This window comes from Chryseobacterium sp. SSA4.19 (assembly GCF_022601875.1).
In the GTDB taxonomy this organism is placed as follows: Bacteria; Bacteroidota; Bacteroidia; order Flavobacteriales; family Weeksellaceae; genus Chryseobacterium.
Genome location: NZ_JAKVIP010000012.1, coordinates 57,672 through 115,342, shown reverse-complemented (window position 1 = coordinate 115,342; position 57,671 = coordinate 57,672). Strand labels below are relative to the sequence as shown.

The 57,671-nt window shown below is 36.2% G+C and carries 54 protein-coding genes (1 of these 54 only partly in view); 16 read left to right on the top strand and 38 right to left on the bottom strand.

All coding sequences use genetic code 11. The features are described 5' to 3' along the window. Nucleotides 1-348 precede the first annotated feature (348 nt). The 3 genes from MKJ01_RS10350 to MKJ01_RS10340 all read left to right on the top strand — a co-directional run bounded on the left by MKJ01_RS10350 (nt 349) and on the right by MKJ01_RS10340 (nt 3,003). Nucleotides 349-1,164, top strand: coding sequence for a helix-turn-helix transcriptional regulator (locus tag MKJ01_RS10350; protein WP_241613649.1), 816 nt, complete (start codon nt 349-351; stop codon nt 1,162-1,164). Nucleotides 1,165-1,290: 126 nt separating this feature from the next. Then, on the top strand, nt 1,291-1,773 hold the full coding sequence (locus MKJ01_RS10345) for a DUF6265 family protein (protein WP_241613651.1): 483 nt from the start codon (nt 1,291-1,293) through the stop codon (nt 1,771-1,773). Between the two features lie 69 nt (nt 1,774-1,842). After that, a complete protein-coding gene (locus tag MKJ01_RS10340; RefSeq protein ID WP_241613653.1) occupies nt 1,843-3,003 on the top strand; it encodes a serine hydrolase in 1,161 nt (386 codons plus the stop codon). A gap of 108 nt (nt 3,004-3,111) precedes the next feature. Here the strand turns inward: MKJ01_RS10340 and MKJ01_RS10335 are convergent, their stop codons facing one another. The 7 genes from MKJ01_RS10335 to MKJ01_RS10305 form a co-directional block, all read right to left on the bottom strand. Beyond that, complete coding sequence (locus MKJ01_RS10335; protein WP_241613655.1) at nt 3,112-3,363, bottom strand: YetF domain-containing protein; 252 nt, start codon at nt 3,361-3,363, stop codon at nt 3,112-3,114. After that, the gene (locus tag MKJ01_RS10330; protein ID WP_241613658.1) at nt 3,351-3,638 is read right to left on the bottom strand and encodes a DUF421 domain-containing protein; all 288 of its coding nucleotides are present in this window, start codon (nt 3,636-3,638) and stop codon (nt 3,351-3,353) included. The genes MKJ01_RS10335 and MKJ01_RS10330 overlap by 13 nt, the downstream gene beginning before the upstream one ends. A 149-nt stretch (nt 3,639-3,787) precedes the next feature. Beyond that, complete coding sequence (locus MKJ01_RS10325; RefSeq protein ID WP_241613660.1) at nt 3,788-5,503, bottom strand: serine hydrolase domain-containing protein; 1,716 nt, start codon at nt 5,501-5,503, stop codon at nt 3,788-3,790. A 92-nt stretch (nt 5,504-5,595) separates the two neighbouring features. Continuing rightward, nucleotides 5,596-6,384, bottom strand: a complete 789-nt coding sequence (locus MKJ01_RS10320; protein ID WP_241613662.1) for a hypothetical protein — start codon at nt 6,382-6,384, stop codon at nt 5,596-5,598. Between the two features lie 380 nt (nt 6,385-6,764). Next, nucleotides 6,765-7,286 carry an AAA family ATPase gene (locus tag MKJ01_RS10315; RefSeq protein WP_241613665.1) on the bottom strand — a complete coding sequence of 174 codons (522 nt, stop codon included), beginning with the start codon at nt 7,284-7,286 and terminating at the stop codon, nt 6,765-6,767. 20 nt (nt 7,287-7,306) lie between these two features. Beyond that, on the bottom strand, nt 7,307-7,630 hold the full coding sequence (locus tag MKJ01_RS10310; RefSeq protein WP_241613666.1) for a hypothetical protein: 324 nt from the start codon (nt 7,628-7,630) through the stop codon (nt 7,307-7,309). 81 nt (nt 7,631-7,711) lie between these two features. Next, entirely contained in the window at nt 7,712-8,251 is a 540-nt protein-coding gene (locus MKJ01_RS10305) for a Crp/Fnr family transcriptional regulator (RefSeq protein WP_241613668.1), read from the bottom strand. A gap of 374 nt (nt 8,252-8,625) precedes the next feature. Here MKJ01_RS10305 and MKJ01_RS10300 point away from each other — a divergent pair, with 374 nt between their 5' ends. Continuing rightward, nucleotides 8,626-9,783 (top strand): serine hydrolase, encoded by a 1,158-nt coding sequence (locus MKJ01_RS10300; protein ID WP_241613669.1) that lies wholly within the window; start codon nt 8,626-8,628, stop codon nt 9,781-9,783. On the opposite strand, the gene MKJ01_RS10295 is transcribed toward MKJ01_RS10300, so the two are convergent. After that, a complete protein-coding gene (locus tag MKJ01_RS10295; protein ID WP_241613671.1) occupies nt 9,755-10,369 on the bottom strand; it encodes an alpha-ketoglutarate-dependent dioxygenase AlkB in 615 nt (204 codons plus the stop codon). The two genes, MKJ01_RS10300 and MKJ01_RS10295, sit on opposite strands and share 29 nt — an antisense overlap. Before the next feature lie 39 nt (nt 10,370-10,408). After that, a complete protein-coding gene (locus MKJ01_RS10290) occupies nt 10,409-11,185 on the bottom strand; it encodes a LexA family transcriptional regulator (protein WP_241613673.1) in 777 nt (258 codons plus the stop codon). A 62-nt stretch (nt 11,186-11,247) separates the two neighbouring features. On the opposite strand from MKJ01_RS10290, the gene dinB reads away from it, so the two are divergent. Beyond that, nucleotides 11,248-12,393: a DNA polymerase IV gene (gene dinB / locus MKJ01_RS10285; protein ID WP_241613675.1), complete on the top strand. Its 1,146-nt coding sequence runs from the start codon at nt 11,248-11,250 to the stop codon at nt 12,391-12,393. A 12-nt stretch (nt 12,394-12,405) separates the two neighbouring features. Then, the gene (locus tag MKJ01_RS10280; protein WP_241613677.1) at nt 12,406-15,459 is read left to right on the top strand and encodes a DNA polymerase III subunit alpha; all 3,054 of its coding nucleotides are present in this window, start codon (nt 12,406-12,408) and stop codon (nt 15,457-15,459) included. Nucleotides 15,460-15,547: 88 nt separating this feature from the next. Here MKJ01_RS10280 and arsB read toward each other — a convergent pair whose 3' ends face one another. The 11 genes from arsB to MKJ01_RS10225 all read right to left on the bottom strand — a co-directional run bounded on the left by arsB (nt 15,548) and on the right by MKJ01_RS10225 (nt 24,933). Next, nucleotides 15,548-16,573 carry an ACR3 family arsenite efflux transporter gene (arsB, locus tag MKJ01_RS10275; RefSeq protein WP_241613679.1) on the bottom strand — a complete coding sequence of 342 codons (1,026 nt, stop codon included), beginning with the start codon at nt 16,571-16,573 and terminating at the stop codon, nt 15,548-15,550. Nucleotides 16,574-16,578: 5 nt separating this feature from the next. Then, the gene (locus tag MKJ01_RS10270; protein ID WP_241613682.1) at nt 16,579-17,190 is read right to left on the bottom strand and encodes a hypothetical protein; all 612 of its coding nucleotides are present in this window, start codon (nt 17,188-17,190) and stop codon (nt 16,579-16,581) included. A 25-nt stretch (nt 17,191-17,215) separates the two neighbouring features. Further along, the gene (locus MKJ01_RS10265) at nt 17,216-17,707 is read right to left on the bottom strand and encodes a GNAT family N-acetyltransferase (protein ID WP_241613683.1); all 492 of its coding nucleotides are present in this window, start codon (nt 17,705-17,707) and stop codon (nt 17,216-17,218) included. Between the two features lie 14 nt (nt 17,708-17,721). Beyond that, entirely contained in the window at nt 17,722-18,186 is a 465-nt protein-coding gene (locus tag MKJ01_RS10260) for a DUF6428 family protein (RefSeq protein ID WP_241613685.1), read from the bottom strand. A gap of 65 nt (nt 18,187-18,251) precedes the next feature. Then, entirely contained in the window at nt 18,252-18,581 is a 330-nt protein-coding gene (locus MKJ01_RS10255) for a helix-turn-helix transcriptional regulator (RefSeq protein ID WP_241613687.1), read from the bottom strand. Between the two features lie 92 nt (nt 18,582-18,673). Continuing rightward, a complete protein-coding gene (locus MKJ01_RS10250) occupies nt 18,674-19,534 on the bottom strand; it encodes a toprim domain-containing protein (protein WP_241613689.1) in 861 nt (286 codons plus the stop codon). A gap of 441 nt (nt 19,535-19,975) precedes the next feature. Continuing rightward, entirely contained in the window at nt 19,976-21,070 is a 1,095-nt protein-coding gene (locus MKJ01_RS10245; RefSeq protein WP_241613691.1) for a hypothetical protein, read from the bottom strand. A gap of 33 nt (nt 21,071-21,103) precedes the next feature. Beyond that, nucleotides 21,104-21,814: an Lrp/AsnC family transcriptional regulator gene (locus tag MKJ01_RS10240; protein WP_241613693.1), complete on the bottom strand. Its 711-nt coding sequence runs from the start codon at nt 21,812-21,814 to the stop codon at nt 21,104-21,106. Nucleotides 21,815-21,817: 3 nt separating this feature from the next. After that, nucleotides 21,818-22,075: a DUF3853 family protein gene (locus tag MKJ01_RS10235; RefSeq protein WP_241613695.1), complete on the bottom strand. Its 258-nt coding sequence runs from the start codon at nt 22,073-22,075 to the stop codon at nt 21,818-21,820. Nucleotides 22,076-22,328: 253 nt separating this feature from the next. Beyond that, a complete protein-coding gene (locus MKJ01_RS10230) occupies nt 22,329-23,174 on the bottom strand; it encodes an RteC domain-containing protein (RefSeq protein ID WP_241613697.1) in 846 nt (281 codons plus the stop codon). A gap of 49 nt (nt 23,175-23,223) precedes the next feature. Further along, nucleotides 23,224-24,933, bottom strand: a complete 1,710-nt coding sequence (locus MKJ01_RS10225) for a helix-turn-helix domain-containing protein (RefSeq protein WP_241613698.1) — start codon at nt 24,931-24,933, stop codon at nt 23,224-23,226. 269 nt (nt 24,934-25,202) lie between these two features. Between MKJ01_RS10225 and MKJ01_RS10220 the strand changes: the two genes are divergently transcribed. The 4 genes from MKJ01_RS10220 to MKJ01_RS10205 are packed head-to-tail and all read left to right on the top strand — an operon-like array spanning nt 25,203 to nt 27,464. Further along, nucleotides 25,203-25,454: a hypothetical protein gene (locus MKJ01_RS10220; protein ID WP_241613700.1), complete on the top strand. Its 252-nt coding sequence runs from the start codon at nt 25,203-25,205 to the stop codon at nt 25,452-25,454. Nucleotides 25,455-25,485: 31 nt separating this feature from the next. Then, nucleotides 25,486-25,650: a hypothetical protein gene (locus MKJ01_RS10215; protein WP_241613702.1), complete on the top strand. Its 165-nt coding sequence runs from the start codon at nt 25,486-25,488 to the stop codon at nt 25,648-25,650. 21 nt (nt 25,651-25,671) lie between these two features. Continuing rightward, nucleotides 25,672-27,180: a MauE/DoxX family redox-associated membrane protein gene (locus MKJ01_RS10210; RefSeq protein WP_241613704.1), complete on the top strand. Its 1,509-nt coding sequence runs from the start codon at nt 25,672-25,674 to the stop codon at nt 27,178-27,180. 23 nt (nt 27,181-27,203) lie between these two features. Next, nucleotides 27,204-27,464, top strand: a complete 261-nt coding sequence (locus MKJ01_RS10205) for a DUF6520 family protein (RefSeq protein WP_241613706.1) — start codon at nt 27,204-27,206, stop codon at nt 27,462-27,464. A gap of 46 nt (nt 27,465-27,510) precedes the next feature. Here MKJ01_RS10205 and MKJ01_RS10200 read toward each other — a convergent pair whose 3' ends face one another. Genes MKJ01_RS10200 through MKJ01_RS10190 form a run of 3 tightly spaced genes read right to left on the bottom strand, consistent with a single transcriptional unit; the run spans nt 27,511 to nt 34,361 of the window. Continuing rightward, nucleotides 27,511-29,979 carry a S9 family peptidase gene (locus MKJ01_RS10200; RefSeq protein WP_241613708.1) on the bottom strand — a complete coding sequence of 823 codons (2,469 nt, stop codon included), beginning with the start codon at nt 29,977-29,979 and terminating at the stop codon, nt 27,511-27,513. Further along, nucleotides 29,966-31,363, bottom strand: a complete 1,398-nt coding sequence (locus tag MKJ01_RS10195) for a RagB/SusD family nutrient uptake outer membrane protein (protein WP_241613710.1) — start codon at nt 31,361-31,363, stop codon at nt 29,966-29,968. The genes MKJ01_RS10200 and MKJ01_RS10195 overlap by 14 nt, the downstream gene beginning before the upstream one ends. A 4-nt stretch (nt 31,364-31,367) precedes the next feature. Further along, nucleotides 31,368-34,361 carry a SusC/RagA family TonB-linked outer membrane protein gene (locus MKJ01_RS10190; RefSeq protein WP_241613711.1) on the bottom strand — a complete coding sequence of 998 codons (2,994 nt, stop codon included), beginning with the start codon at nt 34,359-34,361 and terminating at the stop codon, nt 31,368-31,370. Between the two features lie 644 nt (nt 34,362-35,005). Here MKJ01_RS10190 and MKJ01_RS10185 point away from each other — a divergent pair. The 3 genes from MKJ01_RS10185 to MKJ01_RS10175 all read left to right on the top strand — a co-directional run bounded on the left by MKJ01_RS10185 (nt 35,006) and on the right by MKJ01_RS10175 (nt 37,228). Beyond that, nucleotides 35,006-35,332: a hypothetical protein gene (locus tag MKJ01_RS10185; RefSeq protein WP_241613713.1), complete on the top strand. Its 327-nt coding sequence runs from the start codon at nt 35,006-35,008 to the stop codon at nt 35,330-35,332. Between the two features lie 184 nt (nt 35,333-35,516). Further along, the gene (locus MKJ01_RS10180; RefSeq protein WP_241613715.1) at nt 35,517-35,957 is read left to right on the top strand and encodes a hypothetical protein; all 441 of its coding nucleotides are present in this window, start codon (nt 35,517-35,519) and stop codon (nt 35,955-35,957) included. Then, nucleotides 35,945-37,228 (top strand): hypothetical protein, encoded by a 1,284-nt coding sequence (locus tag MKJ01_RS10175; RefSeq protein ID WP_241613717.1) that lies wholly within the window; start codon nt 35,945-35,947, stop codon nt 37,226-37,228. The genes MKJ01_RS10180 and MKJ01_RS10175 overlap by 13 nt, the downstream gene beginning before the upstream one ends. Before the next feature lie 194 nt (nt 37,229-37,422). Here the strand turns inward: MKJ01_RS10175 and MKJ01_RS10170 are convergent, their stop codons facing one another. From MKJ01_RS10170 to MKJ01_RS10110, 13 genes are all read right to left on the bottom strand, one after another. After that, nucleotides 37,423-39,450 carry an AIPR family protein gene (locus MKJ01_RS10170; protein WP_241613718.1) on the bottom strand — a complete coding sequence of 676 codons (2,028 nt, stop codon included), beginning with the start codon at nt 39,448-39,450 and terminating at the stop codon, nt 37,423-37,425. A 3-nt stretch (nt 39,451-39,453) separates the two neighbouring features. Continuing rightward, the gene (locus tag MKJ01_RS10165) at nt 39,454-40,455 is read right to left on the bottom strand and encodes a PD-(D/E)XK motif protein (RefSeq protein ID WP_241613720.1); all 1,002 of its coding nucleotides are present in this window, start codon (nt 40,453-40,455) and stop codon (nt 39,454-39,456) included. Then, on the bottom strand, nt 40,448-43,216 hold the full coding sequence (locus tag MKJ01_RS10160; protein ID WP_241613722.1) for a Z1 domain-containing protein: 2,769 nt from the start codon (nt 43,214-43,216) through the stop codon (nt 40,448-40,450). Before MKJ01_RS10160 ends, MKJ01_RS10165 begins: the two co-directional genes overlap by 8 nt. Before the next feature lies 1 nt (nt 43,217). Then, on the bottom strand, nt 43,218-44,684 hold the full coding sequence (locus MKJ01_RS10155) for an ATP-binding protein (protein WP_241613724.1): 1,467 nt from the start codon (nt 44,682-44,684) through the stop codon (nt 43,218-43,220). Continuing rightward, complete coding sequence (locus MKJ01_RS10150) at nt 44,685-45,398, bottom strand: hypothetical protein (RefSeq protein ID WP_241613725.1); 714 nt, start codon at nt 45,396-45,398, stop codon at nt 44,685-44,687. Beyond that, complete coding sequence (locus MKJ01_RS10145) at nt 45,395-46,450, bottom strand: DNA cytosine methyltransferase (RefSeq protein WP_241613726.1); 1,056 nt, start codon at nt 46,448-46,450, stop codon at nt 45,395-45,397. Before MKJ01_RS10145 ends, MKJ01_RS10150 begins: the two co-directional genes overlap by 4 nt. 4 nt (nt 46,451-46,454) lie before the next feature. Continuing rightward, entirely contained in the window at nt 46,455-47,882 is a 1,428-nt protein-coding gene (locus tag MKJ01_RS10140; protein WP_241613727.1) for a DNA cytosine methyltransferase, read from the bottom strand. Beyond that, a complete protein-coding gene (locus MKJ01_RS10135; RefSeq protein WP_241613728.1) occupies nt 47,876-48,295 on the bottom strand; it encodes a DNA mismatch endonuclease Vsr in 420 nt (139 codons plus the stop codon). The genes MKJ01_RS10140 and MKJ01_RS10135 overlap by 7 nt, the downstream gene beginning before the upstream one ends. 74 nt (nt 48,296-48,369) lie before the next feature. Beyond that, a complete protein-coding gene (locus MKJ01_RS10130; protein WP_241613729.1) occupies nt 48,370-49,296 on the bottom strand; it encodes a hypothetical protein in 927 nt (308 codons plus the stop codon). Nucleotides 49,297-49,321: 25 nt separating this feature from the next. Next, a complete protein-coding gene (locus MKJ01_RS10125; RefSeq protein WP_241613730.1) occupies nt 49,322-51,394 on the bottom strand; it encodes an AAA family ATPase in 2,073 nt (690 codons plus the stop codon). A gap of 380 nt (nt 51,395-51,774) precedes the next feature. Further along, entirely contained in the window at nt 51,775-52,506 is a 732-nt protein-coding gene (locus MKJ01_RS10120) for a DUF3945 domain-containing protein (protein WP_241613731.1), read from the bottom strand. Next, on the bottom strand, nt 52,499-53,044 hold the full coding sequence (locus MKJ01_RS10115) for a DUF4099 domain-containing protein (protein ID WP_241613732.1): 546 nt from the start codon (nt 53,042-53,044) through the stop codon (nt 52,499-52,501). Before MKJ01_RS10115 ends, MKJ01_RS10120 begins: the two co-directional genes overlap by 8 nt. Before the next feature lie 258 nt (nt 53,045-53,302). After that, the gene (locus MKJ01_RS10110) at nt 53,303-53,788 is read right to left on the bottom strand and encodes a RadC family protein (RefSeq protein ID WP_241632596.1); all 486 of its coding nucleotides are present in this window, start codon (nt 53,786-53,788) and stop codon (nt 53,303-53,305) included. 303 nt (nt 53,789-54,091) lie between these two features. Here MKJ01_RS10110 and MKJ01_RS18825 point away from each other — a divergent pair, with 303 nt between their 5' ends. Both MKJ01_RS18825 and MKJ01_RS10105 read left to right on the top strand, forming a co-directional pair. Continuing rightward, nucleotides 54,092-54,226, top strand: coding sequence for a hypothetical protein (locus MKJ01_RS18825; protein ID WP_302850484.1), 135 nt, complete (start codon nt 54,092-54,094; stop codon nt 54,224-54,226). A gap of 251 nt (nt 54,227-54,477) precedes the next feature. Further along, the gene (locus MKJ01_RS10105; RefSeq protein ID WP_241613736.1) at nt 54,478-55,488 is read left to right on the top strand and encodes a S41 family peptidase; all 1,011 of its coding nucleotides are present in this window, start codon (nt 54,478-54,480) and stop codon (nt 55,486-55,488) included. Between the two features lie 74 nt (nt 55,489-55,562). Here MKJ01_RS10105 and MKJ01_RS10100 read toward each other — a convergent pair whose 3' ends face one another. Both MKJ01_RS10100 and MKJ01_RS10095 read right to left on the bottom strand, forming a co-directional pair. Continuing rightward, nucleotides 55,563-55,910, bottom strand: a complete 348-nt coding sequence (locus MKJ01_RS10100; protein ID WP_241613738.1) for a nuclear transport factor 2 family protein — start codon at nt 55,908-55,910, stop codon at nt 55,563-55,565. 353 nt (nt 55,911-56,263) lie between these two features. Next, complete coding sequence (locus MKJ01_RS10095; RefSeq protein ID WP_241613740.1) at nt 56,264-56,842, bottom strand: NAD(P)H-dependent oxidoreductase; 579 nt, start codon at nt 56,840-56,842, stop codon at nt 56,264-56,266. A gap of 750 nt (nt 56,843-57,592) precedes the next feature. Here MKJ01_RS10095 and MKJ01_RS10090 point away from each other — a divergent pair. Further along, a protein-coding gene (locus tag MKJ01_RS10090) for a TonB-dependent siderophore receptor (RefSeq protein WP_241613741.1) crosses the window boundary here: on the top strand, nt 57,593-57,671 show its 5' end (the start). It continues 2,261 nt past the right edge of the window; 79 of the gene's 2,340 nt are visible here — the first part of the coding sequence; the start codon lies at nt 57,593-57,595; its stop codon lies beyond the right edge, outside the window.

Sequence of the window (57,671 nt, the reverse complement as noted above, 5' to 3'; positions counted from 1 at the left end):
TTTCAGAGCTCTGAAATGAAACTGCATTTAATTGATTATTAATAAGTTGCAATAATTACTTTTGAAAAGAAAAAAAGCAGAAAAAACAATAACATCAGGGTTGTTCAATTTTTGAGCCGCATTAACAGTACCCGGCTCAAATTCTGAGCCGGCTTTGGGATGAGCGGCTTACTTTTTGAGCCGGTTCTAAGCTGACCTGTGCACATTTTGCGCAGGTTTCCAGCTAACCTGTATTTAAATTACGCAGGTTTATGATAGATTATCCATCAATCTCTTGTGCGAAGATTGATTATATTTGAATCACTATGAAGTTTTTAGGTAGAATAATTTTTATCAAAAAGAAGCCAAATGAATTACCAGACATTTGAACCGGATCAGGACTTGACAACATTTATCAGATGTTATTGGACATTGGAAAGCCCGAAAGAAGAAACGCCTGAAAAGCAAACCATCGTTCCTGACGGATGTATGGAGATGATCTTTCATTATGGTGATCTATACAAACAATACTTGAATAATGGGAATAGCATTATCCAGCCCAGATGTTTTGTCATCGGTCAACTGACACGACCACTTGACATAGAGCCTACTGGCGAAACCGGAATTTTCTCCGTCCGCTTTCATCCGGAAGGATTTTTGCCTTTTACCATTAATTCCATAAAGGAGATGGAAAATACAGCCGTTTCATTGGAAAAGCTGTTTGGAAAGGATGGGCAGGAAATTGAGCAACAGGTTTTAAATGCCAATTCCATTCTGGAGAAAATAAAGATTGTTGAAAAATTTTTACTGGATCGACTGACTGACATAGAAAACATTGACCGCATTGTCAAATCAACGGTTGAAACGATTATAACAGCCAACGGGCAACTCTCGGTTGACGAATTGTCCACGCTTACCCAAGTTAATCGAAGACAATTGTTACGGAAATTTTCTTCAGCCATTGGTCTAAGTCCGAAACAACTATCCAGGACAATTCGATTACAAGCTGCGCTCAAAATGTTGTTGAATGATCAGTTTTCCAACCTCGCTGAATTGGCTTACGAAAACGAGTATTACGACCAGGCACACTTTATCAAAGAATTTAAAGAATTTACCGGATCTACGCCCAAAGAATTTTATGGCACTCACCTCAAAATGTCTTCACTTTTTTACGGAACGGATTAGACTTGTCCCATTTTTACAATTTTAGTTTTCAAAAGCATTGCAACTTTGTCATCTAAACTTTCAGCAAGGAAGTTATCCCGTGTTTGGAAATTAAATAAAATGACAATCATTCAATGAGCTAAAATTATGAAAACAGGAACAAAATTTTTTATTACGGTTGTTAGTTTGGCTATTCTATATGCCTGGACAATAAAAAGGACAAACGACATTCAAAAAGCTGAATGGCTGATTGGGACCTGGGAAAATAAAACCCAAAGAGGCAGTATCTATGAAACCTGGACCAAGGCTGGCAATAATGAATTTTCGGGAAAAAGTTATAGTATCAAAGACCAAGACACGATTGTTTTTGAAAATATCCGCCTATTGCAGGAAAATAAAAAGTTGTTTTACATTCCGACTGTTAAAAACCAAAATGATGATTTGCCTGTTCGTTTTGCCGCCAAAACCATTTCTGAAGATCAATTGGTCTTTGAAAATCCACAACACGACTTTCCGCAGATCATCGCTTACACAAAAATCACTTCAGATTCATTGATAGCCGAAATTTCAGGAACAAAAAACGGACAGAAACGCAAACAGACCTTTCCAATGAAAAGAGTGAAAAGATAAAAACGTAATTAATATTTTATTGCAGCTGATTATTATTTCGGATATTTGAATATTGGCTAATTAAAATTTATGGGAAATACTATTCACCTAAAAAGCTTCTTCTCATTTACCTTGTTGATCGTCTGTTTGGGAATGATTTTCTCTTGTTCGGCAACCAGGCACTCTCAGAATTCAATTCTTCATACGACAGATCCGATGTATGAAGAAATTGAAACATTAAGTAATGAGCTTACCGTAAAGAATAATGTTCCCGGAGTTGCAGTAGCCGTGATTCGGGATGGAAAGATTGCCTGGATACAATCGAGCGGTTATGCGGATCTTGCAAGCAAAAAACCAGTAACTTCTGAAACGATCTTTAATATTGGCTCTATTTCCAAGCTGGTATCTGCCTGGGGCTTTATGCAGCTTACTGAAAAAGGTCTTATTAAACTGGATGATCCCGTTGATCAATATCTAACCCGGTGGCATCTGCCGGAATCCGAATTTGACAGATCAAAAGTAACACTGAGACGGATCTTAAGCCATACCGCAGGACTTTCGGTCCACGATTACGGAGGATCAGACCAAGGAATAACACTGCTTAGTCTGGAAGAATCATTAAACGGAAAAACCAAACGCAATGGTGAAACCGTACATCTTATCAGCGAGCCGGGAACTAAATGGGACTATTCCGGGGGAGGCTACACTCTTGCACAACTGCTCCTTGAAGAGAGAACGAAACAGAGTTTTGCCACCTATATGAAAAGTAATATCTTCCTGCCACTTGGAATGAAGAATACCAATTATGAATGGACAGCAGAAATGATGGCTACTTCAGCAACGGCATATGATGAGAATGGTAATCCTATAAAAAACCGGATCTTCACTGAAAAAGCAGCGGCAGGACTTCAGACCACGATCAAAGATCTGGCACATTTTGCAGAATTGTCAATTAACCGTGATCCAAAACAATTGAATAAAGTTTTGAAACCTGAAACCATCAAGTTAATGGAAAAGCCTGTCCTCCCATCTTCCAACGAAGGTGAAAGCGGGCTGGGATATCGGTTTATGAATTATGAAGGTTTCAGAACCATAGGGCATACCGGCGAAAATGTAGGCTGGAGTGCAGCTCTATTTTTGGACCTGCCAACTAAGAGCGGTATCATTATTCTATGCAACGGATCTAATGGTGACCGGGTTTGGTTTCCGATCTACCAAAGCTGGCTAAAAACAGTTAAGACGAAAAAATAGATTTTCAAAATAGTGCCTCCTAAAACGATTCTTTAGTGAAGTAAAACTGTTAAATACAAGTATCAAATTGTTTCATAAAGATATTACTTCGTACAGAGCATCTATGTTTTACTGACCGTCAGGAATATCAAGATCCTCTAAAGAACTTTTACCGCCTGGAGTATCCGATCTTTTGATGACACTGATCTCTCCATTGAGCTCGATGACAACTGCCAGAACATCATCTAACTTTTCAATTCCTTCCTGACGCACTACAGCGTTGATTTCATCAACCGTTATAGCCTCGGTGCTCATATTGTCTTTGAGGTATTTGCCTTTATAGAACAATAAGCGTGGAGAGGAATTGATCAGATGTTCCATCTTATCGGATGTACTGGCAGTTTTGCGAACAGGTATTGTAATGCTATTATAAGAAATAACACCATTACACCTTCTGCTAAGGGAACCATCGCAAGAATCATATAGGCCAATGTGGAACCCAGAGCGACCGTGACCACAAAATCAAAAGCGTTGAACTTGGCCAGTGTCCTTTTACCTGAGATCCTGATGAAAAGGAATAGAATGACAAAAGAGGCAATCGTCATCAGTGCGACCTGTCCAAGTTTTTCCCAATTTTCAAGTAGCAAATCTTCCATTTATTATCTTTATCATTAGTGTTGATAAAATAATGCCAGAAATGACCTGAAATGAGAATGGTCTTCACACAAATGTTTACGATACAATCTCTTCTTCAAAGTTGTCTACCGACTCTGTGTGAACAAATGCAATATTAGCTGTTGATATTTCATCTGTCCTTTCTAAATGTCAAACCCGCAAAGTCAACTACTTTTTGGTCATCTTTTTCAGAGAAGCTAACATTAAATCCTCCGAAACCCGCATTTATGCCACAGGTAACAGCATGATCAGGTGTTATTATACGTAAAGGTATATGTCTTACACTACCAAATGTTGTAAGCTTCATCATCAAAACGTTGTCTTCCGATATATAAATTTCAACTTCTTTGAATTTTGTATCGCCAATCAGCATTTGATATCCGAAATGCTTGTATTTTCCAGTTTTATTCTCCCACACAGAGCGATCGACGTTTTTGAGTTTTAGTCCGGATTCGTACTCACGATCTCCAATTCTTTGAAATAAAAAATTTTCGTTATTCACTTTCTTGAAAACAAATCTTTTGTTGCTCCTTTCCACTAAGCTATCATTTGGAAATATTTCAGTAGGTAGAAATTCATCCCTCGATAAAGGAGTGAGAAAATATTGTCTTTCCCCATCAATAAGCCTAAGACGGTCTTTTTCTAAAATGACCTTTATATAATCTTCGTCTTGAGCATAATTACCTAAATACCTTTTCAGGCTGTGCCGGGATAATCTGATATGAGTTGAAGAACTATGAATTTTTCCTGTTATGGGAGCAGGAAACAGGTCGCTGATACTCAATTGGTACTTGTTCAGGAAACTGAAACAAAATTCTTCTGCAATTGCGCCACCTTCTGCTGAGTTTGTCATTACAATCACCGCAAATTTACTTTTGGGAATCAATAGCAGTTTTGCCTGTGCAAATCCGGCACTTCCCGCATGGTACACAGCAAAATTGGAATCATTCTTAAACATAAACCATCCTAATCCTTTTTTATTACTTTCAATAGGTACATTTTGGTTTTGCAGTGAAAACATTTCATGAATAGTTCGGGAATCTATTATCGAAGAACTTTCTCCGTTATAGGCTTTCATCAGTTCGATCGCATATTTGGAAAAGTCATTGATGTTGGTATAAATCCCGCCGGATGCAATATCCCGCAATTCATATTCTTCCACTTCATTTCCACCAAGATAGATCTTCGAACGATATTTTAAGCCATCCATTGCAAATCCGGATCGGCTCATGCCAAGCGGGGCAAAAATATTTTGATGGACATAGTCCGCATAATCTTGTTTGCTTACTGCTTTCACCAAAGTTCCTAAAATATTATAACCTGCATTTGAATATAAACCTACCATACCTGGCGGATAGGTAATATAGGTATTATTGATATAACCTAATACGTCAGTGTACTTTCCAGATCTCAGATCTGAATTCTTCCATATGTCGGCTTGAATACCTGATGTGTGGGTAAGAACGGATCTTATCGTAATATCCCTTATGTCGATATTTTTTGTTTTAGGCCTGAAATCAGTGAGATAGCTGTTTAATGGATTGTTTATATTTAATGATCCTTTTTGCTGAAGCTGCATCACGCTTAACGAAGTAAATGTTTTGGTTATTGAGCCCATATTGACGACCGTATTGGCTGTCATGGGTACTTTGTTCAATTTGTCTGCGTATCCGAATCCGTTTGACCAGATCACTGAATCATTTACGATGATCGCAGCACTTAGACCAACGCTGTTTTTGTTTTGCAGCAGATTCTTATTAAAGAATTCGTCAGATGATTGCGCGAGTTTCCTAATACTGAAGCTATTATCTGTCTGTGCTTCAGTCTTTGAAAAAATAAAAAACACAAAAAGTATAATTGATGATCTACTTAATTTTTTGAATGGCATCTTTATTCAAGTTTCAGCGGTTTTATAATAACCCTTGTTAGTTAAAGGGTTTATTTATTCTCAATTTTTTCCAAGCTAATTATAATTTTTTCATCTTTAGGAAGTAAATATTGTAAACAAACAAATCCCAATTGTTCATTGAAATACGATGTTAAAAAAGTTTTTCCAATTTTCGAGGAACAACTCGATTTTGTCTCAATTGTATTTATGGTACCAAATGGTAATATGATCTTTTTATCTTTTAGCGTGTTTTCATAAACACATTTCAGGTTCAATTTACCTTTCCAGGTAATGTCTTTTAATTCGTTCCAATGTTCACCAATTTTTAAATTCCATTTGTATTTTTTAGACTCATTAGGTTTTACGTATGGAAATGGCGAAAATTGTAATATTTGGAAAGCATTCATTCGGAAAGGATGCAACCAGACATTTGTATTATTTTCTATAACACCGGTAAGTTCACTGGTTATTGTTTTTTTATTAGAATTTAAATGAGATAAAATAATTTCTGTTTGGCTATAATCCGGATGGTCTTGGAATATCGGACCTTTTGTTTTCAGTGTTTTGATACTCAATAGATCAATTGCCTTATCATCTTTTGAATTATATTTTAATAATGAAAAAATACTGTCACTGTCAATTTTATATTTCAATGAATCATCGCCTTTAACTATCTGATAAGTATAAAAGTATTCTCTATTGGATAAATATATATTATTATCATAATTGTAAGGATTTTCATTTTCATTATTTTGTGGATTCTCAATAAAAATACCTTTAGATGAAATGCAGGAGTTCAGTAATAGTATTAGACTCAAAAAGCTGATCGATCTTATCATTTCAGTGTGATAGTGTTTGTATTAGCTTGCAGATAATGGAACAAATATGGACGAAGTGCCTGAAGGAGACTTCCGATGAGCAGTCAAATCAACATGATTATTCTCATAACTATTTGTTTTTGAAGGTTTCAAATTCAAATATAGTTATTTAAAGAAGCCGAATAGGGAAAAAGTGAATTATAGCGTACGAAATTACCCATCGTCAATTTTTTGCTCAATTAACTATTTTTAGAAGTGCGGGCAAAAATGAAGGAAAGGTCCAGTTTCAACCAAACGAGGCTAATACATTTTCAATGCAGTGAAATTATAGAAAGAAAACGTAATTGAAAAGTAGTCGCGACCAAATATTACAAATAGAGAATAAGAGTGTAAATAAGGTTCTATTTTTCCATATTAGTTATCTTATCCAATATTTGCTTTTTCCGGTTCTCTAAAGTTCCGGTTACTTCAAGGATTTCATTGCTGAAATCTCCGATCCAATCCTCTAAAATATCATTTACTTCCTGTCTTAGATTCGGCAGATCCGATTCCTGGCAAACTATTAGATTAACTTTTTCTATGGGGACAAAAACCAAAAGGTCAATCTCAGCAATTGCCGCGGACATCTCTTTATAGAGATCGGATATATTTTTCTTTTTGCCAACCGCATAAACATACGCCAAGAGGTCTAATGGACAACGGTCAAAAATCACATTGTCTCCACTATTCTGTAGCTGTTCTACAGAAAAATTGAATTGCTCAATATAATCGTCCAATGTCGGTATTTCTGAAAACAAATATCCTTCCTTCTCAAGTTGTAAGTAAGGTTCAATTATAAATTCATGATCAGGTAAACTATCAGCGATCTCTTCTGCCAAAGTTGTTTTTCCGACTCGATGTGAGCCTGTAAAATCTATTCGCATAATGAATGTTTTAAAACTTTTTAATTCAATGTTTCTCCAAAAGTTATTAAATTATTATCGGGATCAAGAATGGAGAATTCTTTTTGTCCCCAAGGTTTTTCCGCTAAATGACCATTGGGATGTATCGGAACTTTATTTTCAATGAAAGTATTGTACAGGTTTTCGATGGATGTTGTACGGATATAGATCTGCCCATAATTGTCGTCCGGAACAAGATCTTTAAATTCAAAAAAATGCAATTGCAGATCATCTTTTTGTAGCATTAAGTAATGATCAAATTCATTTCCGAAAACCGTAAAACCTAATTTTTTATAAAAATCTGAAGTCAATTCTTTTTGCCTCATTGGCAATTTTCAATAATATCAGTGATCATTTTTTTTCTTTCAAATTTCTATAATTAATCTCGAAGAAGCACTTGACTGAAATCAAAAAAACACATTAGCCCTTACCCGGCTCAAAGTTTCCTGGCGCATTTTCAAATAAGAAGCGATCATATTCAAAGGGAAAATTTTTATGATCTGAGGTTTATTGCTAAGAAGGTAATTATACTTTTCAGTCGGATTCAGATTGCTGTCATAAATATGGATTTTAGTAGACAAAGAATTGAAGATCTTGTTGAGTTGCAAAAAGTTTTGAGAAATCGAGATCAGTTTATGTAAGCTTTCCAACTTTAGCTCTACAACTTCAGATCTAGCAAATGCCTTTATCATTGTATTAGAAGGAATTTGATTTGTCAAACTATCAAAATTGAAAACCCAATTATTCTGAATATTTAGATCAATAATTTTTTCTTCATCATCTATTGTTTGAACTTGAAAAAGAGCTCCGGTTTTAATAAAGAAAACCGATTTTGAAATTTCACCTTCGGCAAGTAGAATTTCATTTTTTTCGACGGTTTTGATTTCAATATTCTGATTAAACAATTGCACTTCAAAATCCGAAAAAACTCCCAGGCTTCTTAACATATTCTAATAATTAGCGATCAGTTATCAAATTTACACAATAATCACTTCTCTTTAATTTGATCCAATCTATTCTTTATAGATTCGATGGTTCTCAGTCCGTTAGTTTCGATAAAATGGGCTAAAAGCAACTTTCGGCGGACATTTTTCATTAGTGAATCTCTATTTTGTTTAAGTTCAATGTAGAAATTGGTAAGCAAATCTGCATGCTTATCAAAACGGATAAGTGACACCTAACTTTCATCGTCTGACTTTCTTTTATACGTAGACTATCCTTTGACTCAGACTGATGCAATCATCGTTAAGGAAAGTGATTATCATGTAACAATTTGATTGTTACGATTGTCATTAGTGTAAGTAACCACTAAATATTTCAAATGAAAAAGCCATTTCAGATCATCAAGTTAGTATTGCTGCTCTCTGCAGTATTATTTTCACAGCAGACGATTGCTCAATTACCAACTGATAATCGGTTAAAGACGCCTTTAGATTCATTGGTACAGCGTTCAGTTGCTGCGTTTATGCAAAATAATTCCAGAGTCGGTATTTCAGTAGGTATCATAAAAAATGGGAAGAAGTTTATTTATAATTACGGCTCGACTCAAAGAGACAAGCAGGATCTTCCGACAGAAAATACCATATACGAACTGGCTTCCATTACAAAGACATTCGGTGCTACGCTACTGGCAAAGGCCGTTCTCGACAAGAAGGTAAAACTGAATGATGATATAAGAAAATATCTGAAGGACGACTATCCTAACTTGGAATATAATGGAACACCGATCACTTTGCTGAATTTGGCCAATCTTACATCGGGACTACCCAATTGGATGCCTGATAAGGATCTATTTGGAAAGGCAGACCCGGACGATATACCCTACATTTTAGATTCTGTCCATACGATATATAGCGGACAGGATCTCTATCGGGATCTCCATCAGGTGAAATTAAAGGTGTTACCAGGAAGTATTTCGAGGCATTGTAATACCGCAGCACAATTGTTGGGATACATAATGGAGCGTGTTTATAATGACAATTACGAAAATCTTCTGAAAAAATATTTTGCAAAGCCATTAAAGATGAAAAATACCTATCTGCTGAAATCCGGGGAAGTCCCATTAAAAATGGCAAAGGGCTACGATGGCAAAGGGCGAATAATGCCTGTGATTGATTGGGAAGACCTTAGAGTAGCAGCCAGCATCGCATCCTCCACTTCAGATATGTTGAAATATATGGCCTTCCAACTGAATGAAAAAGATCCCGTTGTATCTCTGAGCCATCAGCCTACTTTTGGTAAAATGGAAGACGGAGCTATTGCACTCAACTGGAAGGTGAAAAAAACAGAAGATGGCAGGAGAAGTATCTCACATACAGGAGGAAGCCTGGGATTCAGCAGCTATATGGTCTTTTATCCTGACTTGAATTCCGGTATTGTTCTGTTGTCAAATGAAGCCGACCCAGCCACACAAAATGAACTGATTAATTTGGCAGACAAGATAATGATCCCTATAACGCGTGGATCAACCGGAAGGTAAGGTTTATCCTTGGTTCCATTTGTAATCTGGATTTAGCGATCCTGTGCTCCCAATGTTCCTGAAGATCTCCCTTCATAATAAGCAACGAACCGTGAGGAAGCGGCAGACTGTATTTGCTTTGATGATGATCTTTTTTCCTGAAATCAAAATTTCTGGTTTGCCCAAGGCTAATCGATGCGATAACAGGTCGTTTACCATAACGGCTCTCCTTATCCCTATGCCACGCTACTGAATCATTATTGTCACGGTAAAGGTTCAACAGCACACCATTGAATTGATAGCCGAATTCTTTCTCTATCCTTTCTTTCAAAGAAAACAATTCAGGAGTCCAGGAATTGGAACTTAAAGTATTGTTATCTGCAGAATCATATGATTTCCTGTCATCACCATACCAAGCTGTCAGACGCGGTGTTATTACTGTTTTGTCGTACATTTTCTGAGTACGCTGTTCCCACGGTGCAGAATGAAGCAGTTTATCTTTTAAAAGATCAGCTTCATCCCTATTTAAAAAATGTTCCCTGAATTCCAAAAGGTCTTTCGGAAATTCATATAATTCTTCGGAATTGAATAAGGTTAACTGCTCCATAATCTATAATTCTTTTTATGTTACCTTCTGCTCTAAAGCTCAATTCTTATTTCCGATCTTTTCTTTGATCTGTTTTATATCAGTTTTGATCTCTGCAATGAAGCTTTGAATATTACGCTCTGCAAACTCATCAGGCGCATATTCTTTTGTACTGATACTACAGGCAAATTCCCAGATCTCTTTGATCTCAGGTAATGGAATTTTATAAGGTTCGTAAAAACTATTGTCAGCCTTGACCCAAATTCCATCCGCTTCGTGAAACTGAAATCTTTTATAACTGATACCATTATTAGTAGTAATAAAAACATAAGTCCGGTCCGTTTTAAGATCAGAAAGATTTTCAACATATCTTCCCACGATATAAGTTCCGTTCTTATAGGGAGGCATGGAATCCCCGTCAGCAGGAAATGCCCTGAACTTACCGCCCTTCAAGAACGGTAAAGATATGGTATCAAGACCTTCTATGTATTCCGGGTCACTATAACCGTTCAAGTACCCCATTGAAGCCTTTTGCGGAATGATCTCGATCTGATCGTTCCCATCCTGATCGACCCTGATAGGCAGAACGCTCCTGTTGTCAGGAAGTTCCATGATCTCATCGATGGAATATTTGCTGACATTTATTTTCAGCAGTAGATCGATACTGATATTATAATATTTCGAGATCTTGACCAAGATCTCAAGAGGTGGCTCTGTGGCATCGTCTTCATATTTTGCGTACCTGCCACGGGTTATTGAAAGATCATCAGCAACCTTCTGTTGTGAATGGCCCAGCTTACCTCTCAAATACCGCATATTTTCTGATAAAATTGACATTGCTATGATTTATAGCAACAAATATACAATTTTTTGCTACAAAACATAATAATTTTGTCAACATGAATCGCGCGATTGCCCATATGGACCTTGACACATTCTTCGTCTCCTGTGAGAGACTGAAGAACTCCGAACTTGTTGGAAAGCCGCTTATCATTGGTGGCGGAGACAGAGGAGTGGTAGCATCCTGCTCTTATGAAACACGATATTTTGGGGTGCGAAGTGCCATGCCGATAAAGATGGCTTTAAGGCTTTGCCCGGAAGCAAAGGTAATCCGGGGCGATATGGAAATGTACTCCAATATGTCGCATATCGTTACAGAGATCATACAGGAAAAAGTCCCTGTTCTTGAAAAGGCAAGTGTTGATGAATTCTATCTTGATCTTTCCGGGATGGATAAATTTTTCGGTTGTTATCAATGGACCACTGAAATTGCAGAGGCTGTCAGAAAAAATACTGGTCTGCCCATCAGCTTTGCCTTATCCACCAATAAAACTGTTTCCAAAATCGGAACCGGGGAATCGAAGCCCATCGGAAAACTTGAAATTCCTGAGCAGAACATCAAGCCCTTTCTGAATCCACTTTCCATAAAGAAGATTCCAATGGTTGGGAATGTCACTTTTCAACTCTTATCCAGATTAGGAGTCAGAACCATTGAAACCCTATCGGAAACACCGATTGAAGTTTTGCACCAGCTGATCGGAAAAAACGGGCAGGAACTCTGGAAGAAAGCCAACGGCATTGATGAAACGCCAGTTATTCCCCATTCCGAAAGAAAGTCCATCTCAAAGGAAAATACATTTTCACAGGATACCATCGATATCACCGCCATAAAGAGCATACTGTCAGGAATGGTGGAACACTTATGCTTCCAGCTCCGTCAGGAGAAGTGGCTGACATCTACCGTTGTGGTAAAGATTCGGTATTCCAATTTCGATACGGAGACCAAGCAATACATGATCCCTTACACTTCATCCGACCATACGCTGCTCAGGTATGCATTAGAATTATTTGAAAAGGTCTACAACCGCAGGATGCGAATCAGGCTGATAGGGATAAAATTTACCGGATTAGTTCACGGCTGTCACCAGATGAACCTGTTTGAAGATACGGAAGAGCTTATCAGTCTTTATCAAACGTTGGACAAAATTAAAACGAGATTCGGTTCAGATAGCGTTGGCCGGGCATCCGCATTTTTAAACCAATAAATTCACGATGTTATGTTCATCAATTGTCATTCTTTCCACAGCTTACGCTACGGCACTATTTCCGTAAAAGAACTGGTTCAGCAGTGTGTTGATCTGGGAATCGGTGCGTCTGCTTTGACCGACATCAATTGTATCTCCGGCATTTATGATTTTCACAGGTTATGTGAAAGAAGCAACATAAGGCCAGTCGTGGGTGTGGATATAAGAAATGACAATAGACAGTATTATATCTGCCTGGCAAAAAATCAATCAGGTATTGGTGAGATCAACAGGCTTTTGACACAGCATAATTGTGAAGGAAAGGACTTGCCTGTACATCACCCTGATCTGTCGGAGGTCTTTGTCGTATACCCTCTGAGCAATTATCCTGAGAAACTGGGCAGAAACGAATACATCGGGATACGTCCCGAAGAGATCAATCTTTTGATCAATCCCAGCCTGAGAAAGTATCTGCCAAGAATGGTCATGTTACAGCCGGTAACTTTTACAACAAAGAGAGAATATAGACTGCATAAGATCCTGCGTGCCATCGACCGGAATACCCTGGTCACTAAGCTTGAAGAAAATGATATATGCGGCCCAAACGAGAAGCTGATCTCAAAGGATGAGCTTTTAAAGAATTACCATCATTATCCACAGATCATTGAAAATACGAAACAATTACTGGAACAATGCCATTTCCATTTTGATTATAAGACCCCTAAAAACAAAAAGAACTTTACAGAAAGTAAAGACAGCGATATAAAGCTTTTGAAGGAACTTGCCTATAAAGGGTTTATTAAGAGATATCCTGATGATGACGGAAAGGCAAGAGCACGGATGGACAAGGAACTTGATGTCATTGATCAGCTGAATTTCTGTGCTTACTTTCTCATCACATGGGACATCATACAGTACAGCAATCGGATGGGGTTTATGCATGTCGGTCGCGGAAGCGGTGCCAATAGTATTGTGGCCTACTGTCTTGGCATTACAGACATCTGCCCGCTGGAGCTTGATCTGTACTTTGAACGCTTTCTGAATCTGAACCGGAAAACACCGCCGGATTTTGATATCGACTGGAGCTGGCAGAACAGGGATACGATTTTACAATACATCTTTGATAAATATGGAAAAGACCACGTGGCATTTTGCGGAACAAATGTCGAGTTTAAATACAGATCGATCTTCCGTGAGGTGGGAAAAGCATTTGGTCTGCCAAAAGAGGAGCTTGACGAGCTTGCCACCAGATCTATTGAGCAGCACGATATTAATTCGGTGTCAGCAATGGTTCACAAATATGGAAAGCTTTTAGAGAAATTTCCAAACCAGAGAAGTATGCACTCTTGCGGGATTCTAATCTCTGAAGAGCCCATCACCAATTACTCCGCATTGGAAATGCCGCCGAAAGGATTTCCGATCGTCCAGTTCGATATGCACGTGGCTGAGGAAATCGGTCTGGAAAAATTCGACATCCTTTCCCAGCGGGGCTTAGGAACCATCAAAGATACGGTAAAACTCATCGAAGAGAAACGAGGTATCAAAGTTGATATCCGTGATGTGAGCTTGTCAAAAGATGAAGAGAAATGCAATGAATTTCTGAGCAGGGGAAAAACAATCGGTTGCTTCTATATTGAAAGTCCTGCTATGCGCGGACTTCTCCGAAGATTAAAATGCAACAATTATAAAGTATTGGTAGCAGCATCATCCATCATACGTCCGGGCGTGGCACAAAGCGGAATGATGAAGGAATATATTTTCCGCCATAATAATCCTGATCAATTTGAATATTTCCATCCGGTTTTTGAAAAGGAACTGGGAGAGACTTACGGGATTATGGTTTACCAGGAGGATGTTATCAAAATCGCCCTTCATTTCGGAGGCCTCTCCCCTGCTGACGGCGATGTATTACGCCGGGCGATGAGCGGCAAAGGACGTTCGCTCTCTGCCCTGCAGAAAGTCAAAGACCATTTCTTCGAATCCTGTAAAGCCCTGGGTCATCCGGAGCAGCTCTCCAAAGAGGTCTATCGCCAGATAGAATCCTTTGCAGGCTATTCATTCTGCAAGGCCCATTCGGCATCCTATGCGGTAGAAAGCTACCAAAGTCTTTATCTGAAGGTGTACTACCCTATTGAATTTATGGTTTCGGCGATCAATAATGGCGGCGGTTTCTACAGAACAGAGGTATATGCCCATGAAGCGAAAATGTCAGGTGCAACCATATTAAACCCTTGTGTCAATCTAAGTGAATACCAGACTACGGTTTATGAAAAAAACGTCTATTTAGGATTGATGCACATCGAAAAGCTCGAAAGCAAAATCGCGGTTTTAATTCCTGAAGAACGAAAAAATAATGGTGATTATACCTCCCTGGAAAACTTTGTCAAAAGAATCCCCATTGGTATCGAGACCTTACAAACTTTAATATTCATAGGAGCATTCAGGTTTACCGGAAAGCAAAAGCACGAACTGTTAATTGAAGCCCGATTTCTTTTAGCAGGAAACAGGCCGAGTTTTAAGCATTTGACATTACTGGAAGAACCGCAAAAAGAATACACACTTCCAAAAGTACAAAGGCATCCTTTGGAGGATGCTTTTGACGAAATTGAGATCTTGGGATTTCCGGTTTCGGTAAGTCCGTTCGACTTATTACAAACCAAATACAGAGGCAGCGTGATGGCAAAGGACCTGACGAAATACCACAAGAAGCAGGTCAAGATGTTGGCCTATCTGATTTCCCGAAAGCACGTTCCGACAAAAAGAGGAACAATGTTTTTCGGTACTTGGATCGATGCGGAAGGTGAATATTTTGATACAGCGCATTTCCCTGACAATCTAACTCAATATCCTTTTCAAGGTGGTGGATGTTATTTATTATTAGGAACCGTGGAGGTCGATTTTCACTTTCCCACCATAACCATTTTAAAAATGGCAAAAATGCCTTTCATTCATGACCCCCGATATACTTTGGATAAAGACAAAGCGTACGAAGCTTATAACAATATCAGGGAAGATGTCAGCATGACCTTTAGAAAGCCTTATCCACAGGAACATGAGATCGGATTACCAAGAAGGAAGATGAATTAATTAACTCAAATCTCTAAATCTTATTATTTTTTCATTCTGATTTTCAGTTTGTTCAGATCTTTGTACAACGGAAAAAATAATGGTAATATCAGTATTTATTTTTTAAACTCAAACTTGCTTTTACAAGTAATATAAGCACAGGAACTTCCACTAATGGTCCGATAACCCCTACAAAAGCCTGCGGAGAATGAATTCCGAAAACTGCTATTGCTACAGCTATCGCTAATTCAAAGTTGTTCCCTGTAGCGGTAAATGCGATTGAGGCATTTTTATCATAGGGGATATTTAAAGATTTATTGATAAAGAAGCTGACAAAAAACATCATTACAAAATAGATAACCAACGGTACGGCAACTTTTATCACATCCATTGGCAGCTCCAATATTTTGTCTCCTTTCAGACTAAACATTATTACAATGGTAAATAGTAAAGCATACAATGTAACAGGTGATATTCTTGGAACAAATTTTCTGTTATACCATTCTATACCTTTTGATTTGATAAGATAGTAACGACTTAGAAAACCTGTTAAAAATGGAACCCCTAAATAAATCAATACACTCTCTGAAACATCTTTCATTGATACCGTTACGTTGAAGTTGGCCAGTCCTAATTTGCTTGGTAATACATTGATAAACAGCCAAACTAAAAAGCTGTAAAAAACCACCTGAAATATACTGTTCAATGCAACCAGCATAGCGGTATATTCTCTGTTGGCTTTTGCCAGATCACTCCAGACAATTACCATTGCAATACATCTCGCCAAACCTATCAGTATCAATCCTGTCATATAATCGGGTTCATTTCGTAAAAACAAAACTGCTAATCCGAACATCAGCACAGTCCCAACAAACCAATTGAGAAATAATGAAATACCTATTACTTTTTTATCTTTGAATGCTTGAGGTAATAGTGAATAATCAACTTTTGCCAAAGGGGGGTACATCATCAAAATAAGACCAATTGCCAATGGAATATTTGTCGTTCCTACGGACATCGCATTTGTAATTTGTGAAATTGAAGGAAAGAAATATCCTAAGCCTATACCTGCTGCCATTGCAAGGAATATCCATAAGGTAAGGTAGCGGTCAAGAAATTTTAGCTTTGGTTGCATAAAAACTATTTTTTTATCTTAGAGAAAACGTAGAACATTACAGAAGCGATCTGCAAACTTCTTTCTGCATATACTTGTGACTGCTGTGGTGTGTTATCGGAGATTTTAGGATCTTCGAATGTGATAGGGATTCTTTTCTCTGCTCCTGCTATGAAAGGACAACCACCGTCTGCTTGTGAACAGGTCATAATTGCGGCAAAACCGGATGTAGGATTGAACGCACTATCATATCTTTTTGAAAATCCAATTACAGGTAACGAATCATCATTATACTTGATAGCATATACAGGGTTATTTTCATCCGCAATTTTGAAAATGTTAAAACCTTGATTTACGAGTGTCTCAGCCACTTTTGGAAATAATGCCGTTTCTTCCGTACCTCCCGAATAACAACGCACATTTGGAATATTAAAATAGGCAGCTCCAGCTTGCGCCCAGATTTGTGAGAGGTGACTTCTGCGTGAATTATGGGTACAAATGAAAACGAGATTAATATCTTTTCCTTCATCCATTTTTTGCTGTACAAAATCAATTAATGACTGCAATGTAATTTTTCTTTCTTCACTAATGCTTTGATGTTGTAATTGCTGTATAGTATTGGTTAATTCTGGATACATAGTCTTTATTTAAGCTTTATTCTTATTAATCTATTCCGATATTTTTGCTTCTGCGTTCCATAAGAACGTTATCTTTCCAAATCCCATTTTTCTTACCGATCTTTTCTCGGTAACCAACTAATCGGAATCCACATTTCTCGTGTAGCTTGATACTGCCTTCATTTTCGGCGAATATACCGGACTGTAATGTCCATATCCCGTTTTCTTCGCTTTGTTGGATTAATTCTGTCAAAAGAGTTTTTCCGATTCCTTTACCTCGTGCATCCGTTGCAACATAAACGCTTACTTCAGCTACACCCGAATAGACACATCGGCTTGAAACAGGTGTCAAAGACGTCCAGCCAAGCATCTTATCATTATCATAAATGCTGATTCTACAAAAATCGAGATGTTTTTTATCCCATTCTTCCCATTGTGGAGAATCGTTTTGAAAAGTGGCTATATTGGTTGCCAATCCCTGTTTGTAGATTTCTATGACTTCCGAAAAATTGTCTTTAGTTATAGGTCTGATTTCCATTACGCTTTCTTTTTTTAGCAACAACCCGAATTAGGAGTACAGCACGAAGTATTCAAATCAGAAATTTTGACATTTTGTTTTCCTTCAGGAACTCCGCAAGCTTCATTAGCCAGACAAGCAGTTTGTTTATTTTTCAGAACAAAATTATTTCCGTTAAAATCTAAATCATACTTACCGATAGTTTCGCTTTGATATTCAACCTCTATCTCTAAATCTTCGATTCCCAGTTTGTCTTCACACAGTGAGATGATGTCCAAGAGTTTGGTCGGCTTCAATCTATGCTCAAAGTCGTTCGCATCCCACAATTGGAAATTGACAACCTTTTCATTTCTGGTATTGCCACCGCAGTCTATGAAATGTTTTGTAATAACTCCTATTTCTGTAACGTGAAAATGCTCAGGAACAAATTTCCCGTTTTCTAATTGAAATTCTACATTGTTCAATTTTGGTAAGATTTCTTTGATGTTTGATAGTTTCATAATAATTAATGTTTATTTAATTTATATATTGCAATATGACGATGTTAAATGGATAAAAAAAATTGTTAGCAACATTGCCCAACTTTTACATCTTGTTCAAAGAATTGATTGAACAATACCTGAATCTTTTTCCATTTTTTATCTTCGATACAATAGCAAACTGATTTCCCTTCGATAGTTCCTTGAATAATCCCGATACTTTTCAATTCTTTCAAATGTTGAGAGATGGTCGCCTGTGCTAGTCCAAGTTCGTCCACTAAGTCATTACAAATACAGGCTTTCTGATTAATGATGTATTGGAGGATTGCGATTCTTGCAGGATGTGCCAAAACTTTAAAGAGAGAAGCTAGATTATTTTGCTCGTCTGTGAAGATTTCTGTTTTAGTAAGTCCCATAATTGATATTTTTATATTGCAATATTACGATAATAAAAATTAATAGTAAAATTATAATCTAATTTTTTTAAATTATAAAAAACAGCAATAAGTTAAAAATCATTTAAACTGTTTGCATTTTTAATAAACCAATCATTCATATCTTTAAAATCGTAATACATTAAAGAGCAATCTTCTACATTAGTATATTCTTTTTTAATTTTTGATGCAACAAACTTTCCGTTTTTGTCATTGTCAAGATAAAGCAAGATTTTCTCATATGTATCTAATATTTTCTCAGCTTTAAAAAGCATAGCCGTAGAGTTTAAAATTAAACAATCGCAGGTCAAACCTAATTTACATTCAAGATTCCTAAAGGTTAAATAGTCAAAGCAGCCTTCGAAAACTGCCACCTCATGATTCATATTCTTTGAATTACTGATCCAACTTACATCTTTCGCACCGAGACAGATTTTAGCATACTTGTTCCTTATTTCAAAACCACCGGAATCGTTTTTAAATCCGATCCCGAAATACTTTTTTCCATTAAGTTCATAATGCACCTCCCTAACGCACTTCTTTTGCTCAGAAACTTTTCTCGAATCCAGATATTGAATCAATGCAGGGTGCCTGACTTCGTCTACTTTTAGTATTGTGTAAGAAGTTTTAGGTTGTATCTCTTCAGCAAACCGTTCAATATTAACCGTAAAATTAAACGATGCAAGGTATTCCAATGCTTCCGCAACGGAGCATTTTTTTATTTGCCGCACAACAGAAATTACATCGTAACTCTTCCCTGTTCCAAAATCAAAAGCGATATTCTTAATAAAATCCACACAAAGACTTGGAATAGTCTCTTCTCTGTCCAACGCAAAGTAAAAAGCGGTTCTGCGATTTTCTTTGACAGGAAAAAGGTTGAATGATTCCAGCAACGAACGGATGCTGATATTTTGTTTGATTTTTCCGCAATTCATTTTTTTCTTTTTTAAAGCACGTTTCTCTTACCAATTTCTTTTTAAATAAAAAATAACTTTTCATCCTTTTCACTCTACTTTTAGCTATTTGGTGTACTGCAATCTTAGAAACCGCTTGGATGATTTTAGGAATGAGTCCAATTCCGATATGGAGATCAGTTCATTTCCGAAATTAAAATGAGTATAAATTCGAAAAAGCACCGTTTTTGAAATGAGTGCAAATCCGTTTTCAATTACAACCAATTCTTCAGATCAGAACCTTATCCGCAATCTTGAGGTATAATCAACAAACGGCAAGCTTACCAGACTTTCAGGAATGAGTCCAAGTCCGATATCAGATTCCTTATGCTTGTTTTGTTAATACGTCATTAACTTCAGCGAGCGCAATTCCGAATTTGAAAGCAGTACAATTCCGAAATACGGATGAGTACCAATCCGAATTCACAGGATAACCGGATAGCCATTCGGCAGCAGTTTTCCGATCTTGCTTTCACGATAGAGTTTAATCATATTCTTTTGGATCTCCATCAAAAATCTTCTGCCCTGGAATTCGGTAGAACTTTTCCCTTTTAACCTGGACGTTCTGATCAATTGCCTGAATGCCTTTTCAATCAGCTCGCGTGTCTGCAGAATATTTTTATACTGGTAGGAAAACTGCAACATTTCATCCTCTTGTAAACCATATCTTTTCCTGAAATACCTTAGCCGTCTCGTAATATCAATTGGCACGTTATCCGGTTCTACCCTTTTTTCAGGAACGGCATCCGTTGCGTACGGTATGATTGAGATCATATCCCCTTTATATTTAAAGTGGAATGATAAACTATTATACCGATCAAGATTTGATCTGGCGGGCTTTAGAAATTTAAAGCACAGGTCGTTAGCTGTTTTGTAGTTGAGTCCGAACTTTCTGTTCAATGTAGAGAGCTTCAGAGCTGTGCCGGTCGGTGGAATTTTTGACAGCCAAATCGCAAAGATGATATGCTTGTTGTTCCTAATGTTGTACACCAGGTTATACAGCACATAATTATACTGTGGAATGACCATCAGCTTTTTCAGCCAGTAGCTGCTAATCAAGAAACTGGTATAGCCGCGATGCTCATAGCTTGGTGTTGAGATAAGACCTCCGAACGTTCGAATCTCCTTTCCCCGGGAATTGACCGCTCGGTACCAGCCCATCCTGAACCTGGCCAGAAATTCATAGGCATCAATGACCTGCCTGGTGGAACCGCTGGGTGAGATCTTATGGTTTTTGATTTTCATCACGGCAAAAACATTGTTGTCGGTCTCGAATTCCTCATTAAACAAAGAAAGTTGTTGCGGTCGGTCTTCCGGTCGGAACTGCTCGCTGCTGATGGTTGCAATGATATTGAATATGACACGCAATGCATTGATCGGAATATCAGCCGCTTCCTGATCCTCGAATATAAAATCATCTACGAAACCATTTCCCAGTCTGATTCTTTCCGGCTCCTTCCCTGTCCTTGCTGTATATTCTTTTCTGACAATTCTTCTGTCCTTCTGAGGGAATGTCATATCCTTCTTATTTTTTAATTATTCTGACAACACTTACAATTCAGGGTCTACTTTGGGATGCCGGATATCGGGTATCCTGTCAATCGTCAGTTGAGAATCTTTACCTCCGGATTTCAGAAACGGCAATATATTTTTGAGCGATGTACGCCAATTGGTAATAACCCTTCCCGAGTCGCTTTTCCAGTCATTGAATAACCAGTTTGAATATTTATCTTTGATAATGTCATCAAGTTCAGGACTGTAGGCATCCAGTGACCTGGCGTACATTAAAAATTCCTGGAGGTCCGGCACCATTCTTTTTCCCTTTAAAGACTCCCGGGATACAGACGTTGGATCTTTGTCACCAATGGTATCAGCAGTCTCGGACTTATTTTTCTCTTCGCTTCGAAAACGAATTTCATTCTCTTTAGTGAAAACAATGGGCTCTACGACATCATTTGACGTTTCATCACAATTGGTTTCGTCGATAGGATAATTAACAATCAGCCTGTAGCTTGCTGCAACACCGCTTACGGCTGTATATTGAACCAATCCCGAATCCCTAAGCTTTTCCCTGGCTGTTTTTATGGTTGCCCTGCTAAGCCCCAGCCTTTTCCCCAGCTCAACATCAGACATCATGAACTGATAAGAATCCTTTTCTTTTGCGATATTAAGCAGATATAGGTACAGGGAAGTTACAGCAGTCCCGGGCTTGAACCTGTCACTGAATATCCAGAAGCGGTCGATAAGCTCAACATAGTACATCGTTTATTTTTTTCCGAACAGCTGTAAAGCTTTTTCCTTATCGATGATGATAATATTACCGTTTTGAATGATTGCCTTATCCAATATGCCCGAAGACTTAACCTCAGACGCTTTCGAAACAGAGCATCCAAGAATCTTGGCAAGGCCTTTAAGCCCATACTCATATTTCTTCTCTGTATTCAAATTTTGGGACACTTCAAGAAATTCAGCAACGGTCAGCTGCCATATCGGCGTCTTAGGATCAATACTTTTCTTTTCCATAGCTTTTAAGATTATCGTCTTGTGATAAAATAATCACAAGACAAAATTCCAAAAGCAATGGAGATATCTTTCGGTAGTTCTTCGGTACTACCGAAAGATTACAGTATTTACGCTACAAACAAAAGCTTCATAAGTTACTCTCTAAAAACAGAGACATAGAATGTAACCAATTCAGACAAAATAACATTACAAAAGTTTCTAACGGATCAATTCAGAGTAAAGAATCAAATAAAAAACAATCGAAAACAAATAATTATACGTCCAGATCATCGAGATATTGATTAAAGTTCTGTTGCAGCAGTGAAAGAAACTTACTTCTGTCGGTTTTACGCAGCCGCAATTCTGCCAGCGTCTTGTGGTAGTTCCCTAAATTGATATTCATCGAACTTTCTGCCCATCTGAAAATCTCCGCCAGGTCAGCATGTCCGCCATTGAAACATTTTGTGAGATGAAGCGCATACAGCAGTTCGGTCAATGCTACCTTAGGCGCTGTCCACTCAATACTTTTGACCGTTTCGGGAGAATGTCCAAGGTAATCACCTGAATTGATTTTGTCCGCAAGGAATTGTTCCAGCAGATCATTCGCTAGTATCTGGGACACCAGGTGGTCGTGGGATGTCGAAAAGTCCTCATCGTAGCTGTAGAGTTCGGGGCTGAGCTTCAGCTTGAAATCAAACTTAAATCGGACAAAGTATTTCTTATCGAGATAAGTAGATTTACGGCGATAGTACGTCATAAAATCTTTGTGCTCATTATAAAAGTGCAGCAGATTGGCTCTTTCATTCTGATAATAAGACTTCAGCACCTCGGGGTCCGAATAAGGCCTTGAAGACTCTATTGATAATATCTTCGCATAATAGATATAAAGTGATATAAATTTTGGTTTGATGGTTTTGAAGAAATAAATTTCTTCACTCCAGTCTGTGAACTGGTAACTACGCAGCAATTCCTTCAGTTGCCTTATCGCCGAATCGGTTTCCATCAATATTTCTTCGGAACAGCTTACGATGCCATTATTGCTCCTGTTGATCTGGTCGACAGCGTTGTTGAGCTCTATCCAAAGCTGATCGATCTTTTTTCGAAAATTCTTTCCGTTCATACGTTTACCTTTAATGTTCACGTAAAAATCGGCTTAAAAACAGATAAAATCAACTATCTCTCAGCTCCTGCTGTCTTTTTCTGATGAAATCAATCGGTCTCATTCCATTGATTTCCAGGAAATGGGACGAAAATTTTTGCCGGTTGGTCATTCCGCACTCAACCGCCAAGGCATCAATACTATAATTCAGATATTTGTTGTCCTCCAAAATAAGTTTCGTGATATACCGGATCCGTAATTCTTTCAGATAGCTTGGGAATGAAATCCCCATATGGACATTGAGCACATAAGACAGATGCGTCCGATTACTTCCGAGCATTTTTGCAACTGTTGGGATGGTAAGATTCTGGTTGAGAAACAGTTTTTGATCCTCAAATCCCTTCAATTTGCTTCGTATATCTTCAATGATCTCAGGACTGTAAAGACTTTTCTCCTCGCTGTTCACCGTATGATCGTGAACGGACTGCTGATTTTCTGACTCTCTTAATTTGATAAGTAGTTCCTTATACTTCTGCGTAAGCCTTCTTTCTCTTTTGCGGGATCGCCAGATCATATAAGATGAAAACAACATTCCGGTCCCAACAGAGATGTAGATCAACGCCAGGTCTTTATCATGTTTTTTTTCAAGTCTGTTTTTCTCCTCAATTAAAGTATATGTATCATACTCTCGGTAGAGCCTGGAAGAGAGCATTGCAAAATCTGCATTAATGATCGAATCTGCCTTCAGAAGCTGCCCGGTATAATACAGCTGGCCGTCTTTATCTTTATTTCTTTTTGCATCATTGATCAGGTATTCGTAATTGGACCTGATCTCAGGCGTGATAAAGCAGAATTTATTCACCAGGGAGTCCACTTTCTTAAAATAGTTTACAGCATCAATTCTGTCCCGCTTATACCAGTATAATTTCCCTAAATAAAAGTAAACGGTTGTCAAAGAAGCCTGATCACGTACGCTGCTTAAAATATCCCTTGATGCGATTAATTGTTCCTGGGCTTCGTCCGCTCTGCCCTGCCGCAGCATTTGAATACCTTTCCCCTTTCTGAACAGGCCAAGCTCAGGTAGAAACTCCTTCCTTTTTCGAAGCTGCTCCAGTCCTATATTGATGAGAGAATCTTCCTGTTTGTAAAGATGTAAATGTTTGTAGCACGTACTCAGCCTGTAGATACTGTTAAAATAGCCTCGCTCGTTATTGATTCTCAACGTCATGTTTTCGTTCTCTTTTGCTTTTTTCCCGAAGTACTCAGCAGTCTCTCTAAAATGAGCAGCAGCTTCCCTGTAATATCCCAAATAGCTCTTTACCATTCCAAGGTGGTAGGTAATTTTATTTTTAAGATAGAGGTCCTCGGAATTTTTTGAGTACCTGAATGCAATCAGGTATTCTTCCAGCGCAGGCTTGTACTGCCTGCGGTTATAATAGTAGATAATACCTTTGCCCAGATAGGCCCGTGCAATTTGATCAGTATCGCGGGACCTTAAGGCACATATGATGGCACTGTCTGCATATAACAGTTTTCTCTCAGATTGTGCACTGTAGTATATCGCCTCTTCATAACCTCTGATCAGTTTTTTGAGATCATTCTCATCCTTTGCTTTATTAATGTACAGGTTTACGAAGATCAAGGCCCTTTCGTCATTTTCATGGTAGGAATTGTACAGTGCTGCGATTTCCTTATACGATCGTTCAGGGTATTGATGGCCATCAATAAAACACCAAAACAGATTAAAGATCAGTAGTAAAATGCTATTATGATAGTTCATAACAATGAGATATATTCAAATTTACTGAAAAATCGACAATTAAACACCTGTTTCATTTTCCCCGAACTTAAAATCATGTTAATACTTGACTATCAGAACGATAACCATAAAAATAAAGGGAACAATGTACCAATCATTCCCTGTTAAAAGATCCATCGTTACCACCTTCACTTTTTTCATGGCATCAGTCCCGCTAATTTCGATGTCAGAATTCTAAACGAACCCGGCCGGGATAGACTTTTTTAAAACATCAAAAATTACAAACGACTATGAAAAAGTATATCTCAATTTTAATGCTGGCACCAGTACTTGGTATGGTATCGTGCGACAGAGAAACCACCAATAATGAAATGCCTGAGGACAACGCTCAACGCATCCAGTACAAGAGTAATCAATATCAAACCGAATACGCACGAAGCCAGGAAGCGCAGGTTGATTCCGCGTCCAAGGAAACCGGCGACGACGATGAACCGCAAGATGACAAGCAACATTGGAAAGTGCCGACCGATTCAGTGTGGTAGTCTAAGCTGAACCCAGACGATAAGCCTCGGTATGGAAGATCAGAAAATCACGCTAGCCACAGGGCGAAAATGCACCGTCAGCGGCGAATGGGAAACGCAGGGAAGGCTCGGAACGATCATATATGTCTCAAAGGGAGAGATCATGCCGGCCTACTGCGGAAAGAATGTCAAATGGATATTGATCAGAAAAGGATAAAACAGAAGTAAAATCAGACCAATGAAAACCTTCAAATCAAGATTTGTAGAATGTACAGGTTATTTTTTCATACTATTATTTTGCTATGCCAGCATAAGTAAAATATTAGATTTTGAGAATTTTCAAATACAGATCGGTCAATCACCACTATTAAGTGCTTATGCAGGAATTGTATCATATTTCACCATCATTATTGAAATAGCGATTGCTTTTTTACTAGCCATTCCTATAACCAGAAGGATTGGACTTTACTTCTCAATAGGACTGATGGCAGCATTTACAGTATACATTTACATTATTTTGAATTATAGTGAATTTATACCTTGTTCGTGCGGAGGTATATTGGAAAAAATGGATTGGAATACACATCTGGTTTTCAACATATGCTGCATTTTGTTAGCCATTATCTCCTATTTTCTGGTAGAAATTGATAGAAATGTAAATTATAAAAGAACTATATCGGTAGTTCTTTTTATGTTGGTATTTAGTAGTGGTTTGGTGGTATTATTATATTATACTTCTGAATATATGATAAAAAAAGAAAACAATTTTATCAGGCGTTTTCCTCATCATGGCGTGGTCGAAATAGATCGTTATGATTTGAAATTCAATTCATTTTATTTTGCCGGACATGATAATGATAAGATCTATCTTGGAAATTATACTTCTCCATTTCTTCTAACTGCACTCTCAAAAGACTTAAAACTTTATAAACAGTATTTACTGAAGCCTGAAAATTATAAGAAATTCAAGTGGTCAAGTACGAAAATTAAAGTAACCCCTCCGTATGTATTTTTATACGATGGGAAAATTCCTATAATTTACAAAGCTCCAATAGGGCAAACTGAAATGAAGATCGTTAGTGTAAACAACGCTTATTTCAGTGATCTGGAAATTATCGACAATGATCATATTGCTTTACGTTCCAAAAGCAGTAACAGTGGTTCCAATACACTAGGATTATTAAATCTTTCAGAAGATAACCGAGTAAAATTGAACGATGCATCATTGGATGGAAATGGTCTGTTTGAGACAGATGGACAGTTATTATACAGCCCGTTTAGTGAATCACTGATCTATGTTTATTACTACAAAAACCGTTTTGATGTTTTTGATAAGACCATAAGTCAAAAATTGATACATCATACCATTGATACGATTTCAACGCCTCGAATCAAAGTGGTCGAAATGAAAAATGGTATAAAGAAAATGGCAGCACCACCACAGATCGTCAATGCATATGCAACTGTCCAGCAAGACATTTTATTTAATAGATCGAATTTGATTGGAAGGTATGAACTGAGAAAACACTGGAAAAACAATAGTGTTGTAGATATGTACAACATCAGTAAAAGAGAATATCTGGGAAGTTTCTACGTCGAAAACCGCGGTGACGATAAGATGACCCAAATGTTGGCAACCGATCAGTTCTTTTATACATTGATCGGAAGCGAAATTGTGAGATACCGCTATGCGCAAGTGATATCAAAACAATTTAATAGGGAAAGCCCAAAACCTATAAAAGAGTAGGCAAAAACTAAAATTACTTTATTATGAAAAAATTCATTTTACCTGTATGCGTAGGATTACTAGCTACAGGAGCAGCATTGACAACCCAAAGTTTCAAGGCGCATAACAGCGCTATTGTAGATGGACATATGCTGGATGTTTCAGATCCGGCCAATCCAAAATGTGAAAATACATTTATTGAATGCTCGACCATCCCTTCGGCTTTTGCCTGTCAGGATGGCAACGGTAACGTTTTGCGGGAACTTCAGGGAACAAGTTGCCCTGAATCTCTTTACAGACCATAATAAAAAGAGCTGCCTATCGGCAGCTTTCTTTATTTTATCATAGTTTCTATTTAAGATAACGATCGAACCATTTCAGGAAATATTGAGTTGCTTTCTTTTGATTTTCAGGTTTCATCAGTGTATGTCCATCCTGTGGAAATAACATGAGTTCAACAGGTTTATTAAGACTTCTTAATCCGACAAACATTGCAATACTCTGCTCAAAATCAACGTGACGGTCTTCTTTTCCTGCCCACAGCAAGAGCGGGGTGTTTATCTTATCGGCATTGAAGACAGGATTATTATTAAAATAGACATTTTTATTATCATAAAAATTACCGGAAAATCGAAAGCTTTGATCTGTATATCTCCAGATGTTCGGTCTAAAATTGGTCTTACTGACTGAAAAATAAGAGGCTGTTATATCAGATAGTGAAGCTCCGCTTATGGCCGCTTTAAACAGGCCCGAGTGCGCAATGATATAATTTGTTTCAAAACCACCAAATGACTCCCCCACTATTCCCATTTTACTTTGATCTATACTAAAAGAATCAGATGCTACTTCAATAGCTTTATTAACTGACTTGAGAGCAGATTCTCCAGGTCGATCGATGATATATTTTATCCTGGGCAAAATGATAATATAATCTTCCATAGCAGTCAGGGAACGGTTGAATCCGGACTGATTGAAAACGCTCGGAAAATAAAAAGACTTATAGGAAGCCGCTTCATTCTCGTAGACACATACTATGGCAGGATACTTTTTATTATGATCATAGCCCGGAGGCAGAATGACACTTACATAGGTTGCATTTCCATCATCATCCCTAAAATCAATTAATTCTGCTTTTGGAAATTTTTCTTTCTTAAACATTGGCTTATTGGACTCATAAATAACCTTCAATGTTTTATCTCTGATGTTGTATTCTTCCAACATATAGGGCGTGTTAGCATTTTCTTTGGTGAAACTTATATTACCTTTAGAACAGACGAATTGATCGAGCTTATAAAAATCCAAACCTGAAATCCTTTCAAGTTTCTGTCCGTCATACACAGAAAGCCCCTCTCGAATATCATCTTTATGACTTACCTTAATTAAAATATAATTTTCTTTGATCTTCCGATATCTGGTCCATCTAAGAGGTGCACTTGTCACTACCGATCTATTTAATATCTTAAAGGATACTTCCGGATCAGAAGACTTAGTTATATTTTTATATGTCTTAGAATTCAGATCATATTCCCACAGATTCGAAACTGAGGTTAGATAAATTTTACTCATATTATTCGAAAAAAACAGATCTCCTGCCGAATTGAGGTTACTCTCATTTTGTCTGTTAGATCGATAAAATTTTTCCTTTATTTTACTCGTCAAATTTTCTTTCTTCTTGGAATGCAAATTATACATCCACCAATCCCGGTTTTCAAAGTAGATCAGTGAACCTTCTCCTACCGGATAAAACTGTTTCGCTTTTTGAACTTCAAATTCAACTTTGTTACTATAAACATTTCTAATTCTAATGGAGGGAATTAAAAACTCAGTTTCGGAATCACCATTGGCAAAATCCAGAACCTCTAAAATATACCGATCATTAAAGATCAAATAACGATTGCTTACATTTGGATCACTTTCATTAGATACCTGTTCCCCGGTTGATAGATCAAGCAGTAATGCTTCAAAATCTCTATTTTTTCTTGCCTCGAAATTGGGTTTTAAAGCAAGGTCACTACCGTACCAATTCTCAATGCTGTCTTTGTAGGAAATGGGTTTGTTTTTCCTTGATGCAATAAACATATTCTGATCGCCAAATCCAAATCCCGTAAAATCATTAAACTTGTGGTCAATGAATTTATCTAATATTTTCTCTCCATTCCATTTGTAGAATAAGACTTTCAGTCTTCCACTATCTTTTACAATAAACTTTGATAATTTACGTGAGATGTCAGGCGTATGATTGATCAGCTCTTGCGATCTTATACTGTCAAATCTTGTTATGATCTTACCTGTTCTATAACTAACTACGAAAGAAAAATCACTCCCCAGAACCAATGACATATCATTATCAAGCGTCTGAATTTTTGATATCCTTTCTGCAATATTAAACAACCTCAGAGACTTTCCTATACCGAAAAGCTGTTTAGAGCGTGTTATGATAAGACCATATTGAAGATCATCTTTAAAATTAAAATCAGATACATCCTTGATCACTTTTTTCTCTTTAGTTTTTAAGTTGATCATTAATAGACTATTATCTGATTGAAGAACTACAAAGAGATCATCATTGAGAAAACTCCTGACTACATTTTTAAAGGAGATCGTATCTTTGGTCTTTACATTTAAAAGAACTGTTCTTTTTTCAGAGTTGTCAAAAATTTTGGTAAATGAGCTCCAATGACCATTATTACTGATATCCGAATTAACGATCTTGTACCATTTATCAAATTTTCGATCATCTAAGATCCTTTGTCCAGAAATTTTTCCGCAACAGAAACACCATAAGGCAAATAATGATGCATAAAATCTAATACCCATCATTCTGAGGTTTAAGAGAGGGATTGGCAATCAATTCATTTTCAGGTAAGGGCAATAGAGACATATGGTTTTTCCAAGATGATTTAACTGTTGGCATATAGGTATTTAACAGACCTCTTCTTTTAAGATCAAAGAATCTATGTCCGAACTCAGTAAACAATTCGTGTCGCCGTTCATCCATCACAGCAGTTCTGATCTGCTGCTGATTCAAATTATCAAGACCTGCAAGCCCTGCCCTTTGTCTCAATTGATTTAAGCGGGTCATTGCAGTTTGAATATTTCCCAGCTCATTTTCAGCTTCAGCCGAGATCAAGTAAGCCTCTTCGACCCTCAACACAATTGAAAATTCTAATGATGATGAAGTTTTATTATTCTGGGTATATTTATACGGATAAGAATAATTCATCGTTGCATTAGATAAAGTCTTTGTCCATTTTAGTTTTCTCTGATCATCGGGTTCGAACGAATTCAATAGATTTTGAGATAAAACGACATTTTGCGGAGGCAAAGTGACAAAAATATAATACTGTCCTTCCAAGGTATTGACCCCTGCTTCCAAAGGCATAAATTGCCAGACAGCGCTTTTACTGTCCTTTAAAAACGTCTTTGAAATATCCTGTTCCATGGTATAAAGAGGATTTTGAATGATCAGATCCGCCATTATTCCGGCTTTTGCCCATTCCTGTTTGTATAGATAGAGTCTGGCCAATGCCAATCTGACGCCTGATCTGTTAATTCTCGTACGATGGGCTGTAGGATATTGATCTGTTAAGAACTGATCCGCTTTCTGATAATCTTCCTCAATATGAACATACACATTATCTGAACTCTGTCTCGAAACAGATTGATTTTGCAGATAATCCGTAGTCGTCATATACGGTACACCACCATAGAGATTAACCAGGTAAAAATGTAAGAACCCGCGTATAAAATAAGCTTCGCCCAAAATCTGGTTAACGGTCTGCTGATCAAGATAGGCTGTGCTTTTTTCAACTCCTTCAATGATATTATTGACAGCATAGATCTGCTTGTAGGCATTCACCCAGATCGTGTTTACAACCGTGGTATTCTGTTGGACGCCAAGATCGAAAAAGGTCTTAAAATCCAGAGACTGATTACTAACATAATTGAGTTCATCCGTATAACAGCCCATTAATGTCCCTACCCCATAAAGCGAACCATTTAAAAGCGTATTGGCCCTCAAATTTGAGTAGACATCCGACAAAGCTGCATAAGCAAGACTTTTATCTTTAAACACCATAGATTGGGATATCTGATTGTTAGGCTCATCCACTTCAAGAAACTTCTCACAGCTTATCACATAAAAACCGAAAAATAGAATAATGAAGGGGAAAAAATACTTTTTAATATGATATGAATTTTTCATTTTGTCAAAATTTAATATTAGCTGAAAAGGCGAACGTTCTTGCCAGGGGCAGAAATAACCCCTGCACTTCGGGATCAATGCCTTTGTACTTAGTGAAGGTCACGAGATTCTGCGCATGCAGCTGGAGTGTCAGGTCATTGACCCAAGTTCCCGACAGAGGAACTTTGTAGCCTATCTGTACATTATTCAGCCTTATAAATGAGGCATCTACAATGACTGCATCACTGGCCTGATACTGAGCAAAAGCTCTGGATGCATTGGTATTGGAACCTGTACTAGGTCGTTGAAATCTTGCATCAGGATTTTCAGGAGACCAGTAATCGAGCATATAGGTTGGAACGTTGGACATAGAGCCTAATAATGGTAAACTATAATCTAAATTGAACTGTCTCTGTTTAACGAATTGAAAAAGAAAATCCAATGACCAGTTTTTATATGAGACCTGACTTCCTATTCCACCGAAATATTTAACACCTATGTCAACCACCTTCGTTCTATCATTGGAATCGATCTTACCATCCCCATTCAGATCGGAAAACTCAAACAACCCTGTAGTCGGATTGACCCCTTTAAGCTCATAAACCTTTTTAATGTTTAATGATTGTCCCACCTCATAAGTAGAAGAGTAAGATGATGATTGCAAATTATCATATTCCAAAAGCCTGCTCTTTGGAAGAGTCCAGTTTCCGGTCATTCTCCATCTCACATATTGTCCCCTTACAATTGAAACACTCAGATCCGCCTCAGTTCCTGAGTTCTGAACTTTAGCAGAAAAATTGCTTTGTATCGTTGCAAAACCCGTAGTAGCCGGAAGAGGAATCCCTACCAATTGATTGGATGATCTGTTTCTGAACCAGCCTACAGAAAGGTTGATACGATCTTTTAAAAACCCAAGTTCTAAAGCATATTCAAGCTTTGTAGTTTTCTCCCAACTGAAATCCGGATTATATAATCTTGAAGGATAGATCCCTATTGTTCCATCATAAGCTTGCGATGTGGTTGTATAAGTATTGAGATACTGATAATCCCCGATCAGGTCACTTCCGGAAGTCCCCAAACTTGCCCTCAGCTTTCCAAAGCTCAGCCATTTTACGTTTTGCTTAAATAAGCGTTCTTCGGAAAATAACCAGGCTGCACCAACAGCTCCAAAGTTGGCAAATCTCTTGTCCGGGCCAAACCTGCTGGAACCATCTCTCCTACCTGTCAGATTAAAAATGTATTTCCCTGAATAATTGTAATTGAAACGTCCGAAGAACGCAGTGTAGCGGTAGTCGATATTGGTATCTTCAATGATCTTCTGGACCTTGGCATTGGACAAATTATCTATAAACTCATTTGAAGTAAAATCAGATGCCTGCAATCTTACGATATCATTTTTTCTATCCTCAAATGTAGAACCCAGGAATGCGCTGAAAGAATGGTCATTCCATTTTGTATTCCAGTGAAGTTGAGGTTCTATGATCCAACTTGTCTTTGAAACCAATCCTTCGTACCGAGCAGAAGTACTGCTTGTATAGCCTAAACCTGGATTGAAGGCGGACGAGGGATTGATCCTTGATTCATTTTGCTGCGTCTGCGTATATCCTGCATTCAATTTTAAAGCCCAATGTTCTGAGATCTCATAAGAGGCATTAACGTTGGTTACTAATGATCTGATAGCATTCAGATACTTATTTTCCAGTTTTGCCAGAGGATTGGTAAACGTATTTCCTTCCCAGTTCAGACTGCCGTCAGACTGATATAACATTGGAGCATCAGGAGCCAGCAAGATCTGCCGGGTAAGGTCTGCATCTGTCTGGTTGTTATTTTCCTTCGTATAAAAGATGGTCGGACTTATTTTAAGTTTCCTGTCTGGGCTTGTAATGACTGTGCTAAAATTAAATCCAGAACGTTTATATCTTAAACCATGGCCAAAAGCACTACCCTGCTCCAAATTGGACAACCCCAGATAATACTGGACATTTTCCGATCCTCCAGAATAAGCGAGCTGTTGCTGCTGGCTTATAAAAGTTTTCCCAATAAATTCCCTGTACCAATCAGTATTTCTGCGTTGGTCCCATTTCCCGTTGATATCGTATGCTGTTACAGGATAGGTTGTTATTCCATCATTGGCATAGGCATCTCTTCTCAACTGAAGATACTGCTCAGTACTGGCCATTTCTACCAACTTATTAGTTCTTGATACAGAAGTAATGGCATTGAACTCCAACGAGGATTTTCCTTTTTTTCCCTTTTTTGTGGTTATGATCACAACACCATTTGCTCCTCTGGAACCATAAATTGCCGTTGCATCCGCATCCTTGAGAACTTCCATACTTTCAATATCATTCGGGTTGATGGAATTGAGCGGACTTGATTCTCCCTTGGAAAGAATATTGTTCGATAAAGTACTTAAGGAGTTGGACTGCGCATTGAGGGGTACACCATCAACAATGATCAAAGGATAATTACCATCAAACCTCAGGCTGTTCTTTCCCCTGATCTGGATATCAAACCCACCACCCGCAGTACCGGAGTTCTGAGTGATCGAAACACCCGACATCCTTCCCTGTGCAGAAGCCAAGACATTCGTCACAGGCTGGTTCTCGATTTCTTTTGCGGAGACCCGAGCAATACTCCCCGTACGTTCTTTATCCCGCACTTTATAATACCCCGCATTGACCACCACTTCCTCAATGCTGTGTTCCTTTTGATCCAACTTAAGATTGACAATTGTTCTGCCATCAAGAGCGATCTTCTTTGCAGCATATTCAGGATGCCGAAAGATGACAAATGGATTTTCTCCTGTTATTTCTAATTGATATATTCCTTTTGAATTGGTTAAGGTAACCTGGTCACTGCCTTCCTGAGAGACCACAACTCCCGAAAGCGGTGACTGATCCTCTCCGACAGTAACAGTTCCTTTCACTGTCTTGGTCTGCGCTTTAATATTGCCGCATATTACGGTAAACATAAACACAAGACCGATGCTTCCTATGTTAGAATAGGATTTTTTCATAGTTTTGTATAGGTTTTAATTTTATTAAAATCCTCGAATAAACTCTAGCTCTTTCCCGGGTCTGCAAACTATGGGAGGAGCTTTTTTTATGTTGAGGATGATTCTATTTCATTTCTTCTTTTTTATTATGACTACTGGATTCAGGTATTTGAAAACAAAACTTTCGCAGTGCCCTTCGGTAAAGGATTTCGCCTAAGATAACCGCAAGGCACCTGAAAGCCATTTAATATGAATGAAATTGTGTCCCGTGAAAGCTGGTAAGCCGCAATGAGTTGTACACCCCATTGTATCGTACGTCTGGTACTATATCTTAAGGAAGCGGCTTAGAAATAATTATAGAGTATACAGACTGCATACGTAAATAAAACGGCGTGAAACTCTACAATATCCGCCCAGAGGTACTGCCATACCCATAACAACAGATAGAGAGAGCCCACGCCTAGGTCGTGAGCTTTCTGCTTATCCTCTCGTTGTTATTTGAAAATTGGCAGTTTTCTTAGGCGAGATTCTAAGCGATTAGCTTCTAATATTTTTGAAGGTTCGCAAAATTACAATTAAGTAACTTATTCTACAAAGATAAGAAAAAACATTTCGGTATACAAAACTATACCAAAATATTTTTTATTATGTGCTTAATTGCATTTATGATTAAGGAAAGTGAAAAAATTATAATTTTAAAGACAGCGATTACTTTGCGTAAAATGCTCAGTAAGAATAAGAGTTACTCATCGAAAACTGATGGTAATACTGATGTAGTTAATAGTTATGATAAAATAGCTGCAAACTCTAATTCAGAACTGACCAAAGCCACAGTAAATGGTGCTTTTAGTGGAAAGAAAAGGTCAACAATGGCAACTATTGTTCTTATAATAGAATCAATGGGATACTTAACGAGAGACTTTGCTGAAATCTATGATAAACTTTCAGAAAAAGATGTTGTCAAATTCAGAGAAGAATTGTTGAAGAAATAATATTACTGATTGCCAAGTCAGCGTATTAATCGACAAATTACTTGTTATTTATATATTCTTACAATTATTTGTGATGGAAATAAACAAAATATGCCGTAATTTAAGATTTTGCTACTTGTACTTTAAAACTCATTAAGCATAATAATTATTATATTTATATATTAGAAAAAACAAATGCCATTACGTGAAAATTATAACAGATATTGAAATAGATATAAGCGATAAAACTAAATCTGACATAACAATTAAGTATATCATTTCATCAAAACATAGAGAGACAAATAATCCTTCTAAAAGTTATTGGATAGTTGAATATATTGAAGAACTTCAATGTTTCATTACGAATTATGTGAATAATTATAAAGTAGAAAATTTAACTTGGGGATTAATCCAGGAAGCTAATTCTTTGAAAGTTTTAGGACGTAATATTTTCAAAGAAGAACTAAAGCTTGCCAAATTCATCGATAGTAGCAAAAATAATATTTGGCACGGATATCCAGCTGATTACAGAAGAAAAAATCATGATAGACCTTGCTCAGTAGTTTTGCAAAAATGGGTTAAAGACAAGATTATTACCAAATCAAAAATGTTGAAAATTAGACAAGGCCAAACATGCAACCTGTAAAAATTAAAATAGACGGTAACTACTTCGATTGTCAAATATACAGTGGAAGACTTTATCTATGGACTTTTGATGGTGATTTAAAAATAATTAACTGGAATGCGCTTATAAATTCTTTAATTAAAAATGACAGGGACAAAATTGTAATGAACTTTTGTTTTTTAGATGGCAATTACCTCTATAAATCTTCACTAATTGAATTATTCAAGGACAGAGATTTTAGAAAATTACTATTAAAAAAGTTTGCGCGCGTTGAGGAGAAAAAATTTATAGTCACTGAAAAAATGTTGTCAAAATTTACAATGGGTGTACAGAACACACCTTTAAATTTGATTCCTACTGATACTGAAATTTATAGTAATAAATTGTATTTTATTAACGAAATGGGTCTCTTCTCAGCGAGCGCAAACAGGCAGAAATCTGAGAAATATTTAGTTAGTTCGAGACCTACTAAACTCTGGGACTGCAATCTTTTTTCAATCAAAGCCAATAAATATCCGCAAATTGCTTTATCAGGTGGAGATGAGGGACTTTTTGAATATAATATTTCACAAACAAAACCAGATAATTTAAAGATTATAGAGAAAAATATATACCAAATTTCTGAAAATCATTCTTCTTTTAGTAATTACACATATTTAAATATTTTTAATAGTTCATTAGTTGACAAATCATATTTAGCAATGTTTAAATGGGAGAAATCAGATGAAAATGTTTTACCTCCTCTTCAGATGATGAATTATAAAGGTAAAAATCTAAATAGGAATTTTGACCATCTATTATCCACAGAAGCTATCTTTGAGCAAGAAATTGATGCCAACTCTTTAAGTTGGGGAATTGATGACAAGATAAATCTTATAACGGAATCAAAGTTTGAAATTATTAAATGTAATTACTTCGCCGATATTGATAAGGGACAGAAAATGTTTAACAAAATATACAGTAATGAGATTAATATTAGCGGTGAATTAGTTAATACCGGTTCTTGTTATTTTGGAAATATAATCGAAACAACAAACGGTTTATTTATTCTTCTAAGTAATGGCTCAAATTACGTGATTAATGAGGAAATTACAAGATGGAGAACTTATCCAAGATCAAAAAATTACGAAAATCATCTTCATGTAATTTTAGATGACTGTATTGAAATTTATTCTTTCAATCAAGATTATTTTATAGAAGATCAAATAGATAAAGTTTTTGGTATTGAATTTAAAGAACCAAAATCTTATTTTGATACCTCATATTTTGATAATATTTGGGATTACAATTAATAAGATTGCTTTCTATAAACACAGGTTTAAAAAAACACGAAATTACATAGACTAATATATGTACAGGTAATTATTTTTTTTAGAGTTTTGCTTTTTATCACTAAGATAATAGACAATTTTTTTATTTTCGACAGGATCTTTCATTGAAATTATCATTTTTATATCTCCATAATGTAAGTATTTATTACATAACCTTAAAAATTATATTTAAATCCTTCTTCTTCTGACTCCTTTAAAATTCGCATTGCACTCTTCGCTTGTTTTATAGTTAAAAAAGCTTTTCTATTTGCCAGAATTCCAAGGTTATAGGCTAATTTCCTATCAAAAGGTGTAAATCTATTATTTTCTTTTGCCCACTTCGCGATTGCAAACCAGATTTCACTTTTAATTTCTCCTGCCTTCTCAATTATTTTTGCATCCTGTGGAGAAAGTTCTTGACCAACCAAATCATTTTCCACATAAGTATCAGCATCTTTTCTGATCTCATCATTTATGACATTTGTATCAATAAACTTATCCTTAAGCGTTAACCAGCATTCTGGTTTTTTACACCATTCCCCTATATTCATTCCTGTTTTTGAAGGATTGTTTATGTGAGACCATACAATATCTATCATTTGTTCAATCATATCGTTGACGGCTTCATTTATCCCCTGATTTTCCCAGATATTGTCAAGATTTAATTTTTTGTTTGACTTATATGATAACCAAGCAAGAATATAAGAAACCATATTTGCTTTATATCCTCCCAAAGCTTTCTTTGCCACTATTTTGTCAATTTCTTTGAATAGAATTGCTTTTGCTATAAGTCGCTGATAATATTTTTTACCTACTTCATTCTTTTGACTTGATAGCTCTTTTGTAAAAAGTTTGAAATTATTTTCCGCTCCTTTGCTTACATCAAAGGGTCGTTGCCACCAACTCATTTCGTATTTTGCTAAATCAGTTTTTAAGAATTTTTGTTTTTTTGGATATTCACGGTCAAATATTTTAGACTCTTTGCCTGTTTTCTTTGATTTTTCGTCAAGATACTGTCCTCTCGTTCTTTCATAAAACCATTTGTTTGTTGCTTTACCTCCTGTAAGTGAGGGAACCCATTCCGTTCTTGAAAAATTTTCAATTGCAATGTGATATTCACTATTGGAACTGAAATCAGAATCCTTTATAATTGTCTGTGTGTTTGCAAACCGTGAAATTTTCGCAACAATATTACCCATTTCATCCTGCTGTTGTACAACTGAAATTTTCATCTGCACAAATACTTTTGATAAATCAATTTCTTTTTCCATTGATGTAGCAAAAATCGATGCTGTTGTCTGTCCTCCGTTTACTACTTGCCAGTTTGAGATTCTGGTGATATAAGGGATATTATCTTCAAAATCTATATCAACTTTTTCTGCGGTTGTAGAAATACCGTTGTTGTACGCAAAAAACATATCTGGTTCTTTTCTGATGGTTTCTCTTATTCCTTGATTGACTCTTGCTCTGAACTGTAAAAAAGTTCGCACATTTTTTTCAAGTAATCCCTGTCTGTACTTTTCATACACTGATGCAAGAATTTTTCCCGGAATAATAGCAATATAGGCATCCACTTTTTCACTTACCTTATCCATATGCAGACACTTCAGCTTATAGTTGTAATCATTCAGAAAATCTATTTCAATTTTCTGTTTACCTGAACGAATTAAATACTGCTGATGTACTCTTTCAATATCCCATATCTGAGAGTCAATATAAACCCCGTTCTGTTCTGTTGCCTCCTGAATAATCTCTGAAGAAACCTGTCCATTTGTTATGACAAAAATTCTGACATTCTTTACATCATTTTTTGATTGTTCAATTATCTGAACCAGGTCAAATACTGTTATGTCTGACTCATCAACTTTTGCAGATAGTTTACCTTCTCTTGCCTGCCAGAAAAAATTCTCAGCTTTACTGAAAGCATCAAGAACATCTTTATCAGAAACCTTCGTTACTCTTTGTTCCCCCTTAAAAATAGTTACAAATAAATCAATTGATTCGTTTTCCTCGTCATAGTTCCATGCATTAATTTTTATTCCCCTTACCTTATAATGACACAACTCGTGTGCAATTACCTCTCCCGAATCAATAGCATATTCAAGTATATCATTGGTAATAGCATCTTCTTGAGAAATTTTTTCTTCTTCAACTGTAATCAAAGCACCTTCCAGGAAGTCAACGGCAAATTCTGATAGATTCATTTTTTAAATATAGTTTAAAATGTCTGTTGTTATTTCAAAAGGGGTACAAGCCGCAACGACAATGGAATATTTTATGTCACCGACTCCATTAGGCAAATTTATTTGAAGCAGTCTGGGGAAACCTTCTTTCACTTCAAAAAATTTCATTTCAGAGACGGAAAAACCAATAGTATATTTATCAGCCAGAGCTTCATTGTATCCGTATTTCGCAAGTTTTATCTGAAAATGAAATACCGCTATTGGGTCATCCTGTATCTGTCTACGGATTTCCCTGATAAATGCAGGTAATATCCGGTCTGGCATATTACTGTGGAGGTTTATTGAAAATAGTGAAAGGTAAAGATGTTCTAGCCCTGTACTGTCAAGCTGTCTTTCTGATGATATACTGAATTTCTTATGCTGTTTACCTGAAGTAGTTTTCACTTCAACCGCACTATTCACTATCTGGAAATCGTGATTGGTTCTGTCTGAGCCAGTCCAGTAAAAAACTGACTCAGTAAAACGGTATTTGTGAAACAGATAATCTTTTAGGAAATATAACTCACCTACAAGCCCTTTCTGTGCTTCAACAGAAAGAATTTCATTTTCCTTTTTTTCAAAAAATATTTTCCATTCTGATAATGTTCTTATAAGTGTGGGAGAAAGATTATTTTTATTGTGTAACTGAATAACTTTATCACACAGGTCGGAGATAACCAATTCAAAAATATTATCGGTATCAGGTATCGACTGTATAAACCGTAAGAAAATGGCATTAGAAAACTCTCCAAGTGTCTGAATTGTGAACGAAATATCAAGTCCTCTGAACTTTGGTAAAGAATCAATCAAAATATCCTGGTCGCTATCAATTTTAATATATAGTAAGCGAATTCCTTTTCTGAAATCTGTCGCCAAAAAAGAATTAAACAAACCCTTTGAAGGAATCCGTCTTGCAATCTGAGATTGCTCAGGATTTCTTCTGGATTCATTATTAATTGACTCCCATATTACTTTATAGTTAATCATAGTTTGCAATTTCTAACTCTTCATATACACTGTTTATATCATAAGTTGATTCTTTAAGATTATCATTGTTAGGCCAGCTGATTGCAAACCCAAACGGCATTTTTTCAAGAGATAACATTTCCACAGGTTCAGCATCAGTTGCTCTGAAATTCTCAATAATTAATGGATAAATTGTAATAAGCGGCCTGTTTAATCTTGGCAACGATTTTCTGAGTTCCTCACTTGTCGCTGTTGTTTCTGTTACAAAATCTACTTTCTCATCACCCGGACTTACAATTCTTTTGACAAAAAGTCTATTATTAACAAATGCTTCCTTAATCGACCTTGTAAAAGGTTTTACATCTAATCCTGCAATTTGCACTAGCCCTTCCTGTGTACCTCTTCTCAGAGATGCTAAAGCCACATTCCAAACATCAAGAATATCATTAGTTGTATCGCCTTCTTTTTGCTTTTCAATGAATTCTATTATCCTTTTCGTACTTGATGCTGGTGCTCCTCTGTATGAAATGTATGAATCCAAGAAAGAAATAACTGTTTCCTTCGGAACATCAGTCCATAAATAACTATTTTCTTTTTCTTCCATAGGGAACGGACTTAATGCCTGAACAAATGTTTCTACAGCATTATAATTATTGACAAGTATTGACCTGTCACCAGAAAGAGAGGATGTTTCTGTAAGTTTTCCCTTATATGTCAGTGGCAAGGTGGTAGTATGTCTCATCTTCATTGCATTGGTTGCCATCATATCAGGATGGGATAAAACTCTTAATCCGAATTCCATCGGAGTTGACTTTTGACGGCTCATTTCCATAAATTCTTTTCTCAAAGTTTCAAACGCAGTTGAAATATGTCTGTACCAACTGAATAAGTCATTGGTTGTATAAATTCTGCATAAATCTTCAAAACCCGTTCTATATCCAAACCACCTCCCCATCTGCATAAGAGTATCATACAATGTACTTGCTCGTGTAAAATAACTTATAGTTAAGCCCTCCAATGTCAATCCCCTGGATAATTTATCTCCTCCAATTGCTATAACACTGAGTCCTGACCCTTCCCTGTTCTTATAGTCAAGAATATCTCCAGCTGTTCCATTTATAATATGTGGTCTTCTTTCCATTTTCAGAACCGCAGGCTTTAAATTGTTTCTTACTTCATCCCAACTGTTCAGTAATCCTCCCATCTGAAGTGTGATTCTGACGTAGTCCCGTTCAAATAAAATTCTGAATTCTTCTATTATATCAATATCTTCATTTACTATTCCTTCCCTCAAGCGATTGAATTCCTCTTCAACATATATTCCTATAGCATCTTGAATATCATTAAATCTTGTACAGTGTATCAACATTGTGTTATGTTTATTACCTTGCCCTCTCAGTCTTCTGATTGCTGAACTAATAATAAAAGACTTGACGGCTTCTTTCATTGATTCAGGTATATGGTTAGGCACATCTGTTGAACGATGACGTAACGGAAGGAAATCAGAATGAGGCATTGAAGCATCATCAACAGTTATATGAATTGGCAGACCTCTTTCAGTTTCACTGTCATTTAAGCCGAAAACCTGAACAGGCCCAAAATAATTAGACGGAGCTTCCATTGAAATGATAAAAGATGATGGAAACAAATCTTTCCCATACACAGAATGTTCATTCTCGTGATGCATAAATATATTGGCAAATGGAGTGGCTGTATAGCCTACGTAAGCCTTCTGATTAAAAAGATTCAAGAGTTGTCTTATGTTTCTGTTGATTGATGTGGGGTCAAGTTCTCCTGTATCATTTGCAGGTGGCCTTGTATTGGGTGTTGCCTGGTCTGCCTCATCGTCAATCAAAAGTAACGGAAGATTATTCAGCAATGATTCTCCTTCTGAGGTCTGCAAGACATATTCATCGCCAAGCGTATCCAAACTCTCCCGGAAGTATCTGATAAGATTTTGGAGAACTGAAACATTTTTCTTTACAATCAGAATCATCGGTCGATCTGAACCAGGCTGAACACCTCCGACCTGTTGAGCAAAGCCTCTTGAAAAATCACCTCCGTCATCCTGCGTAGTAAATGTATCTACATTGATATACCCCTCATTTGGTAAAGTAGTAACGCCAATTCTTTTAACCTGTGCCTGGTCGCTCGTATCTCTGCCGATTACCTCTTCGTCAATGCGCATCTGTGTCTGACTCCTTAGGTTTTTGTGCATACCACTAAGCACAATAATTACTTTATAACCGGCATCAATAGCTTTGTTAATTAATCCCGTAAAATTTGCAGTCTTTCCTGACTGCACATAACCAACTACTAATCCTCTTCTATCAAATGCCCTATTTCTGACTGTAGGGTCTTCTAATCTTTCAATAATGTCATCTGTAATTTCATCAAGGCGGTTTACTGTTGATACCGGCCATTGCTTTATATTAAGCAGATATTTTCTGTACCTCTTCCAAAATCTGAAATTAATCCTTTCCTCTGCGACTTTTTCACGATACCACGGAATGTGATCCTGGTCATCAGTAAGCGTGTGATATTCACCGGCTTCTATTCCTTGATTGATATTTACTTCATACTGCAACTCTGTAATTAATAAATCTTTAATTTCCTCTTTGGAAGTAAAAGCAATTGTAGGATGAATAATATCGGAAAAATCTATTGGTGTCAGCACATTTGACACTGCTGTTTCCATAGCCTGTTCATAAGTCATTACATCTTTAAACAGTTCGTAGTTGTCTTTGACAATACTTTTTATAAAATTATAAGGTCTGCTCATGTTAATTTAATTTTAATTGTTGAAAACACTCAATACTATTTGCCTTTTTAATTGCTTCATCTTCTGAAAAACCGGCATTAATAAGTGCTGAAACTGTATTTTCATATATTGTTTTCAATTCACCTCTTGAACTTTCAAAGAAATCTTTCATTATCGTTGACGGGTCTGAAAAGTCTGATACGATAAGACTAACCGGCATAGATTCTCCTATCAGCCTCATATAATCCCTGAAAACGTATGCATCTTCTCCAAGATATTCTAAAATTAATTGATAAATAGGATGGTCTTTATTTACTTCATAAAATCTTTTACCTTGCTTTTGTCTTGCTTTCCAAAGATAAACGATTTCCTTCTTTTCTCCTTTTCGTCTGAGATAGGCTCCCCTGTGTGTGTAAACCTTTACTGCTTTCTCAATTGAGGTAAAACAAATTGTTCTAATTCGCTTACGTATTACATCCGGAATTTTAGCAGATGCTTTTTTCACATCTATATGCCATTCAGAGTCAAGGGTATTCGGGATATCAATTCTTATTCTGCATAAACGCTGGCTTTCTTTTTTTCTGAAATCAAGGTCAAGCCAGGTTCCGTCTGCAATCAATCGTCTGTTTCTGTAAAGATAAATTCCCTGATGTTCTGTCCAGCCTTTTACTATTTCAAGATTCTTTTTTTCGTTTGAAGAAAGTTTTGATTCGTGCGGAAGTATGAACGGTTGTATATATATATGCTGTTGCCTTATTGAGAGTTGCTCTTCCGCTAATTCTGCTGAAGGGTATTCATCGGAAATATTAAATGGATTGATAGCTTCCAATTCATCATCAAGAACAAAAATTGCAATTTCTCCATTCTCAATAAAACGGTGAAATGTCAATCCGAGATGCTTTCTGACATTATCAAATTTTCTGTAAAAATGTTCTTTATCTAATTTCAGCTCTCTTGATTCCATCAATCTATCCAGTTTTTCCCATAGCACAATAGTTCCCGAGCCTCCTTCTGAAAATTCTCCAAGATTTTTTTCAGAAACTTTATCTACACAATTGCGAAGCAATACCCAGTCTTTCTTTTCCTTTACAATATCCAAATCCCAACAACGGATAAATCCTTTTCCTGATTTGTTTCTTGTTTTCACAGTTAACCGTCTGCACTGAGAAAATGAAGCTGTTTTTAACCCCAGACCAAATCTTCCCAAATCATTTTCGTGCCTATCGTCAAGGGGATTGAAGCTGCCAACTTTCATAGCGTTGAGCAGTTCTTTTTCATTCATTCCTTTTCCGTTGTCTTCAATCCTTACGAAGGAAGAATAGCGGTCAATTCCGAAACTGATTTTTATTTTGGTAGCATTTGCTGTAATACTGTTGTCAATCAAATCAGCAATAGCAGTTTCAACAGAATAACCGAATGACCTCGTTGACTGAAGCAGGCTTTCCGGCTCCGGTCTTACAATATCATATTTCTGATTCTGTTTATTCATTTATTTTTGTCTGATTAGTTTTTTCAAATCGGCAGCTTCAATCAAACCGAAATTTTTGTCCAATACTTTATGACAATTGCTGCATACAACTACAAAATCATCCATATCACTTGGCTCAAGCCCGGGTTCATTCTTAAGTTCCTTATTATAATGTATCTCCATTAGGTCGTTCCCAATTTCGCCGTAAAAAGAATGTGGATCAAAGCTGCACACTTCACATTTCAGTTTATTTGCCGCAGCAAGTATCATTTCTTTTTTTACTTTCATCACCACAGGATCTGTTTCTCTGTTTTTATGAAACTGAAACAGAAATTCAGATTTGTAACCTATCCTAGGTTCTTCTGTAAATGACTTTTCCTTTGATTTTGGTTTCAAATAAAGCTGACGGATGAGGTCTGCTTCATTTTTAAGTTTATCTCTATGCTTATGGAATTCATTCCATATTTCTCTATCCATTTTTCCTCCCATTCTCATTCCCCTTCCTTTAAAGTTCCCATCTAATCTTTTAAAATTTGCCAGTTTGAGAGAAATACTGTTTACACTTCTGAAAGCATTAATATCAGGAATATCTTTATGTAATCCCAATTTTCTTAAATCTTCACTGAGTTTAATGACTTCCGGATTACTTCCGTGCATCTGACCATAATCCATCCTGAAATATAAGTCTAAACAAAGGATGAGTTCTTCTCTGTTAAAATTAGGATTCTTTTTCATTTGTCCTGGATTTTAAGATGAACAAACAAATAATGAAGAAGAGCATATCCTGTATTTACGCTCAAAGCATTTCCTGCCTGCTTATAAAGCTGATGTTCACTTACCTTTGATGCGATTGCATTTTCATAAAATTGCATATCAAATCCCTGTAATTTCAATGCCTCCCATGGAGTAAGTTTTCTTACCGGTGCAGTAAATAGAATCTCTTTTGCGGTATCTTTATGTGAATGATGTCGTAAAATGAAATCATCTGAATAATAATTATCTTGACAGGCCCGATGCATTTTCACCATTGTTGCAGTAAGTGTTCTAGCAACATTCAAATCAATTTGTGATTTACTTTTAAAATTTTTAGAGCCATCTGCAAGAATAGTATGTTTGATTCTTTCTGACAGGTAATATTTGCTATCAGCTCTTTTATCAAGTATATCTAAAACATCTTTATAAATATTTAAAGAATGTTTTTTAATCTTTCTAAAATTATTTATAATTGAGTCCTGACTTAGGTCAATATCTAATTTTTTCTTACTACACACAAAAAATACTCTTGCTCTCTTTTGAGGTAATCCGAAATTTTGTGTATCAAGAAGAACATAATTTACATATTGATAACCATGGCTTTTAAAAAAATCGAGTATTTTACTCAAAGTATCTCCATTATCATGCTTTAGAATATTTCTGACGTTTTCCAGCACAACGAATTGGGGATTCTTTGCAGCTAAAAGTTCGTGTATACTGAATAAGATTCTCCCTCTTTCATCCTCCAAACCAAGTTGTTTTCCTAATAGACTAAATGCCTGACATGGAAATCCACCGAGCAGTAAATCAAATTCACCCAACTGTTCAACTTTATCTTTTTCTGCAGCGAAATCAACGATATTATTAATTCTAATCTCTCCATTCAGATTATAATTGCTTTCATAAGTTTTTATAGCATACTTATCGATCTCTGAAAAAGCGATACAGTTCATATTGAGACCAGTGTCATCTGTTATCAGTTCAGCTGCTTTTCTAAAGCCTCCAATTCCTGAGAATAGTTCAATATATCTCATTTAATTAAATATAATGTTTTATTTCTTTCGCAATAACCTCAGCAAGTTTTACAGGAACTGCATTACCTATTTGTTTATACCAACTGTTAAGACTTCCCCTAAAGATGTAATCATCCGGAAATGTTTGTATCCGCGCAGCTTCCCTTGGACTTATTCCGCGGCATTGCTCCGGATGAATATACATATGACAATCGTACTGCATATGAGATGTAATAGTCTTAGATACTTCATTCCGTATTAACTTGAAATATTTATCTCTGAAAATATGTTTCCTGTTTTTATATACAAGAATATCTTGTATACTGTCATCCAGAGAATTTCCACCCTCAGGTAGACGTCGGAAAATTTCGAGATCATTTTCATTGTTATAACGAGATCTGTGATTCCACAGATATTCTATTTCCTTATTGTTATTTATATCTCTTAGAAATTCATTTTGTTCAAGTGATATTTTACGTACATTATATCCATTTTTTTCACTTTCGTAATCACTACTAAGTTTAATGGGATTCGTTTCTATCTTAGGTAGTCCGAAAAGAGCATCTTGAAGTTTATATTTATTTTCTTTTTCCATATTTTTTAACACACCAGTCTTTATCTGTTCGGTACTTAAAAAGTTTTTACCACCTATTAGAATGTATCTCTTGCGACTCTGAGGCACTCCGAAATATTGGGCGTCTAAAACTAATGGATTAAAAAAATAATCTTCATCCATAACATCTTTAATATCTTCCTCAATCTGATTCTCTACTTTTCTCATTCCTCTAACATTTTCCATTATGAAAAATTCGGGTTTTATAAAGCCCAGTAATTTTACAAATTGTTTATAAAGAATATTTCGCTTATCTTCAATGAATCGCTTCTCCTGACTTTCAGAATCAATTTCGAAATTCTGTCTATTAGCTGTCGAAAATCCCTGACATGGCGGTCCGCCCGCAATAATTTTTACATTCTTAAAAAAATGAACATATTCATCGATATTATTAACAAGTTCAGATATATCTCCATAAAAAAATCTATCCAATGTTAGATCATGATTGAAATAATATGTTTCGAGAGCATCCAGATAATTATCGTTAACGAAAGCTGGACTGAAACCAGCATTTATAAGACCTTGGCTTAGTCCGCCAGCGCCGCTGAAAAAATCTGCAAAAAGAAGTTCTGACTTGGGTTGTCGCTTTAATTCCGGGAGATACTTACGCAATAAAGGATGTTTTTTTGCTTCATTTTTTCTCAGAGTGAAATATAATTCATTTAGTTTCGTAAATAATTCAGGCTCTAAAAACTCCTTATATTTTGATGAAATTTCTAGAGTATCCGTTTCTTCTAAATAAATGTCCTCTTCTTGAAAAATTTTTAAAATTTCATCAAGAAGTTTTTCTGACTTTTTTTTGAAATTTTTTAAATGATATTTATGATAAAATTCTAACATACTAGTTTAATTTTTTGTAAAATAGCTTCGAGAGTTGACTCCCTTGCTTTTACTTTTAGTTCACATTCCCAGATCTCAATTATTTTCCATCCAAGGTCTTGCAACTTTGTTTTGTTTTCGACATCTCTATCAATATTTCTGTTAATTTTATCTATCCACCAGTTTGTTCTTGTTTTGGGTATAGTATAATACTTGCAACCTTCATGTCCATGCCAAAAACAACCATTTATGAGTATTACAGTTTTATACTTGGAAAGAACTATGTCTGGCGTTCCGGGTAATTTTTTATTATGTAGCCTATACCGAAAACCTTTCGAGAAAAGAAACTTTCTAACAAGAAGTTCGGGTTTTGTATCCTTAGATTTTACCTGACTCATATTATAGCTTCTAACTTCTTTGCTATGCTTATCCATGATATACAAAAGTATGAAAATTTGCAATTCTTAAATTCAGTTAATATACTGTATATTTAGCAAGTTTGAAAATTTCAAATTAAACCAACTTGTTTACCAATATCCTGCATAAATTTTGCGTTAGGCCTTTTATGAATTTCGCTATCCGCGGTATAATTACCTAAGATAAAACGTTTAAAAAGACTATCATTTACTCTATGCTTAAGAAATTCCTTAACTATACTTTTTCGGTACGATCCATTATATATCAAGCTTTTTAAAATAATTTCTTCCGCAACGTCATACTGCGTTTTATAAATTTCGTCAATATTAAAAACATCTACATAATCTTCAACGAATTTATTTTTAAAGTTAATTCTTAAATCAGAACTATTTCGTGATAATAAAAAGAGTGCTTTAGATTTATTATCTAACTCAAAGGAAAATTTACTTTCTTCTACTCTATCTGCATACAATTTAAAATCTACATTTTCATTGTTACTTTTTGCAAGGTTGCAGGATGAGCAAACTGGATATAAATTAAATAACGAAATACTTAGATGAGGATATTTATCTTTAGGGTAATAATGATCTAATTGAAATTTTGCAATATACTCATTTGGATTACTATTTTTAATTTGATGCTTTTCTGTGACTACTATCGTTAATTGAGAATTACAGTAGACGCAACATTTAATACCTAAGTCAGAAAAGTATTTCGGATAAAAAACAGTTCTCTTATTTTTATAATCCAATATGCTCAGAATTTCATCCTTGAAAGAGGTAATTTTTTTTCTTCCGTTAAATTTTTTTTTAAAATTTGGAATGGAACCTATGTCTTGCTTTATTCTTTCCAAATCAATTAATGACACGGAAATAAAATTTGTCGATTCGAATTCATTAATAACTTTATTTAAATAGATCAGAGGATCATGTTTTAAACTTCTGTTCTTATATTTGAAAGCTTTCAGTTTTTCAAGAATAACTGCACTATCATTTTTTATATAGTCTTGATTTTCCATGATCTTTGCTTCGACCAATCGCCTATTAACTGATATCATTATTCATCCTAATTAAGTTTTGCAATCTTTCAATTTCTCTTCTGATCATAACGTTTGAATTATACTTTTTAAAATATAAATCACGTAATGTCTCTCTTAGGAGAGGTTCTCCAATAATCTCGATATATTTTAAAGAATTAACTTCATCCCAATAATATTCATTCTTAATCTGACTTATTTCGTATTCATCAGTTTTTTGTTTATCCAAATGGTATATTAATGATTTTGTTTTATCCTTTGCAAATTCTCCCATAAATCCATTGGATAAATAAAAATCTTCTTTCAACAAATCGTGGATATTTGCACCGAAGCTGTTATTATCATTTGTATTAATATATGTTTCTGCATATCCGTTTTTTATACTTAAAGTTGCTTGCTTTGCAATGTCAGATAAAATAAAAGGGGAGTGAGTACAAAATAAAATATTAATGTTTGTGATTTTTTTTAATGGAAGTGATTTTAAAGACTTTAAGAGTTCAAACAAAAAAGTACGTTGAAATTCAGGATGAAAGTAGAGTTCAATTTCATCAAAAATTATGTTTACATTTTTATACTTGATACTTTTTCGGTTACCGTCATGAACTGATTCCAAGTTCATTACATGATATAAAATTGATTGAATAGTATGAATTTGATGCTGCTCTCCGGAGCTTAGTGTTGTCATTTTGTTCACTGAATCATCAGATTTTTCTTGATTTTCAATAAAAATAGTTGGTGTGAAACAAGCAATTGGAATCAATTCTTCATACTGAAGAAAATCGTTGTATTTTTTTATATTTCTTATTAGTGATTTTAATGTCCTAAAATCAATTGTATACTTATTTTCTTTCAAATCCCATTTTCCTCCATTATCATTATTCAATATATTAAATCTTATATTATTAAGAGTCTGTCTTAATTTTAGGGTTATATGGCTATTATCATTTGCTAAAACTTCAAGGAATGCAATCATCCGATCGAAATCAATTATGTTATTTTTTTCCAGTGAAAAAGTTTCATAATATTGATCACGTATTTTTACAATTTTGACATACAGGTAATTGGCTTGTATCCCTAGAAAGTATACATCTCGGTTTCTATCAAATGTCTTTTCATATCCAACTTTTAATTTGTAAATGTAGTTGTAAACATTCTCTACAAAAGTGATTTCATCAAGACTACTTCTTGATAAGAATTGACCGAACTCATCAACAAAGTTTTGTCTGTTTATTTCGAAATCAACCGACTTCAGTATTTTACCGTTTACAGTTTCTAAATTGTCTGTAAGAATAAGATTACTGATAAATCTCGTTTGTGACAAATGAAGCTCATTATTCACATCAATATTACCTTTACTTCTAAAAGGATTTACAACAACAGGGGTTTGGTAGGCATCATTTTTATGAAACAAATATTTTGTCCATAAGCCCAATGACTTTTCATTTAGCCCATATTGCGAATAATTTATCGATATTGTATAAAAGAAATACTTCAAAAAAGATACGATTTCGTTTTTATGATTACGCTGAATATCTGCGTAAAGATGATAGTCATCCTTTTTTCTAAATACACTAACGGAAATTACTCCGCAATCCAATTTCAAAATTCGCAATCTGTCATCTATTAAATATACTATTTCAACATCTAAATCATTATATACTTTTTGAATCTCGGAAATTTGCCTTCGTTCGTTAACGCTTGTCCATTTATATTTTCGTTGTCGAACTTTGCTCTCTATAGTTTCAACTCCTGTAATGATGCTTGCTTTTGCAGCTAAAATATATGATGCGACATACAATAATTCTAATAATGTACTCTTACCCGAACCATTTTTTCCAACAATTGAAGATACATTGATATTAAGATTATCATCTTTATAGCTGTAGAGATCATGCGGAGAGGTTTCGTCAACACTTATTCTATGAATATTGTGATAGGAATTGTCAATCTCTTCGTTTTTGCTATTGTAATAGAAATATTCACCGTAGAACTTATATATGGTTCCTTTCTCTAAATTCTTTAAAAACCTATTACTGCAATTTCCCTGAGGTCTTATTGCCAGCAGTTTAAATCCTTTCATTAATTATTAGTTTGTAATCTGTTTCTGATTATATTCAAATATATCAAAAATTAATTCTTTAAAATTACGGGAATCCATATTTTTTTTATATATAATAAAATAAGTAGTCCGCAGCTTTAAATTAGTCTTTTTGCTACTTAAAGAACATTAATAATCCCGCAACCTTTTTTCAAAAAACATCCAACTCTCACCTAGAATTTTTTGAAATATTGTTGCACCAATTTCTGCAAAAATGCGTTTCCGACCGCAGGAAGGAAATGCATTTTTGCCCCGAACTTTCCCATTCCACAACCCCAAAAACCTGTAAAGCCTAACACTCTACAGGTTCAGAAACACCATTAAAACAGCTAAAACTACGCTCTAACTTCAGCTCTCAATCATCATTTACATGGCTTCTTAAATGAAAACACAATCCTCCCAATCTCCTTATCGAAATGAATATACCCCTGATACGTCTTTCCTTTCTTACTTATAAGCCCCCTGATATATGCCGTCTCTCCTGCCTTTAGTTTCTCGAGCTGCCATCTACGAAGAGCTTTACCTCTGAAAGTTGAAGGAACTACAAACTCAAAGCAATGTTCATTATTACCTCCTTTCAATCTCTTGTTAAAGAAAAACTCCAACCACTGCTTTTCTGCATTAAACTGCAAAGTCGCATTAAAAAGCCTGTTATGTTTAGACACTAAATTTTCTACAAACAACGGTTTTCCCGAACGAAGAGCCTCCTGCTGTTCCGAACTCAAAATCACGCCACAGACCACCGCAGGAATTCTGACGAAATCGATGGGCAAAAAAAACAGTTCGTTGGTCAGCTTATCCCTGCTAATCAATGACGGAATAACCTCACCCGTCACCGGATTCACAAGAGCCACAACCCTGCCCATATTGCCTGAGTTCAAAAGATTCAATCGGTCTTCTTTTGAAAACTTATGACCTAAAAACTTCTTCCTGAAATCAGGCATTTTTTGTGATCTGTAAACGTGAAGTACCACTTCCCCACTGTCATTTAATTTCAACTGTAACCTGGCATTAAAAGTACCGCTCTCTTTCCCATCATCACTTCGTACAGGAAGTAATACCGAAGTCTTAAATCCTTTCAGTAATTCATCCAAAAACATTACACTTTTCCAACATCTCCCGATCAAGTCCAATCTTAGCTACCGCATTCCAGTCTACATCTTCGATCTGATAACGGTATCTTGGGTTAATGACCTCAGCAGATGGTTTCTTAGAATAAGTAATACTATTCGAGCTATAACTATTCATTTTCTTTTTATTCCTCAAAACCTCAACAGTATCAATCGAAACCTCATATTGCTTCAGATCTTCTCTATCGATCGATGAAGAACTGTCAATGTAATCCTGTAATCCTAGCGCAGTTTCTACCGCTTCAAATTCTGTCACCTTAAAAAATGAATAGACTTCGGGATTTTTAAGCTGACTGTAAAAATCCGCATAGAATTCGGTAAAAGACTCCGCTGACGAATCGATTCGTATCATTGAATCGACACCATCAGAATCTGGAGCAACATCGATAAGATGTCCATTTTCATTGACATTCTGAACCATTCCAACAGAATTATTACTGTGGTGAAGTACCAATAAGGTATTGACTTCTGAAATTGATGTGCTATTAATTGTATTATTCATAACGTTGATTTTATGAGTTGTTATTATTGTCTTTAGTCTTTAATTAAAATTGATGTACAATCTTGTTTGAAACACCTGCAATAGTGCGATAGATTCTGCAAAAGATAGGATTTGATATATTTCAACAACATTGTAAGATGGATTTTTAAAAAGCTGTCTTAAGAAAACCCATTCTCAGAAACTCCCAACTTTTACAATTTCATCGCTTCGTAAAAGCCTGAGAGCTTTGCAGTATATCCCAAGACAGCTTTTAAGAATCTACATCAACCCATCATCCGCAAAGGAAAAATGAGAATCCGATGTCAGGATCACATGATCCAGCAGGGAAATATTTAGAATCTTTCCCGCGTCTTTGATCTGAGATGTCATTTGAATATCCGCTGTCGACGGCTTCAGATTTCCGGAAGGATGGTTATGGGCAACAATCATTGCTGTCGCGTTGCAAAGCAGGGCCGCCTGCATCACGATCCGTACATCCACCAGTGTCGAAGAGATCCCGCATTCGGAAATTTTCTTAATACCCAATACCTTATTCGCCTGGTTCAGATACAAGGCAAAGAAAGCTTCCCTGTAATCCATCTCATCCGCATCAAAATGCGCCCTGAAGACCTCGACCGCATCCCTTGATGACGATATTGATCTTTCACAATTTCCCTTTCTTGAATAGCTCAGCTTAATTTCGTTGACAATATTGAATTTCATCTGACTTGCTCCGTGTGCGGCGGAGACCTGTTTTTCCCGCACCTGCTGTTAAAAAACCTGTAGATTGCAGCTTGAAGGAAATCTTGACCTTTCTATTTTACCTGATCGTTTCATTTATTTTACGAATGGGTATCAAACGGTTTACAGAAGGCATCATCTATTTTACGGATCGGATCATCTGATCAATTTGATATAATAACATCTGATGATGAATACTCTATCCTAATTTCAGATATACGAACTGATACCAAGGGTAATCATAAGGATCAAAATTTCAATGAACTGCATTTGCATCTTGTGAGGTTTCTGACTTTTCTATGCAGATACACGATTCAGGCAGTCCCAATGAAAACCGAAATCAATTCCAGAAAAACAGTAAGAAGCGATATTGATAAAGGCCTGAAATCTTTTTGCGGAGGCTCCGGGATCTCCGGTCACGGATACCCAAAAAGATTTTTTTCAGCAGGGACAACGGAATAGATTTGCTATAGAAAATCAGGTAACCTCACTTGCCCAATGCATATTGAGATTGCTGATCAAATGATTTGAAAGGAATATATCAGATATCATTGAGGTCACTGCATTTTACGAATGTCGGATATAACTGTCTTGCTTAAAAGATCTTATTATTAAAATCTTGGTAACACATAAACACTTTTTATAGCCTTAGAAGGACAATTACAGCATATTCCTTATCTTTGGAATATTCTTTACCACCTTTTAATTCGACCATGATCAAATCTTTTCTCTTCTGCATCTTTCTACTGTTTTATACTTCTTCTTCCTCGCAAACTTTTAGAAATGACAGCATCAGATCATTTGTGGATACCTCCATCGATCTGATCCGATTAAATGCGGTCGAAACGTCCAACATCAAGTTGATCGAAAGTACATTATACAATAAAGCACGAAACCTTGACTCAGTTTCAGACCTGGCTCCATTATACACCGAGGTTTTCAAACTGCTCAACGACTATCACGGTGGCCTTAAATACAAGGGCAAAACTTACGGATGGACCCAACCCGCAGGTTCCGCCAATGCATACCTGAAGGAAAAGTTAAAAACTGAGAAGGCCGTGGTCAGCCAGCTGATCGATAAAACAATCGGCTATATCAGGATACCGGGCAATGATGACTTCGGCTTTAAAAAGGTTGATAGTATTGCGAACGATATCACCACCCATATCAATAAAGTCAACTCAGCAAAGATCAAGTCCTGGATCATTGACCTGAGAGTTAACACCGGTGGCAATATGTACCCGATCTTACTTGGCATGAAGGAATTCATCGGCAGTGACAATATTGTTTTCGGTGGCTTCATAAATTCAAAAGGGGAATCATCAGGGCAATGGGAGATCAAAGATGGCAAAATGATGATCGATGGTATTGAACTTATAAGGCAGGTCCCGTTAACAGTTCCGATCAGAAAAGATATACCGATCGTTGTTCTGACCAGCTGTTACACCGCCAGCGCCGGTGAAATGACCGCCATATCATTGATCGGAAGAAAGAATACGTATGTAGTAGGTGAACCGACAGCAGACTACACGACGGCTGTACAAGGTTTCAGGATCAATAAGGATGCTGGGCTGAATCTGTCTACCGATCATGTAGTAGACAGAAAATTAAATATCTACAGAGGGAATATCAAGCCTGATGTTGAGGTTCTGCAGGGTGATAACCTTGAAGATCTTAAGAGGGACAAGAAAATCATAAAAGCAATGGAGCTGTTGGAAAAATAGAACTGAAAGTTGCAATGTGGAATATTCTATTCCACATTGACAACAATCGTATCCATTAACCCGCAGTTCAACCTTTAAGGTTTCTTCTCTATGACGAATGCTTTCAGCTCCGCAATTTTCCCATCTTCAAATCGCCAGATATCACAATAGTCAAAATGTTCATATTTTCCGGTCTTATTTTTTAAACTGATGCTGCCTGTTACCGTAACAAAGTTGCCGTCCTCGATAGCCAATTCAACGTCAAATACCGGTGGTTCGATATAGAATTCTTTCATATAAGCCCGAACCTCCCCTTTTCCATTAAGGATACGCTCGCCTACAAATACCCACTTCGTATCAGAGGTACAGTAAGCCAAGAAACTTTCATAATCGCCTTTTGACACATATTCATTGGCCGTATGCAGGATTGTTGTGTTGTTCATATTTTTCTGTTGTTTTAGATGATTGTTTTTTAATTGCGCATCCATGTTCACTTTTAAAAGCAAAAGTGAGATAATGATCAATGATCTTTTCCTATTAAAAGCTGAATTTAATAAATATTAGATTAGGTTCTAACAGATATCTTCAATGGTGTTGATTCCAAATTCTGACAAACTTTTGATGATCATGTCCTCCGAAACAATTGCTTCAGGAAGAAAGCAGGTAATCAAACCGGAAATCAGGACATTCTACAAATAATATTATTTTATTAATAAGTTTTATTGATCAATTACCTGAACTTTAGAAAATGCTAAAATTTTAGATAATATTTTATCAAAGAATAAGTTTAGAAAAATTAACTTTGTCTGATGCCCGCCGATCTTACTTTCTCAAGCCAAACTTTGCGCTGATGGTCATTGGAGGTTTTAATGATTCCGATGTAGGTAACTTTTACCGGTTTTATCCCACAAAATTGTAAAACCGATTTTTTGAGCTGATTTACACTCGGCCTTCCGAACATTAACCTGTAATATAAGCCCGGTTGATCCAATGTTGTAATAATATGCGCTGTCCTGCCTTTCAGGAGTTTGTCCCACCAGACAGAATTTTCTCTGTACTTAAAGGCGCGTCCCGGCAAAAACAACCTGTCAACAAATCCCTTCGTGATCGCAGGTAAGCCTCCCCACCATACAGGATGGACCCATACAAGATGATCTGCCCAGATGATCTTTTCCCAAGCTTCCGTAAGATCAGGTTCCAGTTCCATTATTTTCTGATATCCGAACTGAAGGTTAGGGTTAAAATTGAGCTCCGCAATAATAATTTCCTTTACTTCAGCGCCGGATTCAACAGCTCCCTTTTTATAGGCTTCAGCAATTCCAAAATTAAAAGATGCTTTGTTCGGATGGCCGTTAATAATCAATATTTTTTTCATGGTTTTAATTATTTGTTTTTAAATATTTTTCTCCAAAAAAATCTTATCAGTGTCTTTTTAGCACATGATCGCAAGTGAAAGCAATACGCTGATCCTGAAGGTCCCATTTTGATATTTCCATTTTCACCAGTTCTCCATACTTCTTGCTGATATCCCTTAACGAATTGCCTACTGACTTCCGGAGATATTCGCTATCACTCGATCTATGCTGGCCTAGAAGATCAATAGCGACTTCAGGATGCGTTTTGAAATAAGGCCCGACCTACCGCCTCCGTAAGAATACCGTCCTTTGAGATAGATCAGGTTGACGGTAGCATTGAGCTTCAGCGCATTACTGAAAATCCCGATGACCGATGTTGGAGAATAGATCGGTTAATTGACTTCCTGTTCTGACATATCTCGATTCACTTCTAATAGATTCATAGCAAAGATATTGTTATTTACGACGAAATAGAAGTTCATAGCATCTGGCAGTTCCGACATTTCTATGACCTATGATCGGTGGATCAGGCCGATTGAAGATCCTGTTCATTGCCTGATCACTTTAAAAGGGACCAATAAGCATCATGATCCGACAAGGCCAGGTATCTGTGGCCGACCGCTCCGAAAGATAACATAGATTGAAATGACACTGGATTGACAAGGAAAACTGTATCCACCAGTATTGCAGATATCAACAGAATATTAAATTAAAACTATTATTAATTAGAATAAATAAAAATTATATAAATTTGCCGAAAATTTTAAACTATGAATAAAGCAGTAATTCCTTGTTTGCTTCTATCGGCATTTCTAGGTGCTCAGCAAGCGAATGATTCATTGAAATCAA

Bases quoted from the DNA above. Each gene is read 5' to 3' on its own strand.
- MKJ01_RS10150 (WP_241613725.1), bottom strand. From the start codon at position 45,398: ATGAAAAAGAATCCTAATTTTAACAGAGAAGAACTCATCCTTTGTTTA.
- MKJ01_RS10225 (WP_241613698.1), bottom strand. From the start codon at position 24,933: ATGAACTATCATAATAGCATTTTACTACTGATCTTTAATCTGTTTTGG.
- MKJ01_RS10100 (WP_241613738.1), bottom strand. From the start codon at position 55,910: ATGAACAACACAACAATCCTGCATACGGCCAATGAATATGTGTCAAAA.
- MKJ01_RS10170 (WP_241613718.1), bottom strand. From the start codon at position 39,450: ATGAATCTATCAGAATTTGCCGTTGACTTCCTGGAAGGTGCTTTGATT.
- MKJ01_RS10240 (WP_241613693.1), bottom strand. From the start codon at position 21,814: ATGTACTATGTTGAGCTTATCGACCGCTTCTGGATATTCAGTGACAGG.
- MKJ01_RS10095 (WP_241613740.1), bottom strand. From the start codon at position 56,842: ATGAAAAAAATATTGATTATTAACGGCCATCCGAACAAAGCATCTTTT.
- MKJ01_RS18825 (WP_302850484.1), top strand. From the start codon at position 54,092: ATGAAAACCGAAATCAATTCCAGAAAAACAGTAAGAAGCGATATTGAT.
- MKJ01_RS10310 (WP_241613666.1), bottom strand. From the start codon at position 7,630: ATGAGGCAAAAAGAATTGACTTCAGATTTTTATAAAAAATTAGGTTTT.
- MKJ01_RS10195 (WP_241613710.1), bottom strand. From the start codon at position 31,363: ATGAAAAATTCATATCATATTAAAAAGTATTTTTTCCCCTTCATTATT.
- MKJ01_RS10115 (WP_241613732.1), bottom strand. From the start codon at position 53,044: ATGAATAATACAATTAATAGCACATCAATTTCAGAAGTCAATACCTTA.
- MKJ01_RS10160 (WP_241613722.1), bottom strand. From the start codon at position 43,216: ATGAGCAGACCTTATAATTTTATAAAAAGTATTGTCAAAGACAACTAC.
- MKJ01_RS10125 (WP_241613730.1), bottom strand. From the start codon at position 51,394: ATGAAAGGATTTAAACTGCTGGCAATAAGACCTCAGGGAAATTGCAGT.
- MKJ01_RS10345 (WP_241613651.1), top strand. From the start codon at position 1,291: ATGAAAACAGGAACAAAATTTTTTATTACGGTTGTTAGTTTGGCTATT.
- MKJ01_RS10185 (WP_241613713.1), top strand. From the start codon at position 35,006: ATGATTAAGGAAAGTGAAAAAATTATAATTTTAAAGACAGCGATTACT.
- MKJ01_RS10130 (WP_241613729.1), bottom strand. From the start codon at position 49,296: ATGGAAAATCAAGACTATATAAAAAATGATAGTGCAGTTATTCTTGAA.
- MKJ01_RS10245 (WP_241613691.1), bottom strand. From the start codon at position 21,070: ATGACATTCCCTCAGAAGGACAGAAGAATTGTCAGAAAAGAATATACA.
- MKJ01_RS10315 (WP_241613665.1), bottom strand. From the start codon at position 7,286: ATGCGAATAGATTTTACAGGCTCACATCGAGTCGGAAAAACAACTTTG.
- MKJ01_RS10290 (WP_241613673.1), bottom strand. From the start codon at position 11,185: ATGTCAATTTTATCAGAAAATATGCGGTATTTGAGAGGTAAGCTGGGC.
- MKJ01_RS10250 (WP_241613689.1), bottom strand. From the start codon at position 19,534: ATGAATTGCGGAAAAATCAAACAAAATATCAGCATCCGTTCGTTGCTG.
- MKJ01_RS10350 (WP_241613649.1), top strand. From the start codon at position 349: ATGAATTACCAGACATTTGAACCGGATCAGGACTTGACAACATTTATC.
- MKJ01_RS10335 (WP_241613655.1), bottom strand. From the start codon at position 3,363: ATGGAACATCTGATCAATTCCTCTCCACGCTTATTGTTCTATAAAGGC.
- MKJ01_RS10105 (WP_241613736.1), top strand. From the start codon at position 54,478: ATGATCAAATCTTTTCTCTTCTGCATCTTTCTACTGTTTTATACTTCT.
- MKJ01_RS10190 (WP_241613711.1), bottom strand. From the start codon at position 34,361: ATGAAAAAATCCTATTCTAACATAGGAAGCATCGGTCTTGTGTTTATG.
- MKJ01_RS10165 (WP_241613720.1), bottom strand. From the start codon at position 40,455: ATGATTAACTATAAAGTAATATGGGAGTCAATTAATAATGAATCCAGA.
- MKJ01_RS10255 (WP_241613687.1), bottom strand. From the start codon at position 18,581: ATGGGACTTACTAAAACAGAAATCTTCACAGACGAGCAAAATAATCTA.
- arsB (WP_241613679.1), bottom strand. From the start codon at position 16,573: ATGCAACCAAAGCTAAAATTTCTTGACCGCTACCTTACCTTATGGATA.
- MKJ01_RS10265 (WP_241613683.1), bottom strand. From the start codon at position 17,707: ATGGAAATCAGACCTATAACTAAAGACAATTTTTCGGAAGTCATAGAA.
- MKJ01_RS10260 (WP_241613685.1), bottom strand. From the start codon at position 18,186: ATGAAACTATCAAACATCAAAGAAATCTTACCAAAATTGAACAATGTA.
- MKJ01_RS10215 (WP_241613702.1), top strand. From the start codon at position 25,486: ATGGAAGATCAGAAAATCACGCTAGCCACAGGGCGAAAATGCACCGTC.
- MKJ01_RS10340 (WP_241613653.1), top strand. From the start codon at position 1,843: ATGGGAAATACTATTCACCTAAAAAGCTTCTTCTCATTTACCTTGTTG.
- MKJ01_RS10280 (WP_241613677.1), top strand. From the start codon at position 12,406: ATGTTCATCAATTGTCATTCTTTCCACAGCTTACGCTACGGCACTATT.
- MKJ01_RS10270 (WP_241613682.1), bottom strand. From the start codon at position 17,190: ATGTATCCAGAATTAACCAATACTATACAGCAATTACAACATCAAAGC.
- MKJ01_RS10140 (WP_241613727.1), bottom strand. From the start codon at position 47,882: ATGTTAGAATTTTATCATAAATATCATTTAAAAAATTTCAAAAAAAAG.
- MKJ01_RS10235 (WP_241613695.1), bottom strand. From the start codon at position 22,075: ATGGAAAAGAAAAGTATTGATCCTAAGACGCCGATATGGCAGCTGACC.
- MKJ01_RS10155 (WP_241613724.1), bottom strand. From the start codon at position 44,684: ATGAATAAACAGAATCAGAAATATGATATTGTAAGACCGGAGCCGGAA.
- MKJ01_RS10135 (WP_241613728.1), bottom strand. From the start codon at position 48,295: ATGGATAAGCATAGCAAAGAAGTTAGAAGCTATAATATGAGTCAGGTA.
- MKJ01_RS10210 (WP_241613704.1), top strand. From the start codon at position 25,672: ATGAAAACCTTCAAATCAAGATTTGTAGAATGTACAGGTTATTTTTTC.
- MKJ01_RS10145 (WP_241613726.1), bottom strand. From the start codon at position 46,450: ATGAGATATATTGAACTATTCTCAGGAATTGGAGGCTTTAGAAAAGCA.
- MKJ01_RS10200 (WP_241613708.1), bottom strand. From the start codon at position 29,979: ATGATGGGTATTAGATTTTATGCATCATTATTTGCCTTATGGTGTTTC.
- MKJ01_RS10220 (WP_241613700.1), top strand. From the start codon at position 25,203: ATGAAAAAGTATATCTCAATTTTAATGCTGGCACCAGTACTTGGTATG.
- MKJ01_RS10300 (WP_241613669.1), top strand. From the start codon at position 8,626: ATGAAAAAGCCATTTCAGATCATCAAGTTAGTATTGCTGCTCTCTGCA.
- dinB (WP_241613675.1), top strand. From the start codon at position 11,248: ATGAATCGCGCGATTGCCCATATGGACCTTGACACATTCTTCGTCTCC.
- MKJ01_RS10295 (WP_241613671.1), bottom strand. From the start codon at position 10,369: ATGGAGCAGTTAACCTTATTCAATTCCGAAGAATTATATGAATTTCCG.
- MKJ01_RS10175 (WP_241613717.1), top strand. From the start codon at position 35,945: ATGCAACCTGTAAAAATTAAAATAGACGGTAACTACTTCGATTGTCAA.
- MKJ01_RS10320 (WP_241613662.1), bottom strand. From the start codon at position 6,384: ATGATAAGATCGATCAGCTTTTTGAGTCTAATACTATTACTGAACTCC.
- MKJ01_RS10205 (WP_241613706.1), top strand. From the start codon at position 27,204: ATGAAAAAATTCATTTTACCTGTATGCGTAGGATTACTAGCTACAGGA.
- MKJ01_RS10230 (WP_241613697.1), bottom strand. From the start codon at position 23,174: ATGAACGGAAAGAATTTTCGAAAAAAGATCGATCAGCTTTGGATAGAG.
- MKJ01_RS10330 (WP_241613658.1), bottom strand. From the start codon at position 3,638: ATGGAAGATTTGCTACTTGAAAATTGGGAAAAACTTGGACAGGTCGCA.
- MKJ01_RS10305 (WP_241613668.1), bottom strand. From the start codon at position 8,251: ATGTTAAGAAGCCTGGGAGTTTTTTCGGATTTTGAAGTGCAATTGTTT.